Below are 44,131 nucleotides of genomic sequence, written 5' to 3'. Positions count from 1 at the left end.
GCCTCGACCTGCGCGGCGTCGCTGACGTCGGCACCCACGGCCAGCGCCGTGGCGGCCGCGGGCGCGGGCGCGGGGCCGGGGGGCGCGCGGGGCGCCGCGGGCCGGGGGCGGGCGCGGCCCCCCCGGGCCCGCGCGGGGGGCCGCGGGCGCCACGGCGCTGGCCGTGGGTGCCGACGTCAGCGACGCCGCGCAGGTCGAGGCCGCGGTCGACCGGGTGGCCGAGCAGCTCGGCCCGCCGACGGTGCTGGTGAACAACGCGGGCATCCTGCGCGACAACCTGATCTTCAAGATGACCGACGACGACTGGGACTCGGTCATCGGCGTGCACCTGCGCGGCGCGTTCCTGATGACCCGCGCGGTGCAGCGGCACCAGACCGAGCAGAACTACGGCCGGATCGTCAACCTGTCCAGCACCTCCGCGCTGGGCAACCGCGGCCAGGCGAACTACGCCACCGCGAAGGCCGGTTTGCAGGGCTTCACCAAGACGATGGCCATCGAACTGGGCAAGTTCGGCGTCACCGCGAACGCGATCGCGCCGGGCTTCATCGAGACCGAGATGACCGCGGCCACCGCGGCCAGGGTCGGCGTGCCGTTCGAGGACTTCAAGGCGGGCGCCGCGGCGATGATCCCGGTCGGGCGCGTCGGCACGCCCGCGGACATCGCGGCCACCGCGGCGTTCCTGGTGAGCGAGGAGGCCGGGTTCGTCTCCGGCCAGGTCATCTATGTCGCAGGCGGACCGAAGGACTGAGCATGCATGTTTTCGCTGGACCGGACTCGCTGACCGAGGCCAAGGGCACGCACCTGGGCTACGGCGAGTGGACCGAGATCACCCAGGAGCGCGTCCAGCAGTTCGCGGACGCGACCGGCGACCACCAGTGGATCCACATCGACACCGAGCGGGCCGCGGGGGGCCCGTTCGGCGGCACGGTCGCCCATGGCTACCTGACGCTGTCGCTGGTGCCGTTCCTCAGCAAGCAGGTCTACCGCTTCGAGGGCTTCGCGATGGGGATCAACTACGGACTCAACAAGGTGCGCTTCCCCAGCGCGGTCAAGGTCGGCGCCCGGGTGCGGATCGGCGCCGAGCTGCTGGAGGTTTCCCAGGTGGCGCAAGGCATCCAGGCCGTCTTCAAGTACACCGTCGAGATCGAGGGCGAGGCCAAACCCGGCTGCGTCGCCGAAGCGGTGGCGCTGCTGATCCCCGCGGGGATCAGCAGCGCCATGAGCGAGCCTGCGAGCGAATCAATGTCACAGGGCGTCCGCGAGGGGATGGCCTGATGAGCGATCTGGACGCCACGGCGCTGCGCGAGCGCGTTGCCGAGTTCCTCGCCGGACACGACCCGGCGACGACCGAGCGGCTGGACTTTCTGCGCGCCCGGTTCGACGCGGGCCTGGCCTGGGTGCACTTCCCCGAGGGGCTCGGCGGACTCGGCGCGCCGCGGGCGCTGCAAGCGGTGGTGGAGGCCGACTTGGCCGCGGCGGGTGCGCCGGACAACGACCCGCGGCGCATCGGCATCGGCCTCGGCATGGCCGCGCCCACCATCCTCACTTTCGGCACGGCGGAGCTGAAGCAGCGCTTCCTGCGTCCACTGTGGACCGGCGAGGAGGTGTGGTGCCAGCTCTTCAGCGAGCCGGGCGCGGGCTCCGACCTCGCCGCGCTGGGTACCCGCGCCCGCCGCGACGGCGACGACTGGTTGGTGACCGGGCAGAAGGTGTGGACGTCCTCGGCGCACACCGCGCGGTGGGCGATCCTGGTCACCCGCACCGACCCGGACGTGCCCAAGCACGCGGGCATGACCTACTTCGTCTGCGACATGACCGATCCCGGCGTCGAGGTGCGACCGCTGCGCCAGATCACCGGCGAGGCCGAGTTCAACGAGGTCTTCCTCACCGACGCCCGCATCCCCGACGCGCACCGGCTCGGTGCCGTCGGCGACGGCTGGCGCGTCGCGCAGACCACGCTGATGAACGAGCGGGTCGCCATCGGCGGGCGCCCGATCCCCCGCGAGGGCGGGATGGTCGGCGTCGTCGCCGACACCTGGCGGGCCAACCCCGACCGGCGCACCCCCGCCACGCACGACCGGCTGCTGGCGCTGTGGGTGGAGTCGGAGGCGTTGCGGCTGGCCGGGATGCGGCTGCGCCAACAGCTCGCGGCTGGCGCGCCCGGCCCGGAGGGCTCGGCGATGAAGCTCGCGTTCGCCCGGTTGGCGCAGTCGCTGTCGGGCCTGGAGGTCGAACTGCTCGGCGAGGACGGCCTGCGTTACGACGACTGGACCCCGCGCAGGCCGGAGAAGGTCGACTTCACCGGCCGCGACGCCGGATACCGCTACCTGCGGGCGAAGGGGAACTCCATCGAGGGCGGCACCTCGGAGATCCTGCGCAACATCATCGCCGAGCGGGTGCTCGGCCTGCCGTCGGAACCCAGGGTCGACAAGGACCTTCCGTGGAAGGATCTCCCGCGATGACCGACCCGAACCTGCTCTACACCGACGTCGAGGACGAGCTGCGCGCGAGCGTGCGCGACCTGCTCGCCGACCGCGCCGACGCCGCCGCCGTGCTCGCCCGCTGCGAGCAGGACGAGCCGTACGACCTGGACCTGTGGCGCACGCTGGCCGTCGACCTCGGCGCCACCTCGCTGCACGTGCCGGAGGAGTTCGGCGGCCAGGGCGCCGGTTTCCGGGAGACCGCGGTGGTCGCCGAGGAACTCGGGTACCGGGTGGCGCCGGTCCCGTTCCTGGGCAGCGCCGTGCTCGCCACCACCGCCCTGTTGTCTGTTGTGGACGATCAACACGCACGGAAAGCGTTGGCCCGCTTGACGTCCGGCTCGGCGACCGGCGCGCTGGCGGTGCCGCTGTCGGCACTGCCGGGCTCGCCGCTGCCCGCGATCCGGGTCGAGGGCGACACGCTGGTCGGCACGATCCGCTCGGTGGCGGACGCGGCCGTCGCGGACTTCCTCGTGGTCCCGGCGGACGGGGCGCTGTACCTGGTCGAGGCTTCCGCCGCGCGGATCGAGCCGGTGGTCTCGCTCGACCTCACCCGGCCGGTCGCCGACGTCACCTTCGACCACGCCGCCGCGGTGCGGCCGGCCGGGTCGACCGAGTCCGCTGTGGACAGTGCGCTGCTCGCGGGCGCCGGGATACTGGCCGCCGAACAGGTCGGCGTCGCGCAGTGGTGTCTGACCACGACGATCGACTACCTCAAGCAGCGCTACCAGTTCGGCCGCCAGGTCGGGTCGTTCCAGTCGCTCAAGCACCGGCTCGCCGACCTGTGGCAGGAACTGGTCTCCGCCCGCGCGGCCGCCCGCTACGCCGCCGACACCCTGACCACCGGCAGCGACGACGTGCGCGTGGCCGTCGCCGTGGCGCAGTCGCTGTGCGCGTCGGTCGCGGTGCACGCGGCCGAGGAGTGCGTGCAGATGCACGGCGGCATCGGGATGACCTGGGAGCACCCGGCGCACCTGTACCTCAAGCGCGCCAAAGCCGACGAGATCGCGATGGGTTCCCCCGCCCGCCACCGAGCCGCCCTGGCTGCGCTGGTCGACCTGCAGGCATGACCGACCCGCTGTCCGCCGATCTCTGGCCGGACGTCCGGCCGGACGCGGCGCGGCGGCTGATGGCCGCCGCGGTGGACGCCTTCGCCGAGCGCGGTTTCCACGCGACGACGACGCGCGACATCGCGACGGCGGCCGGGATGAGCCCGGCCGCGCTGTACGTGCACTTCCCGTCGAAGGCGGCGGTGCTGTTCGCGATCAGCCGCACCGGCCACGAGCGGGCCCTGGCGATGGTCACCGCCGCGGCGGTCGGGGACGACCCGGCCGCCGGGATGCGGCGCCTGGTCGAGGAGTTCGCGGCCTGGCACGCGACCAAGCACCGGGTCGCCCGGATCGTGCAGTACGAACTCCAGGCGCTCCCGCCCGCGGACTACGCGGTGGTCGCCGACCTGCGGCGGCGCACGGAGCGGGTCGTGCAGGTGCTGATCAGCGACGGTGTCCGAACCGGACAGTTCCATGTGGACGATGTGCGGACGACCGCGCGCGCGATCCTGTCGCTGTGCATAGACATCGCCCGGTGGTACACGACCGGGACCCGACCCGGGCCCGGCGAACTGGGCAAACGGTACGCCGACTTGGTGTTGGGCATGCTCGGCGCGCGGTGAGCGGTACGAACACTGGGACCGCGGTCGCGGTCCCTCAGCCCAGGCGAACGGCGGCGGTCATCTCCCACACCAGGATCTCGGCGCCGTCCGCCCCCGCGGTCACCCGCTGCCCGCCCGACGCGGTGAGCCGGGCGGCGTCGCCGGTGTCGAGCGGGCCACTGTCCTCAAGGGACACGGTGCCACGCGGCACGAACAGGTGCACGAACGGCGCCTCCGGCAGCGTCACGGTGTCCCCCGGCGACAGGCGCGCGGCGTAGAGGGCGGCGTGCCGTTGCCCGATCCGAATCGCCGAATCGGCGCGGTGTCTGTCCATTCCAGACGCCACCGGGACGAGGCCGCCCGCGAGCAGGTCGGCGTCGATCTCCAACTGCTCGTAGCCGGGCGCGCGGCCCGCCTCGTCCGGCACGACCCACATCTGCACGAAGTGCACCGGGTCGCGGTGCTCTGGCCCGCCGGACACCCGCCACGAGTCGTTCTTCTCCGAGTGCAGGATGCCGGTGCCCGCGCTCATCCGCTGCGCCAGCCCGGGGTAGATGATTCCGTTGTGCCCCTGGGAGTCCTGGTGCACCAACTCGCCGCGCAGCACCCAGGTGACGATCTCCATGTCCCGGTGCGGGTGGGTGTCGAAGCCCGCGCCGGGGGTCACCACGTCGTCGTTGTTGACCAGCAGCACACCGAAGTTCGTGTTGTCCCGGTCGTAGTGGCGGCCGAAGGAGAAGGAGTGCTTCGAGTCGAGCCAGTCGATCCTGGTGGCGAACCGGTCGTCCGCCCGCCGAATGTCCACATCGGACACAGGCTGTGTCATACCACCACGTCTCCGTACATCTCGCCCAGCGGGTCGGCGATCAGTTCGACCCGGGCACCGTCCGGGTCCGTGAAGTACACCGAGGTCCCGCTCTCCTCGACGTAGTCGACCCCGGCCGCGTCCATCCGCGCCCGCGCGGCGTGCCACTGCGCGGGTTCCATGGAGATGGCCAGGTGATGCAGGCCGCCGAGTACCTCGGCGTACGGGCCGAGGTCGAGGCCCGGCAGGTCGAAGAAGGCCACGGCGTTGCCGTTGCCGACGTCGAAGAAGAAGTGCGTGGACCCGGGATAGTCGCGGTTCTCGAACATCTCCGTCAGCGGAAAGCCGAGAACTCCTTGGTAGAACTCGATTGTCCGGCCCACGTCGCCGGAGATCAGGGCAGTGTGGTGGATGCCGCGCGCGGAACTGGCAGGTCTGTCGGGCTTGGCCCGCAACACGTGGGATCGCAGTCTGTCCCGCTCGGCGGTGAGTTCGGCGACCTGGTCGCCCGAGAGAGCCATGATCGCATTATTCCCGCTGTAGTTACCTGGTCAACTACCGACGGTGGCCGTTACCAAATTGCGCTGTCAATTACCGGACCGGGTGACGCCCGCTCTCGGCGAAGTCGACCCGCATCACCACCCGGCGCAGGGTCGGCCTGCTGACCACGGCGAAACCCGCGTCGGCGAACACGCTCTCGGTGCCGACGTGGAGTTCTTCGGAGATCACGTTCTTCGTGGTGATGGGATAGCCCTCGACGGCGCGCGCGCCGCGCTCACGGGCGAAGTCCGCCGCGGCGCGCGCGAGGGCCCGGCTGACGCCCCGCTTGCGGAAGCCCGCGCGGGTGAACAGGCAGGTCACCGCCCAGACGCCCGCGTCGGTCTTGTCCTCCGCGCGATCCACCCAGGGGACGCGGTTGTTGCGCACCAGGCCCGCGAACGCGGTGCGCGGCTCGACCGAGCACCACCCGACGGGCTCACCGTCGAGATAGGCGACAAGGCCGCTGGTCGTGCCCGATTCCGGGTTGCCGCAGTCGGTCTGCGCACGCAGCCGGTCGGCGCGTACTTCGGCGGGAAAGGACGCGAACGCCTCCCGCGGCGCCAGCTTGTACCGCTGGCACTGACACCGGGCCGCCGGGCCGCGCACGCCGAACACCGTCCGCAGGTCGGCCCAGCTCGCCTCGTTGGCGGGCCCGACCGAGATCGCCGGTTCTGTTGCCGTCATGCGCACGATTGTGCCGTCGAGCAGACCTGGCGGCACTAGACCGTCCGCACCTCGACGCCCTCGGCTTCGAACGCGGCGACGGACGCGGCCGTGGCGGCGGCGTCGGTGATGAGCAGGTGCATCCCGGACACCGGGCAGATCCGGGCGAACGCGTGCTGCCCGAGTTTCGAGCTGTCGGCGGCGACCACGACCTTGCGGGCCCGGTCGGCCATCAGCCGGTTGATGCCCGCCTCGCCCTCGTGGTGGGCGTGGGCGCCGTGCTCCGGGTCGACCGCGTCGACGCCGAGGAAGGCGATGTCCAGGGTGATCTCGTCGAGGATGCGGGTGGCCAGCGGTCCGCTCAGCTCGAAGGACTGCGGGCGCGCCACTCCCCCGGTGACCACGAGCTTCACGTGCGGGCGCACGGCCAACTCGTTGGCGATGTTGAGCGCGTTGGTCACCACGGTGAGCGCGGGCCCTTCGGCCTGGCTGAAGTCGGGGCGGATGGCGAGCGCGCGGGCGATCTCCGTGGTCGTGGTGCCGCCGTTGAGGCCGACGACGGCGCCGCGGGTCACCAGCGCCGCCGCGGCCTTGCCGATGCGCTCCTTCTCCGTGGCGTGGCGGGCGGTCTTGTAGCGCAGCGGGAGGTCGTAGGCGACGTTGGTGACCACGGCGCCGCCGCGGGTGCGGGTGAGCAACTGCTGCTCGGCGAGGTGGTCGAGATCGCGCCGGATGGTCGCGGCGGAGACGTCGAGTTCGCCCGCGAGGTGGTCCACGTCGACCTTGCCGCGCTGCCCGAGGATGCCGAGCAGCGCGCTGAGACGCTCGTACCGGTCCACCGTCACCTCCGCGTGGGCGCCTGATCATGCGCAGTATCGCCCAGGCCGCGGCGGCCGCGCTTGGCATCGACTGACCGATCACGCAGTATTCGTCTCGCGTGCGAGCAGTTCCGAGCGCGCCCGGCCGGTCGGGGAAGGGAAACGCATGGCAGCGGACTCGCGCGTGATCGCCGTGGACGTCGGCGGCACCTCGATCAAGGCCGCGCTGGTCGACCGCGACCTCACCGCGGTGCACGCGGTGCGCGAGCCCACCCGCCGTGTCGGCGGCGTCGCCGACGTCGACCAGATCGCCGAGCTGATCACCGCGCTGGCCGACACCCAGCCGGTGGCCGGGGTCGGTGTGGCGGTGCCGGGCATCGTCGACGACGGCACGGGAATCGTGCGGGCGGCGGTGAACCTGGGCTGGACGGACGTGCCACTGCGCGACCTCCTCGCGGCCCGCACGGGTCTGCCCCTGCTGGTCCACCACGACGTGCGGACCGGCGGCCTCGCGGAGTTCACCGTCGGCGCGGCGGCCGGCGCCGACAACGCGCTGTTCGTGGCGATCGGGACGGGCATCGCGGCGGCGGTGCGGGTGGACGGACACCTGCTCGGCGCGGGCGGGTACGCGGGCGAGATCGGGCACGTGGTGGTCGACCCGGACGGCACCCTGTGCACCTGCGGAACGCGCGGCTGTCTGGAAACCTTGGCGGCGGCGCCCGCGGTGGCCCGGCGGTACCGGGAGCGGTCCGGCCGGTCCATTGTGGACGCCGCGGAGGTGGTGGGCCTGGTGGCGGACGGCGATCCCGCCGCCGTCACAGTGTGGGACGACGCCGTGGGAGCGCTGGCGACGGCGCTGACGGCGGCGGTGACGCTGCTGGGGCCGGAGATCGTGGTGCTCGGGGGCGGACTTGCGGAGGCCGGGGAGATCCTGGTGTCGCCCGTGCGGGAGCAGTTGGCGAAACGCCTGACCTTTCAGCGCCGGCCGGTGGTGGTACGGGCCGAACTGGGACAGGACGCCGGGCGGGCAGGCGCGGCACTGCTGGGCTGGCGGGCCGCTTCGGGATAGCCCCCCGGTTGTTTAGCGTGAACCGAGGCTGCTGGTTCTGGGGGCTGCTGGTTCCGCTTGTGCGATCGAGGTGGGTGGCGGAGTCGCCGCGCCCGTGGTCAGGTTCCGATCAGCGGTAGCAGCGTCGGCTTCCAGATGCCGTCGTGGTCGCGGGCGGTGGTCAGGCGTTCGTCCGGGACCTGGCCGTAGGTCGTGGTGCGCTGCCGGGACGGCCTGCCCGCCGCCGTCGCCAGGGCTTCGAGGTCGGCGATGGTCTTGTAGCTGCCGTTGTCGCTGCCTGCCATGCGGCTGATGGTCTCCTCCATCAGGGTGCCGCCCAGGTCGTTCACGCCGCCGCGGAGCACCTCGACCACGCCGTCGTCGCCGAGTTTGACCCAGCTCGTCTGGATGTTGGCGATCTTGCCGTGCAGCAGGATGCGGGCCAGCGCGTGCACGGCGCGGTTCTCCAGCCGGGTCGGGCCGGGGCGGGCGATGCCCGCGAGGTACAGCGGCGCGTTGGTGTGCACGAACGGCAGCAGCACGAACTCGGTGAAACCGCCCGTGCTGTCCTGGAGCCTGCCGAGCAGCTTGAGGTGCGCCACCCAGTGCGCGGGGGTGTCGACGTGGCCGTACATCATGGTCGACGTCGTCGGGATGCCCAGCGCATGCGCGGTGGTCACCACCTCGATCCACGTGGCGGTCGGGAGTTTGCCCTTGGTGAGGATCCACCGGACGTCGTCGTCGAGGATTTCGGCCGCGGTGCCGGGCAGCGAGTCCACACCGGCCGCGTGCGCCTCGATCAGCCAGTCGCGAATGGACAGGTCGGTGCGGGCGGCGCCGTTGACGACCTCCATCGGGGAGAACGCGTGCACGTGCAGGCCCGGGGCCGTCCGCTTGACCTCGGCGGCGATGTCGAAATACGCGGTGCCGGGCAGGTCCGGGTGGATGCCGCCCTGCATGCAGACCTCGGTGGCGCCCACGCCCCACGCCTGCTCGGCGCGCTGACCGACCTGCTCCAGCGACAGTGTGTACGCGTCGGCGTCCGTGCGGCGCTGGGCAAACGCGCAGAACCGGCAGCCGGTGTAGCAGACGTTGGTGAAGTTGATGTTCCGAGTGACCACATAGGTCACCACGTCGCCGACAGCGTCGCGGCGCAGCCCGTCGGCCAACGCGGCCAGCGCGTCGATCTCCGCGCCGGGACCCGCCGACAGCAGCACCAGAGCGTCCTCATCGGACAGTCCGGCCGGGTTGCTTTCCGCGTGGCGCAACGCGGTCGCGAACTCCGGGCGCAGCGCGCCGCCGGTGCCGATGGCGCGGCGAAGGTCACCGGGGACCTGGGTGCGCAGCTCGGCCCAGTCGCCGTAGACGGAGTCGAAGTCGTCGCGGCGGTCGGTGGTGCGGCCGGTGGTGTCGATCTCCACGTGCAGGTCGGTCCGGCCGGACGCGGTGAGCGCGACCTCGGGTTCCTGCCACGGCCTGCCGACCAGCGCCGCGCCCTCGACCGCGAGCCCGGTGTCCGGGTCGACCAGGGCGGCGACGTGCGCGGCCAGCCGCGGGTCGAGCCAGGGTTCGCCGCGCCGAACGTACTCCGGGTAGATCGTCAGCCGCTCGGCGAGCCGGTAACCGGCCAACGTGGTGTGCTCGGCCAGCGCGTCGATCTGCGGCCACGGGCGCTCGGGGTTGACGTGGTCGGGGGTGAGCGGTGAGACGCCGCCCCAGTCGTCGATGCCCGCGCGCAGCAGCAGGCCGAACTCGCCGCCGATGAGGTTGGGCGGGGCCTGGATGCGCGCCTTCGGGCCGAGCACGACCCGCGCCACGGCGACGGTCGCGGCCAGTTCCGCGGCCTCCGCGTCGGGCATGCCGCGCATGGCGGTGTCCGGCTTGGCGCGGAAGTTCTGCACGATCACTTCCTGGATGCCGCCGTACTGCCGGGAAACCCGGCGGATCGCGAACAGCGACTCGACCCGGTCGGCGAGGGTTTCGCCGATGCCGATGAGGATGCCGGTGGTGAACGGCACGGCGGAGCGGCCCGCGTCCTCCAGCACGCGCAGCCGCACGGCGGGCTCCTTGTCGGGCGAGCCGTAGTGCGGTCCGCCCGGCTCGGCCCACAGCGCGGTGGACGTCGTCTCCAGCATCATGCCCATCGACGGCGCCACGGGCTTGAGCCGCTGGAGGTCGGTCCAGCTCAGCACGCCCGGGTTGAGGTGCGGCAGCAGGCCGGTCTCCTCCAGCACCCGGATGGCCATGGCGCGCACGTAGGACAGCGTGTCGGGGTAGCCTGCCGCCTCCAGCCACTCGCGCGCCGCGTCCCAGCGGTCTTCCGGCCGGTCGCCGAGGGTGAACAGGGCTTCCTTGCAGCCCATCGCGGCGCCCTGGCGGGCGATGTCGAGCACCTCGCCGGGGCTCAGGAACGGCGCGGGCAGCCGGTGCGGGACGGTGGCGAAGGTGCAGTAGTGGCAGCGGTCGCGGCAGAGCCGGGTGAGCGGGATGAACACCTTGCGCGAGTACGTGACCACCCCGGGCCGCCCGGCGGCCACCAACCCGGCGTCGCGCACCCGCGACGCGGTGTCGAACAGGTCGTCGAGTTGGGCGCCCCGGGCGTGCAGCAGCACCTCGGCCTCGACCTGGTCGAGCGCGACCCCGTCCCGGGCCCGGCGCAACGCGCGCCGGATGGCGGACTCGGTGGGCACGAGCACGTCGGTCACGGACAACCTCCAGGGAGGGACTGCGTCCCAACCTAGTGGCCGGGGCCGACGAAATCCTGATCCGGGAGGTGAGACTGGCCTCAGCGGCCGAGTGCCTGCTTCGCCCGCTTCGGCGCCGCCGACACCGCGCCGCCGACCGACCCGGTCGTGTCGTGCGCCCATTCGCCCAGGTCGTGGGCGCGTTCACCGAGCTTTCGGCTCGCCCGGCGGGCTCGCCAGCCCAGCGACGGCTTGCCCGCGGTGTCGCCCGCGGCGAGCAGCAGACCGCCCAGCAGACCGACGTTCTTCCCGAAGTGGATCTGGTGGGCCTGGCGCTCGGCCGGGTCCTTCTCCGCCCAGAACCGGTGCCCGGCGAGCGTCGTGGGCACCAGGCTGCCTGCCAGCAGCAGCGCCGCCAGCCGGGGCGCCTTGCCCAGCGCGAGCGCCAGACCGGCGCCGACCTTGACCGCCCCGTCGATCTTGACCAGCGTGACCGGGTCGGTCGGCACCTGGGCGGGCAGCCGGTCGCCCAGCCTGCCCACGGTGTCGTCCAGGAACGGTTTCGCGGCCTCCGCGTGCGCCTCGGCGGCGCGCAGCGCGTTGATGCCGCCGCTGATGAAGACGGCGGCTAGCATCGGCCTGGCGATCCTGCGCAGGATCATGGTGGCTCGTCCTCTCGGTTCTCAGTCGGTTGTCGGACTCAGTCGACCCGGTCCTTGGTCCGCTCGACCAGCTCGCGCACCCGCTCGATGTCGCCGCAGCCCGCCGCGATCAGTTCGTCGCGCGCGGCGACGAACCGCTCGCCCAGCTCGGCGCGGCGATCCTCGGCGACGTTCTCGCGGGCGTCGTTGAGGATGCTGCGCTCTTCCTCGTCGAGGTGGTGGTTGAGCGCTTTGACCAGCTCTTCGAGCTTGCCGTCCCAGTCGTCGGACCCGGTGTCGGGCACCTCCATGAGCGCGAGCAGGGCCTGGTGGCCCTCGGCGTGCTCCTCCGCGCCGTGCTCGACCTCGTGGCTGTCGATGTCCTTGTATCGCCGCAGCGCCGGGTACACCTCGGCCTCCTCGGCGTCGGCGTGCGCGACCAACAGCTGGGCCAGCTCGTCTAGCACCTTGGCGCGGTCGCTGGTGTTGTCGCGCAGGGTGCGGAACAGATCCTCGAACCGACGGTGGTCGGCCAGGATCAGCTCGATTACGTCCGAAGACATCGCGGTGACCTCCCGGGTGGTGAACGGCATCCGACCGGTGGGTACCCGCGAAGCCCGCAGGTCAACCCCGCTGTCACCGTAAGACGCCGCACGCCGTGGCGCGCGCCGGGGCAGCTTCGATGTCGCCTTCCACTTGCGGGTACAGCTCGCGCAACTGACGTTGGGTGGCCGGATCGGGTTCGGCCCACATGTTGCGTTCGGCTGCCTCCAGCAGCCGTTCGGCGATGCCGTGCAGGGCCTACGGGTTCGGCTCGGTGAGGAACTTGCGGTTCTCCGGGTCCAGTGCGCGGCGCCGCTGGCGGCGTCGCCGGACCGCGCGAGCGAGGTCGTGGTGGTCGGCACCGGTCCGGGCGGCCGTGGCTGACCCCGGAGGCACAGGAGGCGCTTGCCGAGGCGGACGATCTGGTGGGCTACAAGACCCTTCTCGATCGAGTCCCGCCGAACCCGCCAGCGCCGACACGCCTCCGACAACCAGGTCGAGGCCGAACGTGCGGCGTTCACCCTGGACCTCGCCAAACGCGGTCACCGTGTCGCGGTCGTGTCGTCGGGCGACCCGGGCGTCTTCACCATGGCGGCGGCCGACCTGGTGATCGCGATCTACAACCCGGCGTCCCGCGCGCGGGCCTGGCAACTCGGCGAGGCCCGCGATCTCCTGCTGCGACACGGCAAACCGGACACCCCGGTGGTCATCGGCCGCGATGTCGGCGGCCCAACGGAATCCATCCGCATCGTCCGGCTAGCGCCCAACCGCGTCACATTCGCCCGTTCCGCCGAGACTCCGCATACGAGACAATCACAGACATGGGCCGCACCAGAGCCGGCCAGGCGCCACGGACGAACAAGACGCCGAGATCCGCAACCCGAGCGACATGGCGCGGGCCAAGCCCCTCCGGCGCGGCGCTCAGGTCGCCGCCGCCCCCGCCGATGGCCGGGTTTCCGGGGCCACTTTCGCCGAAGTGGGAGGAACGCCGTGCAGGAACTCCTTCTGTTGATTGCCGGAATACCGTTCGGCGTTGCCGCCAACTACGTCTACCAGTACGTGCGAGCCACGACAAACAGGGCATTCGACCCGATAAAGTTGGCGGGAAAGTGGGGCGAACTGACGACCATGCCCGGCGAACGACGATGCAGCATGGGCGAGATCAGGTACGACCGACGCAAGAGTATGTGGACTTTCGATGGAACGACTACCACAATGACGGGCGCCCATTCTGCCACTGGACCACCGAAGCAAGCTTTCTAGACCCGGCCAATCGGGAGTTCTACTACGTTTTCACCAACACGCTGGTCGAATCCGGCCAACGGGGATATATCGGTTTCGGCATTGTCCGACTCCGAAGACGAGAGCGCACCTGGGTTCCTGATCACGGTTTCTTCATTTCGGGCAATGAGGGTGAGAGCTACCGATCGCACAGCATAGTACCGCTGGATGAGATTCCTACCGAGCGTAGTAGAGTGCGGGATGTGTTTCGGTCGCAGCTTGGCCTCGACCAGCCCGCATAGCCATGAGTTTGTGGGCTGTGCCAGAGCCAGAGGACGGGGAGATGGCACCGGAGTCGGAGACCTGGATTCTCCTGGACTACATGAATCATCGGGGGGAGCGCGGGAACAGAATGGTCCGGCCGGTACGAGTGTGGCGGGGCCGGACGGATTGGCATCCAGAGGATGACCAGTGGTTGCTGGAGGCATTCGACCGAGATCGACAGGCGGTCCGAAACTTCGCGGTTCGCGACATTCACAACTGGCGACCACCGGTCGAACAGGGACAGTCCGCCGAGGTTCGCGCCGGCGTCTACCGACACTTCAAGGGCCGACACTACCTGGTGACCGGCACCGCGCGGCACAGCGAGACCGAAGAGGAGTTCGTTGTCTATCGAACCCTCTACGGCAAATTCGATCTGTGGGTTCGCCCGGTGACGCACTTCCAGGAGGACGTGCCCGCCCCGTCAGGAGACCTGGTTCCCAGGTTCGAGTACGTCGATACTGTTTGACGGCGCGGTGGAGTGCGGAACCGGGAGTTCTCAGGCCAAGACTGCCACCAGTGCCGTCGCCGGGTCGCGGTGTGGCGGGCCTGCGGGCCACCACTGGCCCGACTCGTCGCGGTACGGATACCAGCGGCCGTCCTTGCCGTAGCGGAGTTGGACATCGCCGAGGGTCCAGCGGTTGCGCCAGACGGTGATGTCCGGCGCATCGTCCACAGTGGACATCAGCGCGTCGTGGGCGCGGGCGAGGTCGGCCGGGGGTGGGCTCCAGGGCGATTCCAGCACCGCCAACGCCGCCGCGCCGCCGACCCGCCACGCGGCCATCGCGTGGTTCAGGGTCGGGTGGTCGGGGGACAGGCGAAGCGCCGCGCGCGGGTAGGTTGCCGCGTAGCGCACGGTGTCGGGCCACAGGCCGAGGTCGGGAACGTCGGCGGTCAGCAGCGATCGGGCGCGGCTTGCGGCGTCGACGGCCAGCAGTTCCACCGCGTCCGGGTCCACGCCCTCGGCGGCCGGGACCGACAGCGGCGGCGGGGAACCCTCCGGCATCGGCGGCGGCTCGGGCAGCGCCACGACGGGCTGCGCGAAGGCCGTCCTGGCCGGGGTGGTCGACGGACGATCGCCGAGGCAGGCCAGCAGCTCGGCCTTTCCCTTGCCCCGCAACAACAGCAGCACGAACGGATCCGCGTCGAGCAGCCAGGACACCTGGTAGGCCAGGGCCGCCGCGTGTCTGCACGGCAGCTCCCACCCGGGGCACGAGCACTCCGGGTCGAGGTCGCCGATGTCGGGCAGCAGCCGCACGCCCGCGTCGGCGGCGGCGTCGACCAGGTCGGTGGGCATATCGCCGTCAAGGAGGGCGGCTATGTGGCCTGCCTCGACCGCGATCTGGCCGAGGAACCGCGTCCATTCCGCCGCTGACAACGGTTCCAGGCGCACGACCGTCCGGTACGAGGTGTCGTCGGTGTAGTCCTGGACGGTCGCCGACAGCACCCCCGGGCTGACCGTGATCGCCCCGACATAGCCGGTGTACGCGTACTTCCGGCCCTGCTTGAGCTGCTCCCCGTCGAGCGCCGTGTCCTCCAGCGCCTGGAGCCACGCCCGCCCCCACCACGACCGGGCAAGGCCGGGCCTGCGGGGCGGGAAGGCGGGGAAGCCGCGCGCGGTCATTCGGCACCCCGCAGTTCGACCAGTGCCGCCAAGTCGGCGTCCGACAACTCGGTGAGCGCGGCCTCGCCCCCGGCGAGGATCGAGTCGGCGAGGTCGCGTTTGACGCCGAGCATCTCGGCGATCCGGTCCTCGACCGTGCCCTCCGCGATGAGCCGGTGCACCTGGACCGGCCGCGTCTGGCCGATCCGGTACGCCCGGTCGGTCGCCTGATCCTCCACCGCCGGATTCCACCAGCGGTCGTAGTGCACGACGTGGTCCGCGCGGGTCAGGTTGAGGCCGGTGCCCGCAGCCTTGAGCGACAACAGGAACACCGGGAACGCGCCCTCGGTGAACTCGCGCACCAGCTCCTCGCGGCGTGGCACCGGGGTGCCGCCGTGCAGGAACCCGGTGGCGATGCCGCGCTCGCGCAGGTGCCGCTCGACCAGCCGGGCCATCGTGACGTACTGGGTGAACACCAGCACCGCGCCGTCCTCGGCGAGGATCGTGTCGAGCAGTTCGTCGAGCAGTTCCAGCTTTCCCGAGCGGCCGGCGAGCTTTGCCTTGGGCTCCTTGAGGAATTGCGCCGGGTGGTTGCAGATCTGCTTGAGCGAGGTCAGCAGCTTCATCACCAGCCCGCGCCGCGCCATGCCGTCGGCGGCGCGGATCTCGGCCATGGTCTCGCGCACGACGGCGGTGTAGAGCGCGGCCTGCTCGTGGCTGAGCGACACCGGCTGGTCGGTCTCGGTCTTGGGTGGCAGTTCGGGCGCGATGCCCGGGTCGGATTTGCGGCGCCGCAACAGGAACGGCCGCACCAGTCGGGCGAGCCGGTGCGCGACGGCGTCGTCCCGGTCGGCCTCGATCGGCTTGGCCCACCGGGACCGGAACGCACCGAGTGTCCCAAGTAGACCAGGTGTGGTCCAGTCCAACACCGCCCACAACTCGGACAGGTTGTTCTCCACCGGGGTGCCGGTGAGCGCGACCCGGGCGCCCGCCGGGATCGTGCGCAGCGCCTTCGCCGTGCTCGACACCGGATTCTTCACGTGCTGCGCCTCGTCCGCGACGAGCAACGCCCACGGGTGCGCCGCCAACACCTCCGCGTCGACCCGCATGGTGCCGTAGGTCGTGAGCACGAAACCGGCGGCGTGCAGGTCGCGGGACGCGCCGTGGTAGCGGCGCACGGGGGTGCCGGGCGCGAACCGGGTGATCTCCCGCTCCCAGTTGCCCAGCAGCGACGCCGGACACACCACCAGCGTCGGCCCCGCTGTGTCCACATCGGACTGACGGTGCAGGTGCAGCGCGATCAGTGTGATCGTCTTGCCCAGACCCATGTCGTCGGCGAGGCAACCGCCCAGGCCGAGCGAGGTCATCCGCGCCAGCCACCGCAGGCCCCGAAGCTGGTAATCGCGCAGCGTCGCGGCGAGCGCGGGCGGCTGCTCGACCCGCTCGGCGCCGCCGTCCGGGTCGGCGATGCGGGCGCGCAGGGCGTCGAGCCAGTCGTTCGGCACGACTTCGACCTGGCGTCCGTCGATCTCCGCCGTGCCGGTGAGCGCGACACCGAGAGCGGCCAGCGCGCCCACGGGTTTCAGTTCCCGTTCCCGCGCCTTGCGCGCGAGTTCGGGGTCGACCAGTACCCACTGGTCACGCAGTCGCACCACCGGGCGGTGCGCCTCGGCGAGCCGGTCGAGTTCGGCGCGGGTCAGCGGCTGGTCGCCGAGCGCGAGCTGCCAGTCGAACGCCAGCAGGCCGTCGCCGCCGAACAGCGACCGCAGGTCGGACGGGGCGGCGCCGCCGATCACGGCGCGGGCGGACAGCGACCGCAGCAGTTCCCTTGGCCAGTGCACCTCGACGCCCGCCGCGGCCAGCGCGGGTGCCTGGCCGAACAGGTCGCCGACCTCGGTGTCGTCGAGCACCAGGCGGTCCGGCACGGCCTGGGCCAGCAGCCGGTCGAGTGTCGGCCACGCGCGCGCGGCGCGGCGCAGCGCGAGGGTCAGCTCGATCCGCGCGTTCGGGCCGAGGCCGTGGTCGGTGCGTTCCCACAGCTCCGCCGCGTCGACCACGATCGCCGAATCGGCAAGGGAATGCGCCTGTACGACGGCGTGGAACGCGCCGCCCGCGTAGTCGTCGCCGGGCACCTCAAGCCGCAGCGAGATCCGCACCCCGGCGTCGAGGCCCGCGGCGATCTCGTCGGACCACGCGCGCAGCCGCGGCACCTGGTTCGGCGCGCGGGAGGCGAACAGCGGCCCGCCGACCGCCAGCGGTGCGGCGGGCGTGCGCGGCATCCCGTCGGCCACCGCGTCGACAAACCCGCGCACCAGCGCGAGTGCGTCCGGCAGTGAGGGTTCGGGCTGGTCGGACACCGGGACGGCACGCGCCCGAGCGGGCATGGCGGCGGCCAACTCCCGCAGCCGCGCCGCGTCCGCCGCGTCGAGCGGCCCGGCCCGCCACGCGTCGAACCCGCCCGGCGAGACGCCCGGCATGATCCGCCCGCGGGCCACCAATTGCAGCGCCACCAACACAACCGCGCCCCAGAACGCCGCCGCCGAGTGCGCGTCGGGGCCACGGCGGGCCCGAGTCAGCACCGGCACCGCGTCCGCCACCGACAGCCGCACGACCGGAACGCGGACCGCCCGCACCCCGTCGCCGACCGGCTCGACCACGGTCAACTCCCCCGGCTCGCCGACCCCGTCCGGCAGGTCGCCGTGGAACGCCACCGATCCGGCGCGGGCCGGGTCGCCCGGCTCGAACACCGCCGCGCAGCGCGCGAGCCTGCCCGCCGCCTCAGCCGCGATCATGATTTCCCTCCACGGTCAGCCATTTTCAGCACCTCCGCGACGGCCGAGCGCACGTCCGGCGCGGGCGATCTGCGCACGATCACCACCGGCACACCGAGTTCCCGCGCGGCGTCGAGTTCGCCGCCGCTGTCTTTTGGTGACGGTGTTCACGGGCAGTGCCTGCTCACCGTCCACAGTGTACGGGCCGCGGTTCGGCGGCAGCCGCCTCCGCGCGGGCAGCGGCGGGTCCGCCGGGTCGACGCGCACCGTCACTTGACCGCCACCCACTGCGTGACCGGCAGCAGTGGCCGCCAGCCGATGACACCGTCGATGGGCTCGGCGCGGTTCACCGCGAGCCGGGTCAGTTCGCCGCCGACGTCCGTGCGCCACTGGGCCACCAGAGCCTCCGATTCGACCGTCACCGCGTTCACCACCAGCCGCCCGCCCGGCCGCAGGGCCGCCCAGCACGCGGGCAGCACACCGGGAGCGGTCGCCCCGCCGCCGACGAACACCGCGTCCGGGGCGGGCAGGCTTGCCAACGCGGCGGGCGCGGACCCGCGCACCAGCCGTAACCCTGGTACACCAAGGGAAAGCGCGTTGCGCTCGATCCGGTCGGCGCGGTCGGCGCGCGGCTCGACGGCGACCGCGCGGCATGCCGGGTGCGACCGTAGCCACTCGATCCCGACGCTGCCCGACCCGGCGCCGACGTCCCACAGGAGCTGGCCCGGTTCGGGGGCCAGCGCCGCCACGGTGACCGCGCGGACCTCCCGTTCGGTGATCTGCCCGTCGTGTTCGTAGACGTCGTCGGGCAGGCCGGGCGCGCGGGGCAGCCTGCGGGCGCCCGGGTCGGCCGCGCACTCGATCGCGACGACGTTCAGCGGGCCGCTCGCGCCCGCCCACCCGGCCGCCGTCCCGGTGACGATGCGCTCCCCCGGCCCGCCCAGTTCCTCCAGCACGGTCATGGTGCTCGGCCCGAACCCGCGCGCCCGCAGCAGCGCGGCGACGGCGGTGGGCGTGTCGCCGGTCTCGCTCAGCACCAGCACGCGTCGACCGGGGTGCAGCGCCGCGTGCAGCCGCTCGACCGGGCGGGCGACCGTGCTGACCACCTCGACGTCGTCGCCGGCCCAGCCCATCCGGGCGCAGGCCACCGCGACCGACGACGGATGCGGCAGCACGCGGACCCGGGTGAGCCTGCTCAGCGTGGTGCCGATGCCGTGGAACATCGGGTCGCCGCTGGAGAGCACGCACAGCACGCGGTCGCGGTGGGCGTCGAGGACGCCGGGGATCGCGGGCAGCAGCGGCGACGGCCACTCGACCCGTGTGGCGGTGAGCGAACCGGGCAGCAGCGCGAACTGCCGGGCGGAGCCGACGATCACCTCGGCCGTGCCGAGCGCGTCCCGGGCCGTGGCGGACAGACCCACCCAGCCGTCCGCGCCGATGCCCACAACGGTCAGCACAGGCGCGGACGATCCACTCAGGCGTCGCGCTTGACGGACGCGACGAACGCCGCGAACCCGGTCGACGTCAACCGCAGCACCTCGGAACCGCACTTGCTGTCCCGAACCACGGGCACCACACCCGCGAACGCCACCTCGACACAGTCACCAGTGTTCCCGCTGCCGCCGGCGCCACTGCTGCGGCTCGACTTGCGCCAGACCAGGGTCACGACTTCAGCTCCGCGAGGAACGCCGCGAACGCGGTCGACGTCAGCCGCAGCACCTCGGAACCGCCCTTGCTGTCCCGCACCACCGGCACCACACCCGCGAACGCCACCTCGACACAGTCATTGGTGTTCCCGTCGCCGGAAGCGCCACTGCTGCGGCTCGACTTGCGCCACACCAAGCCCGCAAGGGTCCCGCTCATGACTTCACCACTCCGATCCACGCTATGAATCGCCTGTCGGCCCGTAAGAACGCGCCGCGTCCAGGATAACGGCTTTGGAGGCGGGCAAACTCAACGCCGCGACCCGTTTGCGCTCCCAGGCGACCCGATACGGCTCAGTGGCGGCGCTACGGTCCCGGAAGAACGCCTCGCCATGGCTACCCACCTGCACTCGATCGGTCGCGAGATCGTTGTCGAGCCGGATGAGCAGGAACGCGCTACCCATCCCCGGGTAGGCACCCGCACCGATCGGTTGAACCTGGATCTCCACGTTCGGCAAGTCGCACGCGCCTGCCAGGTAGGTCAACTGCTCGTGCATGACCTCCGCGCCGCCCACCGGCAGCCGCAGCGCGCACTCATGGATAACCGCGCGCACTATCGGTGGGTTCGGCTGCACCAGAGTCTCCTGTCGGCCCTTTCGCACGTTCATCAGCTCGTCCATGCGGTCCGACGGCAGCCGCTCGCCTGTCGACTCGAACAGCGCCCGGGTGTAGCCCTCAGTCTGGAAGTACGCCGGAATGAGATCGATGGTCACCATCAGGATCTCGGTCGCCTCAGTCTCCAGTTCCAGTAGTGCCCGCGACTTCACCGTGACGAAGGTCGGGAAGGCGCCCTTGGTGGTCCGGGTCTGCTTGGCCAGCGCCATCAAACCGTCGGTTTCGTCGCCGCTGAGCTTGTATGCCTCAGCCAGCACTCTCAGCTTGGCGCGGTCGACCGGCGCCTCGCCGTTCTCGATGCGGCCCATCGTCACCGAGCTGATATCGAGCAGGTCGTTCACGTCCTCGATGCGCATGTAGCCCGCGCGCCTGCGGAAGCTGCGCAGCGCTGCGCCCAGCTCACGTCGGTTGCCACTGACCGTCCGCTTGGTCGTCATCGGCGAAGAGCCCTCCGTTCGAGTGAACGTTATCATTTCAAAGTGAAGATACACGATTTTGGTCTATCGTAGGTGACGAGATGAAGATACATACCGAAGGGATGGCTCGCATGTCGTACGCATACGTACTGGTCAGGTGGCACGCGGACTGCCGGTGGACCGAGCGTCTGCACCTCACCGAGCAGCCTGCCGACTCGACGGCCGAGGACCTGGTCCCCGGACTGCGCGGCTGGGCCCTGGAACTACTCAACGCTACGAATCCGACCAATGACGGAGAGTACACGGCGTTCCTGATCGAGCCGGACCCGGATGGCCGCTGCGAGTTCGAGGACGCGTACTACATCGAGGACATCCTCTGGTTCTACGGCTCCGAGTGCGTCGCGGTGAACACCTGAGCGGCGAGCCCACTATCCACAGTGGACTCAATTGATTCCGGGGAATTCGCGGACGGCCACGCCAGTGGCCATTAGGCGCTTTCAGTCCATTGTCGCCATTGCGCGCTCGACCCGCCGCAGAGCCGGAATTCCCGGTTGCGACCGCCTGGCGAGCGGCCCGACCACACCCGGGACAAGTCCCGGCGACTTGGTGCCGAAATACCCTGCCGCACGCCGATCCCGGACGCGGGCGACCACCCTGTGGTGAGGGCCGATAGACGCGGAGTCACGATCCGTCACCTGGTCACCGACTCGCCGGATACTGTGGCGGTAGCCGACAAGCGGGTATTTCGCGGCGCCTCCACTTGCGTGTCGACCCAATCGCGACCACGCTCGACCTACGAATGACGGGAAATCGCGTACCGGGTGTATCAAACGCGAGAAGGTGAACGATCCCTTCTTGGGGAAGCCGGCCCGGGGACGAGCCGGACGAGTGCGAACCGAGAGTGGGGGCACCGTGCTGGGAACGGGTGCGAACGAGGCGGGTGGGCCGGACGAGGCGCTGTCCGGCGCGCTCGCCGCGGACCTGCACGCGTTGCGCCGCAACAACCTCTTCCGCGGCCTGATCGAGCGCGCGGCCTCGGCCGAACTGTCCCAGGATCGGGTTCGGCACCTGCTCGACGCGGTGCTCTCGGTGTCCAGCGACCTGTCCCTGCCCGACATGCTGGACCGGATCGTCGCCGCGGGCTGTGAACTCGCGGGCGCCCGCTACGGCGCGCTCGGCGTCCTCGGCGCGGGCGACGACCTGGTCGAGTTCACCCACACCGGCATGGACGAGGCGCTGCGCACCGCTATCGGGGTGCTACCCGCGGGCAAGGGCGTCCTCGGCCTGGTCGCGCAGCAGACCGTGCCGCTGCGCCTCGACGACGTGACCGCGCACGCGGCGGCCGCGGGTTTCCCGCCGCACCACCCGCCGATGCGGTCGTTCCTGGGGGTGCCGATCCGAGTTCGCGGCGAGGTGTACGGCAACCTCTACCTCGGCGAGAAGGTCGGCGGCCGGTCGTTCACCCAGGACGACGAGGACGCCGTCGTCGCCCTGGCCGCCGCCGCGGGCATGGCGATCGACAACGCCCGCCTCTACGACAAGAGCCATCGGCGCGAGCAGTGGCTGCGCGCCACCAACGAGGTCACCGCGATCCTGCGCACCGGCCCGCCCGAGCAGGGCGCGCTCGACCTGCTGGTCCGCCGGGCGCGGGAGATCCCGGACGCGGTGCTCGCCGTGGCCGCGGTGCCCGACGGGCCCGAGCACCTGGTGCTGCGCGCGGTCGACGGCGACCTGGCCGACCTGCTGGTCGGCGTACGGCTGCCGGTGCTCGCCAGCCTCTCCGGCGACGTGTTCAGCACCTGCCGCGGCAGGCTCATCGAGGACGTCGCCGCCGCGGCCTTCACCCGCTCCAGCACCACCTACGACCAGCTCCCCGACGGCATCAAGGCGCTGGGGCCCGCGGTGATCGTGCCGTTGAGCACCGGACAGCAGCCGCTGGGCGTGCTGATCGTGGCGAAGAACCGCGGCCCGGCCCCGTTCGACGACGACGACCTGCGGATGGTGGCCAGCTACGCCGGGCACGCCGCGCTCGCCATCGAGTTCGCGCACGCCCAGCAGGGGCGGCAGCGGCTCGTGCTGCTGGAGGAGCGCGACCGCATCGCCCGCGACCTGCACGACCTGGTGATCCAGCGGCTGTTCGCGATCGGCCTCGGCCTGCAGGGCACGATCCGAACCATGGAGCCCGCCGGGGGCGCCCGGCTGGGCGAGTTCGTCGCGGAGATCGACCAGACCATCCGGGAGATCCGGCGCAGCATCTTCTCCTTGCAACAGCCCGCGAACGGGCCCTACAGCCTGCGCGGGGAGATCCTGCGCGCGATCTCCGACGCGACCGCGTCGCTGGGCTACGAGCCCACCGTCCGGCTGGAGGGGCCGCTGGACTCGGTGGTGCCGCCCGAGGTGCAGCTCGACCTGATCGCCACGCTGCGCGAGTCGCTGTCCAACGTGGTTCGGCACGCCGACGCGGGCAGCGTGCAGGTCACCGTGTCCGTCGACCGGCGCGCCACCGCGCTCGGCCTGCTCGTGCGCGACGACGGGATCGGCCTGCCCACGGGCATCACCCAGCGCAGCGGGCTGGCCAACATGGCGCAGCGGGCGCAGCGCTGGCACGGCTGGTGCCACATCGACTCCCCCGCCGCCGGCGGGACCCGGGTGGACTGGGAGGTGCCGCTGGCACGGCACCCGCGAGGCCAGGAGGCGAATGGATGAGCATCTCCGTGTTCGTGCTCGACGACCACGAGGTGGTCCGCCGGGGACTGCGCCAGCTCCTCGACGTCGAGGAGGACATCGACGTGGTGGGTGAGGCGGCCACCGCCGCGCAGGCGCTCGCGCGCATCCCGGCGCTGCGCCCGGACGTGGCGATCCTCGACGTGCGGCTGCCCGACGGCGAGGGCGTCACGGTGTGCCGCGACGTCCGCGCGGCCGTCGAGCCGCCGCCCGCGTGCCTGATGCTCACCTCGTTCTCCGACGACGAGGCCCTCTTCGGCGCGATCATGGCGGGCGCGTCGGGCTACATGCTCAAGCAGGTCACCGGAAACGACCTGGTCTCGGCGGTGCGCACGCTCGCCGCGGGCGAGTCGCTGCTCGACGCGGGCGTCACCGCGACCGTGCTCGACCGGCTGCGCGCCGGGCGCTCCGAGGACCCGCGCTACAGCACGCTGAGCCCGCAGGAGCGCAAGATCCTCGACCTGATCGCCCAGGGCATGACCAACCGGCAGATCGCCGCGCAGCTCTACCTCGCGGAGAAGACGGTCAAGAACTACGTCTCGACCCTGCTGCACAAGCTCGGATTCGACCGCCGCACCGAGGCCGCCGTGTACGCCACGCGACTGCAGAACGTCCAGCGCGGCGCCACCCGGACCTGAGCCGCGATTGCGGACCGTCACCGTCCACAGTGGAAAATAGCGTGGTCGGCGTGTCGAAACGGCCTAAACTGCTACCGCGGGTAACGTCGGAGTCGGTATCGCCGACAGGGGAAGCAGGACGGGAGGGGGCCGATGAACACGCTGGTTCCGCTGCCCGAGCCGCTGCCGCCGGGGCGCGTGCCCGAGGTGTGCCTCGTCGTCGGTGAGCAGTCGGCCGCGGTGAAGCTGGCCCCGCTCGCCACCGCGATGCGCCGCCGCGGCCGGGTTCGGCCCGTGCTGCTGGCCTGCGGCGACCACGCGACCGCCGTCACCGAGACGCTGTCGGCCTTCGGGCTCGCCGCCGACATGCTGGTCGAGCTGGCCCGCGACGGCCAGGACACCACCCGCGCGGCGGCGCAGCTCCTCGCCGGGCTCGACCACGCGTACACCGACCGGCCGCCCGACGCCGTGGTGGTGCAGGGTGACACCGCGACCGCGTTCGCGGGCGCCATGGCCGCGTTCTGGCGTCGTGTGCCGGTGGTGCACCTCGACGCCGGGGTGCGCTCCTTCGACCTCACCGCACCGTTTCCGCAGGAGGGCCACCGCAGGCTGATCGCCCAGGTCTGCTCCCTGCACCTGGCCGCCACCCCCGACGCGACGGCCAACCTCGCGGGCGAGGCGCACGCGGGCCCGAAGGTCGTCACTGTCGGCAGCACCGCCGTCGACGCCGGTTTCGACGCCCTCGACCGCCACCGAAGCCACCCCGACGCGCGGGTACAGGCCATCGAGGACACCGTCGTCGCGGGCGAGTGCCGGATGGCGTTGGTGGTGCTCGACCCGACACACTGGGCCGACGACGAGCTGACCAGGGTGCTGCACGGAATCGCCGACCTGGTGCTGGCGACCCCGGACCTGGAGGTCGTCCTCCCCGCTCCGCGCGGCAGCGACCTGCGCCACCGCGCCTACGACATGCTCGGGCGGCTCGTGCGAGTCACGATCACCGACCCGCTGCTCCAGCCGGAACTGGTCTGCCTGCTCTCGGTCGCGGCGGCGGCGGTCACGGACTCCGACGTCCTGGCGGAACAGGCGCCGAGCTTCGGCGTGCCGGTGCTCGTGCTGGGCGGGGAGTGCGGCACATGGGCCGAGCCCGCGCACCCGGGCCACCCGTGGACGGCGGGCGCCGACCGTGCCGTGATCGCCCGGATCGCGGAGAAGCTGGTGCTGAGCCATGTCGAGCGGCTCGCGGTGGCTCCGGCGGAGAACCCGTTCGGTGACGGGTTCGCGGCGGTTCGGTGTGAGCAGGCGGTGCAATGGCTTCTCGGCCTGCGCAAACGCCCCCACGAATTCGCGCCCGGCCGCCCTTGACGGTGTCCCGGTCCGCCACGACTCCTACGTGACATTCGCTCATAGTCCCGTCCGCTGACTGTCGCGAAAGGACACTGCCGATGTTCGGCCACGGACAACTTCGAGTGGTCGGCCGGGTATCGGGAGCGGTTCGGCCTGGTGCACGTGGACTACGCGACCCAGACGCGCACCCCGAAGGACTCCTATTTCTGGTATCGCGACCTGATCGCGGGAGCTACACCGGGGCGGGGACCCGCGCGGGCAGCCGCACCACCTGAGCCGCGTAGGTGAGTCCGGCGCCGAAGCCGATCAGCAGCGCCAACCCCTCCGGCGCCGCCAAACCCTCCCCCAGCAACCGGTCCAGCGCCATCGGGATCGACGCCGCCGAGGTGTTCCCGCACTCCACGACGTCGCGGGAGACCACGGCGTCCGGGGCGCCGATCTTCTGCGCCAGCGCCTCCACGATGCGCAGGTTCGCCTGGTGCGGCACGATCGCGGCCAACTCCCCTGGCCGAATACCGGCGCGCTCGCACGCCTGTAGCGCGATCGGGTGGATCTCGGTGGTGGCCCACCGGAAAACCGCCTGGCCCGCCATGGCCATCCGACCGCCAGTCGGCATGTGGATCAGGTCGGCCGCGGCGCCGTCGCTGCCCCAGACGATCGGGCCGATGCCGGGCTCGGCCGACGCGGTGACCACGGCCGCCCCCGCGCCGTCGCCGAAGATGATCGAGGTACCGAGGTCGGCCCGGTCGACCAGCGCGGACATCTTCTCGGTGCCCACGACCAGGATCGTGCGCGCCGAGCCCGACCGCACCGTGTCGGCGGCGACGGCCAGCGCGTAGCAGAACCCGGCGCAGGCCGCGTTGAGGTCGAACGCGGCGGCCCGGGCCGCGCCGAGCCGGGCGGCGATCCCGGCGGCGAGACCGGGGATGGGGACTTCGAGGCTGCACGTCGCGACGATCACCAGGTCGAGGTCGGCGGCGTCGACCCCGCTGTGCGCCAACGCCCGCTCACCCGCCGCGACGGCCATGTCGTCGACCGTCTCGCCCACGCAGGCGAACCGCCGCGAGACGATGCCGGTGCGCTCGCGCACCCAGTCGGCGGTGCGGCCGAAGCGGGCCGCGATCTCCGCGCTGCCGACCGAACCCGTCGGAAGGTACGACCCGACGCCCGCCAGCCGGGCGCCGGGCATGCCCACGGACTGCCGTAATGCGATAAGTGCCACCTCATCACTGTGCGGAATTACCGCCGAGTACAGCCCCAAGTGTGACGAACACGTCAACGGACGGTGCAACCGGAATTCGATTCACCCGACCCAGTGACTCACCGGTAACTTGTTCTCGCTGGTACGAGCCCCAGAACGGGGTTTGAATACGCACCGTCGGGGTAATCCACCAAATCGATAACGCCGCACGCCGAGTGCTGACGCCCCTATTACTCGTGCGGGTCGGGCAGGATAGTCGAATGGGCATCCCGAACGACCTTGTGCGCCGCGGCCACGTCGTCTTCGAATCCGGCCACCACGGCGACACCTGGCTCGACCTCGACCTGCTGATCACCCACCCGGCCCGACTGCGCGACGCGGCGGGCCTGCTCGCCGCGAAGCTGGCCGGGACCGCCGCCGACCTCGTCGTCGGCCCACTCGACGGCGGCGCGTTCCTCGCTCAGTGGGTCGCCGCCGCCTTGGGCACCCGGTTCGCCTACACGACGCGGACAGTCACCGCCGACGGCACACCGCGGTACGCCGTGCCGCCCGGACTCGACGTCCGCGGCACCCGGGCGGTGGTAGTCGACGACGCGATCAACCTGGGCTCGGCCACCGAGGCGACCGTGCGAGCGCTGACCGAGTGCGGTGCTGCCCGGTCGCCCTGGCGAGCGTGTTCGTCTGCGCCCCCACCGGCCCCCAGGTCGGACCGCGCCTCGGCCTGCCGCAGGTGTGGCTGACCGAGATCGCGACTGCCGTCTGGCGACCGGCCGAGTGTCCATTGTGTACTGAAGACTAGTACTGGTAGAAGCCGCGGCCGCTCTTCTTGCCCAGCAGGCCCGCGTCCACCATGCGCAGCAGCAGCGGCGGCGCGGAGTAGAGCTGCTCCTTGAACTCCGAGTACAGCGAATCCGCGATGGCCTTGGTGGTGTCCAGGCCGATGAGGTCGGTCAGCCGCAGCGGGCCCATCGGGTGCGCGCAGCCGAGCACCATGCCGCTGTCGATGTCGTCGGCCGAGGCGAAGCCGGACTCCATCATCCTGATCGCGGACAGCAGGTACGGCACCAGCAGCGCGTTGACGACGAAGCCCGCGCGGTCCTGGGACAGGATGACCTGCTTGCCCAGCGCGGACTCCACGAAGTCCTTCGCGCGGTCGCGGGCCTCCGGCGCGGTGAGCAGCGACGGCACCAACTCGACCAGCTTGAGCACCGGCACCGGGTTGAAGAAGTGCACGCCGATGACCTGCTGGGGCCGCGAGGTGGCCATGCCGAGCTTCATGATCGGGATGGACGAGGTGTTCGAGGCGAAGATGGCGTCCTGGTCGGTGACGACCTTGTCCAGCGTGGCGAACACGTCGACCTTGACCTGCTCGATCTCGGCCACCGCCTCGATGGTGACCTGCCGGTCGGCGAAGTCGCCGAGATCGGTGGTGAACCGCATCCGCGACAGCGCCGCGTCCCGCTCCTGCTCGGCCAGCTTGCCGCTGCGCACACCGCGGGCCAGCGAGGTCTCGACGCGCTTGCGGCCTCCGGCCAGCGCGTCGGCACTCACCTCGGCGACGATGACGTCCAGCCCGGCCCGCGCGCACACCTCCGCGATGCCCGACCCCATCAGACCGGACCCGACCACGCCGACCCGGCTGATCTCGCTCGGTGCCTTCGGTTCACTCGCACGCTCGCTCACTCGGCGACCCTCATCTCTTCCCTCGACACCGTTGTCGCCCCGCGATTGTCCCGCATCACACGTTGCGCCGGTACTGACCGCCGACTTCGAAGAACGCCTCGGTGACCTGACCCAGCGTGCACACCCTGGCCGCGGTCATCAGCTCGTCGAACACGTTGCCGTCGGACGCGGCGACCTCGCGCAGCCGCGCCAGCGCCGCCTGTGCCTCGTCGCCGTGTCGCCGCTGGTATTCCCGGGTGCGGTCGACCTGGGAGCGCTTCTCGTCCTCGGTGGCGCGGGCCAGCTCGATCTCGAACACCTCGTCCTCCTCGCCCTTGGCGGGCAGGAAGGTGTTCACGCCGACCAGCGGCAGCGTGCCGTCGTGCTTGCGGTGCTCGTAGAGCATCGACTCGTCCTGGATACGGCCGCGCTGGTAGCCGGTCTCCATGGCGCCGAGCACGCCGCCGCGGTCGGAGATGCGATCGAACTCGGTGAGCACGGCCTCCTCGACCAGGTCGGTCAGCTCGTCGATGACGAAGGAACCCTGCATCGGGTTCTCGTTCATCGACAGGCCCCACTCCTTGTTGATGATGAGCTGGATAGCCATCGCGCGGCGCACCGACGACTCGGTCGGGGTGGTGATCGCCTCATCGAAAGCGTTGGTGTGCAAGGAGTTCGCGTTGTCGTACAGCGCGCACAGCGCCTGCAGCGTGGTGCGGATGTCGTTGAAGTTCATCTCCTGCGCGTGCAGCGAACGCCCGGAGGTCTGCACGTGGTACTTGAGCTTCTGCGAGCGCTCGGCCGCGCCGTAGCGCTGCTTCATCGCCACCGCCCAGATGCGCCGCGCGACCCGGCCGATCACCGAGTACTCGGCGTCCATCCCGTTGGAGAAGAAGAACGACAGGTTCGGCGCGAAGTCATCGATGTTCATGCCGCGGGCCAGGTACGACTCCACATAGGTGAAGCCGTTGGCGAGGGTGAACGCGAGCTGGCTGATCGGGTTCGCCCCGGCCTCGGCGATGTGGTAGCCGGAGATCGACACCGAGTAGAAGTTGCGGACCTTGTGCCGGATGAACCACTCCTGGATGTCGGCCATCATCCGCAGGCTGAACTCGGTGGAGAAGATGCAGGTGTTCTGGCCCTGGTCCTCCTTCAGGATGTCGGCCTGCACCGTGCCGCGCACGTTCGCCAGCGCCCACGCGGCCAACTCCGCGTGCTCGTCGGCCGAGGGCTCCCGGTTGTGCTCCAGCACGAACGCGTCGACGCGCTGGTCGATGGCGGTGTTGAGGAAGTACGCCAGGATCGTCGGCGCGGGGCCGTTGATCGTCATCGACACCGAGGTGGTCGGCGAGGTGAGGTCGAACCCGTCGTAGAGCGCCTTCATGTCGTCCAGCGAGGCGATGGACACCCCGGAGGTGCCGACCTTGCCGTAGACGTCGGGCGGGGTGTCGGGGTCGCGGCCGTAGAGCGTCACCGAGTCGAACGCGGTGGACAGCCGCGTGGCCGGGTTGCCCGCGGAGAGCAGCTTGAACCGGCGGTTGGTGCGGAAGGCGTCGCCCTCGCCCGCGAACATCCTGGCCGGGTCCTCGCCCTCGCGCTTGAACGGGAACACCCCCGCGGTGTACGGGAAGCCGCCGGGCAGATTCTCCTTGCGCAGGAACCGGACCAGCGACGGGTCGTCGTCGAAGCGGGGCAGCGCCACCCGCGGAACCCGGTTGCCGGACAGGGTTTCCCGCCACAGTGTGGTGTGCAGCTCCTTGTCGCGGACCCGCACCACCAGCTCGTCCGCGGCGTACCGCTCGACGGTCGCGGGCCACTGGGCGAGCAGCTCGGCGGTGTCGCGGTCGACTCGCCGCTCGGCATCGGCGGCCAGTCGCTCGATATCCTCAGTGGACGAACCGGCGGCGGAAAGCGCCTGCCGCGCGGTCGAAAGCGCGGAGTGCGTGCGCACCGCGGCGACCTGCTCGTCGGTCTCGCGGTGGTAGCCGCGGACCATCTCGGCGATCTCGGACAGGTAGCGCGCCCGCGCGGGCGGCACGATCGTCGAGGCCGAAGTGGACACTCGGGTCTCGACGCGCGCCAGCGTGCCCTCGCCGAACGCGACGCCCTTGTCAGCCAGTAGTCCGCGCAGTTCCAGGTAGAGCGCGGTGACACCGTCGTCGTTGAAGGTGGCGGCGCTGGTGCCGAAGACCGGCATGTCCTCCCACGACTGGCCGAACGCCTCGCGGTTGCGCACGAGCTGGCGGGCCACGTCGCGGCGGGCGTCCTCGGCGCCGCGGCGCTCGAACTTGTTGATGGCCACCACGTCGGCGAAGTCGAGCATGTCGATCTTCTCAAGCTGTGACGCGGCGCCGAATTCCGGTGTCATCACATACAGCGAGGTGTCGACGTAGGGCACGATCGCGGCGTCGCCCTGGCCGATGCCGGGGGTCTCCACGATCACCAGGTCGTTGCCCGCCGCCTTGCACGCGGCGATCGCGTCAGCCAGGCCGTCGGGAACCTCGGAGCCCGCGCCGCGGGTGGCCATGGAGCGGAAGAACACGGTGCCGCCGTCGAGGGCGTTCATCCTGATGCGGTCGCCGAGCAGCGCGCCGCCGCCGCGGCGCCGGGTCGGGTCGACGGCGATGACCGCGATGCGCAGCTTGTCCTGCTGGTCGAGGCGGAGCCTGCGGACCAGTTCGTCGGTCAGCGAGGACTTGCCGGAGCCGCCCGTGCCGGTGATGCCCAGCACGGGCACCGTGCGCGCGGCGTCGGCGATGGCGGCGCGCACGTCGTCGGCGAGAGTGCCCGCCTCGATCTGGGTGATGGCCCGGGACAGCGCGCTGTGGTCGCCCGCGAGCAGCGCGTCGCGGTCGACGGGCGCCGCCTGGGCCGGATCGACGTCGCACGCCTCGATCATCGAGTTGATCATCCGGGTGAGGCCGAGGGTCTGGCCGTCCGCCGGGGAGAAGATCCGCGCCACACCGCGCGCGTGCAGCAGCTTGATCTCGTCGGGGACGATGACGCCGCCGCCCCCGCCGAACACCTTGACGTGGCCGGCGCCCTGCTCGGCCAGCAGTTCGACCAGGTAGCTGAAGTACTCGACGTGGCCGCCCTGGTAGGCGCTGATCGCCACGCCCTGGACGTCCTCCTGGATGGCCGCCGCGACGACCTCGCGGACCGACCGGTTGTGCCCCAGGTGGATCACCTCGGCACCCTGGGCCTGCAGGATCCGGCGCATGATGTTGATCGCCGCGTCGTGCCCGTCGAACAGGCTGGCCGCGGTCACGAACCGGACCGGGTGCGCCGGGCGGTACAGCGGTGCGGACATGGCGGGCCTCCTGGGACATGTAGGACCGAGTAATTTAGTTTGACGTCCTACATTCGGAAGTGCAAGGAGTCTGTGGTGGAACTCTCCCGCCTACGATGGCGGCCTGCCGACCATATCGAGGAGCCATGACCCCAGAGCCCGTCACCCGGATGATGGCCGACGACCTGGCGTCGGCCTCGCTCGGCATCACGCTGCACGCCGCCGGGCCCGGCCACGCCGAAGTGGGCATGACGGTCACCGAGACCATGGTCAACGGCCACGGCATCGGCCACGGCGGCTACGTGTTCCTGCTGGCCGACACCGCTTTCGCGTGCGCGTGCAACAGCCACGGCCCGGTCACCGTTGCGGCGGGCGCGGACATCACTTTCGTCGCCGCCGTCCACCTGGGCGATGTGCTGGTCGCGCGGGCGACCGAGCGCACGCGGTACGGGCGCAGCGGCATCTACGACGTCACCGTGTCCCGCGGTGCCGAGGTCGTCGCGGAGTTCCGCGGCCGCAGCAGGACGGTCAGGTAACCCATGGAGAAGTGGCTCGACGAGGCCATCCGCCTCGCCCAGGACAACGTCGCCGCAGGTGGCGGCCCCTTCGGCGCCCTGATCGTGCGCGACGGCGAGGTGCTCGCCCGCGGGGTCAACCGGGTCACCCACGACCTGGACCCGACCGCCCACGCCGAAGTCGTCGCCATCCGCCAAGCCTGCGCCACGATCGGCGACTTCCGGCTGACCGGCTGCGTCCTGGTGTCGTCGTGCGAACCATGCCCGCTCTGCCTGTCGGCCGCCCTGTGGGCCCGCGTCGACCAGGTCCTCTACGCCGCCGACCGCGACGACGCCGCGTTGGCGGGCTTCGACGATCGGGAGTTCTACGAGGTGTTCGCCCGCCCTCGGGAGAGTTGGCCGGTGGCGGTGGCGCAGGTGCGCACCGGAACGGAAACGGACCCGTTCACCGCCTGGGACGCCCGAACGGACCGGGTCGACTACTAGCCTTGCTCGAACCTCGCACGTCGCGGTGCCCAACAACGCGGGAGCGGCTCATGACCGAGTCCACTGAAGAAGCAGAGGACTACCTGGACGCAACGCGCGGGACAAGTGGACCGACTACCGCCTCAACGCGGCCGACATGGCGGCGCGTGTCATGGCTCGCCTGGCCGACCTGGAAAAGTCGGCCAAGTAGGGCACGGGACAAGATGACGCTTGTCAGTTCGATGCACCTTCCTTCGGCATCCGTGGGCCACACCACCGACACACGCTCATTCACGCGCGGATGGACTACTGACCGGACCGGCTGCCGCGTCGGATGGGTCTGCCGTCTTGGGTGAACTGTCGCAGCAGGGAGAACGCCTGCGGGGACGGTCCGAACCTCCGCAGGTGGCTCAACCGGGCCAGCGCGTGCTCGATGCCGGGCAGTTCACCCGCGCGCATCCACCACAGCGCGGTCGACGGCTGCGGTGTGGGGCGAAACCACCTGTCCCGGTGCAGCAGCAGTCGGCCGTGGGCACTGCGGTAGACGAACTCGTGCATGCTTCGGTAGTCCCGCCACACCGAGAGGTTCACGACCTGCTCGCAACCGTCGCGGGTGATCACGGCGTGGCCGCCCGTGGAGCGCAGGCGCCAGACGAAGCCGGGGGTGTCGTCGGCCAGTCGGGAGACCGGGTCGAAGGCGGCCGCGAACTCGGCCATCGACGGGTCGGTCAGCGGTGCGCGCATGATCGCCACGTTCACCTGCGCCAGCTCCCACACCGGGCCAGCTTAGAAGCGTCAGCGGACCAAGAGGAAGACGGCGCCGCCGACGACCGGGCCGAGTAACGCGCCCACCAGCACCTGGGCCACCGTGTGATCCCCCAGCACCACCCGCGACCAGCACACCAGCGCCAGCGGGCCGAGCAGCGGCAGGCTCCACGGGCCGTAGAGCAGGGCGACCATGGCGATGGCACCGCCCGCGACCGCCGCGTGCAGCGAGACCTTCCAGAACCGGGTGACCGCGATGCACACCGCCAGCGTGGCGAACATCGACACCGACAGCGCCACCACCTCCCGCGGCGCGTCGCCGACGAGGAGCAACGCGATGCCGACCGTGGTCGAGCCGAGGCCGACCATCAGGGGCAGGAACCGGTGTTCGCGGTCGCGCACGTGGTGGGTGTCCCAGCGGCCCTGCCGGGCACCGCGCAGGATGAAGGCCATCGGCAGAACGCTGGAGAACAGCGCCACCGACAGGCCCCACAGCAGCGTCGCGCCGAGGTGGTGGGCCGTCGCGTGCCAGGCGACCGCGAGCGGCAGCACCAGCACGACCACCGCCGGGGAGAACACCTCGGTCACGGCGCGCGCGAACCGGCCGCCTGCTGTCGTCGTCGTCACGGACCCGATATTTTCACCCTGTGCCGCCGGTCCGGGAACCCATCCCCCGACGGTGTGACGACGAATAACCCGCAACCGTGCCACGACGACGATCGGAGCCCAGCGGTGGCCGCATCCGCCCCAGTCGCATCCACACTGGCCGAGGTCGCCGAACGCGTGCTCGGCGCGCCGCTACCGATCCGGCTGCGGGCCTGGGACGGCAGCGAGGCGGGCCCCCAGGGCGGACCGGTGGGCATCGTCCGATCGCGGCGGGCGCTGCGGCGGCTGCTGTGGGACCCGAACGAGCTCGGCCTGGCCCGCGCGTACGTCTCCGGCGACCTCGACGTCGAGGGGGACCTCTACGAGGCGCTGGCCCTGTTCTGGGCGCTGACCCGGGAAAGCAAGATCAGCAAGCCGAAGCTGACGCTGAAGGAGAAGGCCGAGCTGGTGCTGACCGGCGTCAAGCTCGGCATCGTCGGCAAGCGCCCGCCCGTGCCCGCCGAGGAGGCGCGGCTCTCGGGCAAGGAACACACCAAGGCGCGCGACCGGGCCGCGATCGCGCACCACTACGACCTGTCCAACGAGTTCTACAAGCGCGTGCTCGACCCGCAGATGGCCTACTCCTGCGGCTACTGGACCTCCCGCGAGCCCGGCTACACCGTCGAGGACGCCCAGCGCGACAAGCTCGACCTGGTGTGCACCAAGCTCGGCCTCAAGCCCGGCATGCGCATGCTCGACGTCGGCTGCGGCTGGGGTTCGCTGTCCATCCACGCCGCCAAGCACTACGGGGTGCACGTCACCGGCATCACCCTGTCCAAGGAGCAGCGCCAGTTCATCCTCGCCCGGCTCGACGAATACGACCTGACCGACCGGGTCGACGTGCGGCTGCAGGACTACCGCGAGCTGGCCGACGAGCCGTTCGACGCGATCGGCACCCTGGAGATGGGTGAGCACGTCGGCGCGAAGAACTACCCGGTGTACGCGGCCACCCTGTTCAGGATGCTCAAACCGGAGGGACGCCTGCTGCTGCAACAGATGTCGCGCGGCGCGGTCGCGCAGGGCGGTGGCGCGTTCATCGAGTCCTATGTGGCCCCCGACATGAACATGCGCCCGGTCGGGCAGACCGTCGACCTGCTGACGGACGCCGGCCTGGAGGTCCGCGACGTCGAGGCGATCCGCGAGCACTACGTGTGGACGGTGCTGGCCTGGGCGGACACGCTGGAGCGGAAGTGGGACGAGCTGGTCGCTTTGGTCGGTGAGCAGCAGGCCCGGGTCTGGCGGCTCTACATGGCGGGCGGCGCGCTCGCGTTCGCGGAGAACCGGATGGGCGTCGACCAGATCCTCGCGGTCCGGCCGACCGCGGTGGGCTCGGCCGGGCTGCCACGCACCCGGGCCGAGCTGCTGGCCCACCGGCCGCAGGCCGAGGTCGCCCGGTGAACTACGGCGCCCTGCTGCTCAACCTCGCCGTCAGCGCCGCCGCGGTGGCTCTGGTCATGGCGGCCACGTTCGCGATCAGCCTGCGCCGCGGCAAGTGGGACACCATCGACACCGTGTGGGGTCTGGGTTTCGCCGGCGTCGCGTTGGTCTCCTTTGGACTGTCCACAGGGGACGGATCGCTGGCGTTGCGGCTCGTCGTCACCGCGCTCACGGTGATCTGGGGCGTCCGCCTCGCCGCGCACCTGCACATCCGCAACCACGGCAAGCCGGAAGACCGCCGCTACGCCAAGATCCTTTCCGACGCCAAGGGCAGTCCCAACGCGCACATGGTGCGGGTCGTGTTCCTGCCCCAGGGCGTGATCATGTGGTTCGTGTCGCTGCCGGTGCAGGTCGCGCAGTACGGCGAGCAGTCGTTCGGAATCCTGGGCTACCTGGGCGTCGCGGTATGGCTGACCGGGTTCCTGTTCGAGACCGTCGGCGACTGGCAACTCAGCCGGTTCGCCGCCGACCCGGTGAACAAGGGCACCGTGCTCGCCACCGGCCTGTGGCGCTTCACCCGGCACCCCAACTACTTCGGCGACGCGTGCGTGTGGTGGGGGCTCTACCTGCTGGCGTGCCACTCGTGGGTGGGCGCGGCCACCGTGCTCTCGCCGCTGGCCATGACCTACCTGCTGGCCAAGGGCACCGGCAAACCGCTGACCGAGAAGCACCTGTCCAACAGCCGCCCCGGCTACGCCGAGTACGTTGCACGCACGAGCGGGTTCTTTCCGCTGCCCCCGAAGAAAACCCACGCCGTCTAACAGAATCGAGGAGTTGTCCCTATGAAGCCCGGAGACCTCGTGTCCGACTTCAAGCTCAAGGACGAGACCGGGAAGGAACGCTCGCTGCAGGAGTTCCTCGACACCGGTCCGGTCGTGCTGTTCTTCTACCCGGCGGCGATGACCGGCGGCTGCACCGCGGAGAGCTGCCACTTCCGCGACCTCGCGGCGGAGTTCGCCGAGGTCGGCGCGCACCGCATCGGGATCAGCCCGGACTCGGTCGACAAGCAGGCGCAGTTCTCCACCCTCAACTCGTTCGACTTCCCGCTGCTGTCCGACCCGGACGGCACCGTGGCGACCGAGTTCGGCGTCCGGCGCAAGTTCGGCCCGCTGCTGACCAAGCGCAAGACCTTCGTGATCGACACCGACCGCAAGGTGCTGGAGGCGGTCAAGAGCGAACTTCGCATGGCCGTGCACGCGGACAAGGCGCTCGAAGTGCTGCGCGCCCGCAAGAACGCCGCCTGAGGTATTCACACCTTCGAAGGAGTCCGACCTCGGTCGGACTCCTTCGCGGTGGCGAACCGGTAAACTTCGGCCATGGCTCAGCCCGACAACCTTGAGGCTCGCGTGACCGCGCTGGAAACGCAGGTACGCACACTGGTCGACCGCGTATCCCACAGTGCGCGAGACGCGGCGGCCGCCCGCGTGTTGGCGGGCGGCGCGGACCGGGACGTCAGCGAGATCCGCACTGAGATCCGCGAATTCCGCGAGCAGAACACCCGAGTCCTCAACGCGATGCGCGAAGACCTGACCGACCTCCGCAGCCACGTCGACACCGGGTTCACCGAGATGCGCGGCAAGTTCGACGCCGCCGCCACCGGGCATCAGCAGGTCGTCAGCCTGCTGAACACGATCATCGCCCAGAGCGACCACAAGGACCAGTAGCCCAGACGCGAGGAAGGTGGCCTTCGATCTTCGAAGGCCACCTTCCTCGCGTCTCAGGTCAGCACGCGCGGGCGGTGCGGATCGTCGTGGTCAGCACCGGCGTGCCGTCGACCGGTGCGGGCTCCTCGGCCGTCGGCACGATCCCGCCGGCGGCCACCTTGTCCACAGTGGACAATCCGGTGGCGTCCACGGTGCCGAACACCGTGTAGTCCGGGCGCAGCCGGGAATCGCCGTACACCAGGAAGAACTGGCTGCCGTTGGTGTCCGGCCCGGCATTCGCCATGGCCAGCGTGCCGCGCGCGTAGACCTTGCGCGTGCCGGTCGTGTCGCCGGGCCAGGGCGGCAGGGTCGTCGGCAGTTCGTCCTTGTACTTGTAGCCCGGACCCTTCTCCCCCGTGCCGCTGGGGTCGCCGCACTGCAGCACCTTCAGCGTCGGGTACGCGGTCAGCCGGTGGCAGGTGGTCAGGTCATAGAACCGGTGCCGCGTGAGGTGCAGGAAGCTCTGCACCGTGCACGGCGCCTGCGCGCGGTCCAACGTCAGCGTGATCCGGCCCTGAGTGGTCTTGAGCTCGACGTCGACCGTGCCCCGGTTCGGCGTGCGCCGCGGGTCGCGCGGCAGCGGCACCGGCCGGGCGGCGGGGTCATCCGGGGTCTCGGCGTACTGGCACGGCCCGTTGGTGACCCTGGGCGGCCGGTCGGCGGTGGCGGGCCCGGCGGTGACCACAAGACTGCCCGCGACCAGCACGGCGGCGACCACCCCCTGGTGCAGCCGGGTGAGCAGGGTTGTCACGTGGCTCCTCCTTCGTCGGCGGCGAGGTCATCCGCATCGTCGCCGCCGGCGAGTGTAGGGGCACGGTCCGTGACCGGGACAGGGGTTACCGTTTGCCGGCTCAGCCCCCGAGCGGACCGGCTCAGCCCCCGGGCGGACCGACGATGACGTCGGCCGGGACCTCCGCGTCGGTCTTGAGCGCCTCGAACAGCCTGGGCGCCTTGGCCTTGTCCCACACGATCACCGACCCGACCCCCTTGACGCTCTGCGCGCCACCCATCGGCACGGTGGTCGTGGTCAGGCCGCCACTGCCCGCGGCGCCCATGGCGAACGCCAGGCTGGGCAGGTGGTGCAGGTGGTCGCCCTCGTCCACGGTGATCGCGTCCGGCGCGCTGCCCAGCAGGGGGAACAGCTTGAACGGGTTGAGGATCGTGCCCAGGCTGGTGGCCTTGTCGGTGAGCGCGCCGATGAACTCGCGCTGGCGGATCACCCGGTCGAGGTCGGCGCGCGGCCCCTTGCGGGTGCGGACGTAGCCGAGCGCCTTGGCGCCGTCGAGTTCCTGGCAGCCCGCGGGCAGGTTGATACCCGCGAGCGGGTCCTCGATCGGGGCGGCCAGGCACAGTTCGACGCCGCCGACCGCGTCCACGACGTCGGCGAAGCCGCCGAAGCCGATCTCCATGTAGTGGTCGAGCCGCAGGCCGGTGTTCAGCTCGACGGTCTTGGCCAGCAGTTGCGGGCCGCCGAAGGCGTAGGCGGCGTTGAGCTTGTTCTTGCCCTTGCCCGGAATGTCCACATAGGAGTCGCGCAGCAGCGACACCAGCGTGGGCTTGGTGTCGTTGTCCGGGATGTGCATCAGCATGATCGTGTCGGTGCGCTGGCCCTTGGCGTCGCCGGTGGCCAAGCGCTCTTCGTCCTCGGCGGTGAGGCCCGCACGGCTGTCGGAGCCGACGATCAGCCAGTTGGTCCCCGCACCCGCGGCGGGCCTGCCCTCGTAGTCGCCCAGCGCCGCGACGCGGTTGAGCGAAGACTCCAGGTAGATCCACAGGGCGGCGAGCAGCGCCACGATGACCAGCAGCACGACCAGCGCCACCCGGCCGAAGCGCCGCTTGCGCCGCGGCGGCGGAACCGGACCACCCTGCCGGGGCGGCGGACCGCCGCGTCCGGGCGGCAGCGGGTGACCTTGTCCTGGAGGGACTCGGTGACCCTGCGGCGGCCGATACGCTGGCGGCGGCTGCTGAGGCGACCTGGGCTGGTCCATCCGACGGGTCGGGTTGTAGCCCGGTCGATTCGGCTGCCCCTGGGCGGGTCCATAGGTCATGCGAGTGTCACCAGCCTGGCGAGTCACGAACACCGTTCCCCTTCGCGCGGGATTCTCCCACTCCCGTCCACAGGACGCGGGACCACGCTCGGAGGTTGCCTCGCACACGGTACGGGCCGGGCGATCGGTTGATCACCCGGCCCGCGCCCGCGGCGTCAGCGGCCGATGGAGAACTGCCGCACGCCGATGTAGCCCGAGCGGAAGCCCGCCTCGCAGTAGGCGAGGTAGAACTCCCACATGCGGCGGAAGGTGTCGTCGAAGCCGAGCGCGGACACCTGCGACCAGTGGCCGAGGAACCGCAGCCGCCACTGCCGCAGGGTCTCGGCGTAGTCGTGGCCGAAGTCGCGGAACGCGTGCACCCGCATCGAGGTGTGTTGGGCGAGGCTGCTCTGCACCGCCTCGGGCGAGGGGATGATGCCGCCGGGGAAGACGTACTTGTGGATCCAGGTGTAGGAGTCCTTGGTGGCCATCATCCGGTCGTGCGGCATGGTGATCGACTGCAGGCCGAACCGCCCGCCCGGCTTGAGCAGGCGGTCGACGGCGCCGAAGTAGGTCGGCCAGTAGCGCTCGCCGACCGCCTCGATCATCTCCACGCTGACCACGGCGTCGTAGCTGCCCTGGGCCTCGCGGTAGTCGCGCATCAGCACCTGCACCCGGTCGGCCATGCCCGCGTCGGCGATTCGCTTCTCCGCCAACGCCTTCTGCTCGGCGGAGATGGTGAGCGAGGTGACCCGGGCACCGCGCTCGGCGGCCCGTAGGGCCAGCGCGCCCCAGCCGGTGCCGATCTCCAGCACGTGCGTGTCGGGGCCGACCATCGCGTAGTCCAGCACGCCGTCGATCTTGCGCAACTGTCCTTTGTGGAGGTCGGTGGAGCCGGGCTCGAACCACGCCGAGGAGTAGGTCATGGTCTCGTCGAGGAAGGTGGCGAACAGCTCGTTCGACAGGTCGTAGTGCCGGTGGATGTTCTGCCGCGAACCGGAGACCGTGTTCTCCTCCGAGGACGGCTGGCGCCGGTCGACCCAGCGCCGGAACGCCTGCAGCCGCGGCGGGATCAGCGTGCTCATCCGCGCGGAGAACTCGGTCAGCAGCTCGACCAGCGAGTTGCTGGTCCAGTCGCCCACCATGTACGCCTCGCCGAAGCCGATCTTCGCGTCCACCCCGAGCCGGTGGAAGAACGCCGCCGGACGGTGGATCCGCATGACCGGCGAGTCGGGGCCGCCCGCGCCGATCCGGCGCCCGCCGGGGAACACGACCCGGATGGGCAGGGTGCGGACCGCGTTGTGGAACAGGCCGCGGGCGATCCGGGCCCGCATCGGGTTGTTCGGCGGGGTGAACAGGGTCTCCCAGCCGTCGTCGGTCTGGTGCTGGACCGGCCGGTCGGACGAGGTGCCACCGGGCCGGAGGGAGGTTTCGGTCACTGGACTCCTTCTTGCGGGATGTGCTTGGGGCGGCGGACGACCGGGACCCGGCGCAGCCACAGCGCGACGCCGTGTCTGCGGATCAGGGCCGAGACCCACTGGGTCATCAGCGGACGACGCAGGATCATCCTGATCACCTCCGCCGGGGTGGCGTCCTTGCGGGTACCCGTGAGGGTTGCGGTGAACGGTGTCTTTCCGTTCTGCCGCAGGGTTACCGTGAGGGAAAGCCTCGCACCGGGCCGCGGCACCCGCATCAGGTAGTGCCCGCCCATCTCCAGGAACGGCGAGACGTAGAACTCCTTGTCGGTGCGCGCCCGGCCCGCCTCGTCGGTGCGCAGCAGATAACAGTGGCGCTCACCGTAGGTGTTGTGCACCTCGGCGACCACGCACGCCAGTTCGCCGTCCGCGTCGTGCACCCAGTAGACCGTGATCGGGTTGAACACGTAGCCGAGCACCCGGGCGTTGGCCAGCATCAGCACCCGCCCGGTGACCGCCACGCCCTGTGTGGCCAGCCAGCGCACCAGATTGTCCTTGATGGACGATGCCGGGTCGCCGAGGTGGTCGCGCGCCTCGAACCGCGCGAACGGCCGCAGCCACCGGGGCAGCCGCGGCGGCTCGTCGAGGTCCACCAGCCACAGGTAGACCGGGTGCTCGAACGCCTTGTCGATCCGTTCGAACCGGACGTGGCTGACGGAGGCGTCGTAGAGGGCGGCGGTCATGTGTCCCAACCGGACCCGAGGCACTCGGCCGCGCGCACGCCCGACGCGCAGCCGTCCTCGTGGAAACCCCAGCCGTGGTAGGCGCCCGCGTAGGCGAGGGTGCCGTCGTTCAGCTCGGGCAGCCTGCGCTGCGCCGCCACGGACTCCGGGGTGTAGATCGGGTGCTCGTAGACCATCCGCCGCAGCACGCTGGTCTCGCCGATGCGCGCGGCCGCGTTGAGGCTGACCACGTAGTCCTCCGGCTCGGAGAGCCCCATGAGCCGGTTCATGTGGTAGCTGACCTGCACCGGGCCGTCCACCGACGCGCACGCGGGCTTGAGGTAGTTCCAGGACGCGCGGGCGTTCTCCGCGCGCGGCAGGATCGAGGTGTCGGTGTGCAGCAGCGTCTCGTTGGTCGAGTAGGCGAACGCGCCGAGCACGGCCCGCTCGGCCGCGGTGGGCTCGGCCAGCAGCCGCAGCGCCTGGTCGGGGTGGGTGGCCACGACCGCGCGGTCGAAGCGGTGCACGTCGTCGGCGTCGTCGCGAACCTCGACCTGGTCGCCGTCGCGGCGCAGCGCGCGGACCGGAGTGGACACCGCCACGGCCGAGAGCCCCTTGACCGCACGCTCCACATAGGTCCGGGAGCCGCCGACGACGGTCTTCCACTGGGGTGAGCCGGTGACCGCGAGCATGCCGTGGTGGTCGAGGAACTCGAACAGGTAGCGCGCGGGGTAGCGCATGCTCAGCTCGGCGCCCGATGACCACACCGCGGACACGACCGGGATGAGGAAGTGGTCGACGAAGTACTGCGAGTAGCCCCCGATCACGACGAACCCGCGCAGCGTGATCTCGCCAGGGTCCTCGCGCAGCACCCGCTTGGCGTGCACATGGAACCGCTTCACCTCGGCGAGCATGCGCAGGAACCGCGGCCGGGTCAGGCTGGCGGGCTGGGCGAAGATGCCCTTGGCGCCGCGGGCCCCCGCGTACTCCAGGCCGCAGCCCTCGCAGCGCACGCTCATCGACATCTCGGAGGCGCGGGTGGCCACGCCGAGTTCGGCGAACAGCCGCAGCAGGTTCGGGTAGGTCCGCTCGTTGTGCACGATGAACCCGCTGTCGACCTGGGTGAGCCCGCCGTCGGGGGTGGGCAGGTCGTGGGTGTGCGCGTGCCCGCCGATCCGGTCGTCGGCCTCGAACAGGGTCACGTCGTAGCGGCGCTGGAGCAAGTAGGCCGCGGTCAAACCCGAGACACCGCTCCCGATGACCGCCACGCGCCGTCGATCGCCAGCCGTCACTGGGGTCCTCCTCTAGAGCGGAACACGGAGCCCTTCCGGCGAGGGCTGTCCCAGTGCATTCGTTATGACCGGGTCGATCGGTTGGGTGTCGAGGACACCAAGGACGAAGCCGGTGACCAGGCGCGTCCACTTGTCGGCCTGGCGCAGCATCGCGTGGCTCTCGCCGTGCACGTCGAACCGGGCGACCCGGTCGGTGACGAGCTTGGCGCGGCGGGCGTAGCTGTAGGACAGCTCCGGGTCGGTCATCCGGTCCTGCACGCCGTGCGCGATGAGCACGGTGCGCCCGGCGAGCTGGTCGACCGGCTCGCCCGGCTTGGTCCACGGGGCCAGCCCGCACACCGCGACCACGGACTCGTCGCCCGCCACGCGCAGCGCGACCCGGCCGCCCATGGAGTGCCCGACCAGCACGACCGGTACGTCGCCGTGCACGCGGCGGATCTCGTCGAGCGCCCACCTGGCGTCCCGCACCGGGTCGAGGGCGGGGGCGTTCCAGCCGCGCAAGCGGTTCATCAGCAGCCAGACGGCGATGCCCTTGTCGGCACCGCCACGGGCGATGTCCTTGGCGAAGGGGATCATCCGCAGGTAGGCGAGCTGGAAGCGGCGCACTCGGGCGTGCCCGCGCTCACGGCCGCCGTGCAGCACGAGCACGACGGCGCGGACGGTGTCGGGGTCGCCGAAGACCCGGAGGTGCGGAGCGGGCTCCGAAGACTCGTTCACACCTCCATGTTCGCAAACCGAGCCCCGCCGGCCTGGTCTGCCGGGCCCGGATCACAGCCCGTGTCGGTGGTGCTCGGTAACGTGCGCCGGGTGAGCGACCATGTCCAGATCACCACGGCGGCGGGCACATTCGACGCGCTGTCCGGCGGCTCCCCCGGCGACCGCCCGGTCCTGCTGCTGCACGGCTTCCCCGAGGCCGCCACCGCGTGGGCGCACCAGGTGGCCGAGCTGGGCCGCGCCGGCTACCACGCGGTCGCGTTCGACCAGCGCGGCTACTCCCCCGGCGTGCGGCCGGAGGAGGTGGCCGACTACCGGATGGACGAGCTGGTCGGCGACGTGCTGGCGATCGCCGACGAGCTGGGCTGGTCGCGGTTCGACCTGGTGGGCCACGACTGGGGCGCGACCGTGGCCTGGCACACCGCCGCCGAACACCCCGAGCGGGTCCGCACGCTGACGGCGGTGTCCACACCGCACCCGAGCGCGCTGGCCGCGGCGCTGCGCGAGGACGAGGAACAGCAGCTCCGGTCGCAGTACATGGCGGTGTTCCGGGAGCGCTCGGCCGAGCGGCGGCTGCTGGACGACGACGCGGCCGCGCTGCGCCGGATCTACGAGTACCGGCCCGCGCCGTCGCAGATCGACGACTACGTGGTGCGGCTGTCCGAGCCGGGCGCGCTGACCGCCGCGCTGAACTGGTACCGCGCCGCGCGGTGGAACGTCGCGCCCGAGGCGGTGGCGGTGCCGACGATGTACGTGTGGAGCACCGAGGACGTCGCGTTCGGCTCCGCGGCGGCCCTGGCCTGCGGCAAGTGGGTCACCGGGGCCTACCGGTTCGAGATGCTGGAGGACGTCTCGCACTGGGTGCCGGAGGAGGTGCCCGAGACGCTGACCGCGCTGCTTCTCGATCATCTGGCCTAGATGATTGATTCCGTGAAGTTGGTGTGCGAGGTAGGACGTTGGCGAGGTGCCTGCTGGGCAGGTCCTTTTCCAACGTCCCCCTCCCGAACCGGACTGGCCCGTTTCCGGGCATCCGGCTCTCCAGTGACTACTGCGTGAGTGTCGCGGCGG

Annotated in this window: 42 protein-coding genes and 3 pseudogenes; 21 read left to right on the top strand and 24 right to left on the bottom strand. The window is 71.1% G+C overall.

The genetic code is table 11. From position 1 onward, the window contains the following. Positions 1–21: 21 nt before the first annotated feature. The 5 genes and pseudogenes from ACT4N7_RS24560 (at position 22) to ACT4N7_RS24540 (ending at position 4,152) form a co-directional block, all read left to right on the top strand. Positions 22–748: pseudogene (locus ACT4N7_RS24560) on the top strand (SDR family oxidoreductase). 2 nt (positions 749–750) lie between these two features. Further along, positions 751–1,275: a MaoC family dehydratase gene (locus ACT4N7_RS24555; RefSeq protein WP_444831197.1), complete on the top strand. Its 525-nt coding sequence runs from the start codon at positions 751–753 to the stop codon at positions 1,273–1,275. Then, positions 1,275–2,462: an acyl-CoA dehydrogenase family protein gene (locus ACT4N7_RS24550; protein WP_444831196.1), complete on the top strand. Its 1,188-nt coding sequence runs from the start codon at positions 1,275–1,277 to the stop codon at positions 2,460–2,462. The genes ACT4N7_RS24555 and ACT4N7_RS24550 overlap by 1 nt, the downstream gene beginning before the upstream one ends. Next, positions 2,459–3,550, top strand: a complete 1,092-nt coding sequence (locus ACT4N7_RS24545) for an acyl-CoA dehydrogenase family protein (RefSeq protein ID WP_444831195.1) — start codon at positions 2,459–2,461, stop codon at positions 3,548–3,550. Before ACT4N7_RS24550 ends, ACT4N7_RS24545 begins: the two co-directional genes overlap by 4 nt. Then, the gene (locus tag ACT4N7_RS24540; RefSeq protein WP_444831194.1) at positions 3,547–4,152 is read left to right on the top strand and encodes a TetR/AcrR family transcriptional regulator; all 606 of its coding nucleotides are present in this window, start codon (positions 3,547–3,549) and stop codon (positions 4,150–4,152) included. The genes ACT4N7_RS24545 and ACT4N7_RS24540 overlap by 4 nt, the downstream gene beginning before the upstream one ends. A 34-nt stretch (positions 4,153–4,186) precedes the next feature. On the opposite strand, the gene ACT4N7_RS24535 is transcribed toward ACT4N7_RS24540, so the two are convergent. From ACT4N7_RS24535 to ACT4N7_RS24520, 4 genes are all read right to left on the bottom strand, one after another. Further along, the gene (locus ACT4N7_RS24535; RefSeq protein ID WP_444831193.1) at positions 4,187–4,957 is read right to left on the bottom strand and encodes a pirin family protein; all 771 of its coding nucleotides are present in this window, start codon (positions 4,955–4,957) and stop codon (positions 4,187–4,189) included. Next, positions 4,954–5,457 (bottom strand): VOC family protein, encoded by a 504-nt coding sequence (locus ACT4N7_RS24530; protein WP_444831192.1) that lies wholly within the window; start codon positions 5,455–5,457, stop codon positions 4,954–4,956. Before ACT4N7_RS24530 ends, ACT4N7_RS24535 begins: the two co-directional genes overlap by 4 nt. A gap of 70 nt (positions 5,458–5,527) precedes the next feature. Then, entirely contained in the window at positions 5,528–6,160 is a 633-nt protein-coding gene (locus tag ACT4N7_RS24525; protein ID WP_444831191.1) for a GNAT family N-acetyltransferase, read from the bottom strand. A gap of 35 nt (positions 6,161–6,195) precedes the next feature. Then, a complete protein-coding gene (locus tag ACT4N7_RS24520) occupies positions 6,196–6,978 on the bottom strand; it encodes a DeoR/GlpR family DNA-binding transcription regulator (RefSeq protein ID WP_444831190.1) in 783 nt (260 codons plus the stop codon). A gap of 145 nt (positions 6,979–7,123) precedes the next feature. Here ACT4N7_RS24520 and ACT4N7_RS24515 point away from each other — a divergent pair, with 145 nt between their 5' ends. Continuing rightward, positions 7,124–8,026: an ROK family protein gene (locus tag ACT4N7_RS24515; protein ID WP_444831189.1), complete on the top strand. Its 903-nt coding sequence runs from the start codon at positions 7,124–7,126 to the stop codon at positions 8,024–8,026. 98 nt (positions 8,027–8,124) lie between these two features. Here the strand turns inward: ACT4N7_RS24515 and ACT4N7_RS24510 are convergent, their stop codons facing one another. The 3 genes from ACT4N7_RS24510 to ACT4N7_RS24500 all read right to left on the bottom strand — a co-directional run bounded on the left by ACT4N7_RS24510 (position 8,125) and on the right by ACT4N7_RS24500 (position 11,893). Next, positions 8,125–10,677: a bifunctional FO biosynthesis protein CofGH gene (locus ACT4N7_RS24510; RefSeq protein WP_444831200.1), complete on the bottom strand. Its 2,553-nt coding sequence runs from the start codon at positions 10,675–10,677 to the stop codon at positions 8,125–8,127. Between the two features lie 113 nt (positions 10,678–10,790). After that, on the bottom strand, positions 10,791–11,351 hold the full coding sequence (locus ACT4N7_RS24505) for a DoxX family membrane protein (RefSeq protein WP_444831188.1): 561 nt from the start codon (positions 11,349–11,351) through the stop codon (positions 10,791–10,793). A 38-nt stretch (positions 11,352–11,389) separates the two neighbouring features. Continuing rightward, the gene (locus tag ACT4N7_RS24500; protein WP_444831187.1) at positions 11,390–11,893 is read right to left on the bottom strand and encodes a hemerythrin domain-containing protein; all 504 of its coding nucleotides are present in this window, start codon (positions 11,891–11,893) and stop codon (positions 11,390–11,392) included. A 298-nt stretch (positions 11,894–12,191) separates the two neighbouring features. Between ACT4N7_RS24500 and ACT4N7_RS24495 the strand changes: the two are divergent. Both ACT4N7_RS24495 and ACT4N7_RS24490 read left to right on the top strand, forming a co-directional pair. Continuing rightward, positions 12,192–12,635, top strand: a pseudogene (locus ACT4N7_RS24495) (SAM-dependent methyltransferase); the annotation flags it as partial. Between the two features lie 763 nt (positions 12,636–13,398). Then, positions 13,399–13,884, top strand: a complete 486-nt coding sequence (locus ACT4N7_RS24490) for a DUF1653 domain-containing protein (protein WP_444831186.1) — start codon at positions 13,399–13,401, stop codon at positions 13,882–13,884. A gap of 30 nt (positions 13,885–13,914) precedes the next feature. Here the strand turns inward: ACT4N7_RS24490 and ACT4N7_RS24485 are convergent, their stop codons facing one another. The 6 genes from ACT4N7_RS24485 to ACT4N7_RS24460 form a co-directional block, all read right to left on the bottom strand. Beyond that, positions 13,915–15,039 (bottom strand): SWIM zinc finger family protein, encoded by a 1,125-nt coding sequence (locus ACT4N7_RS24485; RefSeq protein WP_444831185.1) that lies wholly within the window; start codon positions 15,037–15,039, stop codon positions 13,915–13,917. Then, complete coding sequence (locus tag ACT4N7_RS24480) at positions 15,036–17,810, bottom strand: DEAD/DEAH box helicase (RefSeq protein ID WP_444831184.1); 2,775 nt, start codon at positions 17,808–17,810, stop codon at positions 15,036–15,038. The genes ACT4N7_RS24485 and ACT4N7_RS24480 overlap by 4 nt, the downstream gene beginning before the upstream one ends. Before the next feature lie 248 nt (positions 17,811–18,058). Next, a complete protein-coding gene (cbiE, locus tag ACT4N7_RS24475; RefSeq protein WP_444831183.1) occupies positions 18,059–19,246 on the bottom strand; it encodes a precorrin-6y C5,15-methyltransferase (decarboxylating) subunit CbiE in 1,188 nt (395 codons plus the stop codon). 17 nt (positions 19,247–19,263) lie between these two features. Further along, complete coding sequence (locus ACT4N7_RS24470) at positions 19,264–19,455, bottom strand: DUF397 domain-containing protein (RefSeq protein WP_444831182.1); 192 nt, start codon at positions 19,453–19,455, stop codon at positions 19,264–19,266. Beyond that, the gene (locus ACT4N7_RS24465; protein ID WP_444831181.1) at positions 19,452–19,652 is read right to left on the bottom strand and encodes a DUF397 domain-containing protein; all 201 of its coding nucleotides are present in this window, start codon (positions 19,650–19,652) and stop codon (positions 19,452–19,454) included. Before ACT4N7_RS24465 ends, ACT4N7_RS24470 begins: the two co-directional genes overlap by 4 nt. Positions 19,653–19,674: 22 nt before the next feature. Further along, positions 19,675–20,544, bottom strand: coding sequence for a helix-turn-helix domain-containing protein (locus ACT4N7_RS24460; RefSeq protein WP_444831180.1), 870 nt, complete (start codon positions 20,542–20,544; stop codon positions 19,675–19,677). A 110-nt stretch (positions 20,545–20,654) separates the two neighbouring features. On the opposite strand from ACT4N7_RS24460, the gene ACT4N7_RS24455 reads away from it, so the two are divergent. The 5 genes and pseudogenes from ACT4N7_RS24455 to ACT4N7_RS24435 all read left to right on the top strand — a co-directional run. After that, positions 20,655–20,939, top strand: a complete 285-nt coding sequence (locus ACT4N7_RS24455; protein ID WP_444831179.1) for a hypothetical protein — start codon at positions 20,655–20,657, stop codon at positions 20,937–20,939. 472 nt (positions 20,940–21,411) lie between these two features. Continuing rightward, the gene (locus ACT4N7_RS24450; protein ID WP_444831178.1) at positions 21,412–23,229 is read left to right on the top strand and encodes a GAF domain-containing protein; all 1,818 of its coding nucleotides are present in this window, start codon (positions 21,412–21,414) and stop codon (positions 23,227–23,229) included. Further along, the gene (locus ACT4N7_RS24445) at positions 23,226–23,885 is read left to right on the top strand and encodes a response regulator (RefSeq protein WP_444831177.1); all 660 of its coding nucleotides are present in this window, start codon (positions 23,226–23,228) and stop codon (positions 23,883–23,885) included. Before ACT4N7_RS24450 ends, ACT4N7_RS24445 begins: the two co-directional genes overlap by 4 nt. 132 nt (positions 23,886–24,017) lie before the next feature. After that, positions 24,018–25,229: a non-hydrolyzing UDP-N-acetylglucosamine 2-epimerase gene (gene wecB / locus ACT4N7_RS24440; RefSeq protein ID WP_444831176.1), complete on the top strand. Its 1,212-nt coding sequence runs from the start codon at positions 24,018–24,020 to the stop codon at positions 25,227–25,229. 78 nt (positions 25,230–25,307) lie between these two features. Then, positions 25,308–25,499 (top strand): annotated as a pseudogene (locus ACT4N7_RS24435) (family 1 glycosylhydrolase); the annotation flags it as partial. Here ACT4N7_RS24435 and ACT4N7_RS24430 read toward each other — a convergent pair. Then, a complete protein-coding gene (locus ACT4N7_RS24430) occupies positions 25,444–26,433 on the bottom strand; it encodes a beta-ketoacyl-ACP synthase III (RefSeq protein ID WP_444831175.1) in 990 nt (329 codons plus the stop codon). The pseudogene ACT4N7_RS24435 and the gene ACT4N7_RS24430 overlap by 56 nt on opposite strands. A gap of 239 nt (positions 26,434–26,672) precedes the next feature. On the opposite strand from ACT4N7_RS24430, the gene ACT4N7_RS24425 reads away from it, so the two are divergent. Continuing rightward, positions 26,673–27,152 (top strand): phosphoribosyltransferase family protein, encoded by a 480-nt coding sequence (locus tag ACT4N7_RS24425; protein ID WP_444831174.1) that lies wholly within the window; start codon positions 26,673–26,675, stop codon positions 27,150–27,152. 55 nt (positions 27,153–27,207) lie between these two features. On the opposite strand, the gene ACT4N7_RS24420 is transcribed toward ACT4N7_RS24425, so the two are convergent. Continuing rightward, positions 27,208–28,095 carry a 3-hydroxybutyryl-CoA dehydrogenase gene (locus tag ACT4N7_RS24420; protein ID WP_444831173.1) on the bottom strand — a complete coding sequence of 296 codons (888 nt, stop codon included), beginning with the start codon at positions 28,093–28,095 and terminating at the stop codon, positions 27,208–27,210. Between the two features lie 55 nt (positions 28,096–28,150). Beyond that, the gene (icmF, locus tag ACT4N7_RS24415; protein WP_444831172.1) at positions 28,151–31,384 is read right to left on the bottom strand and encodes a fused isobutyryl-CoA mutase/GTPase IcmF; all 3,234 of its coding nucleotides are present in this window, start codon (positions 31,382–31,384) and stop codon (positions 28,151–28,153) included. Between the two features lie 149 nt (positions 31,385–31,533). Between icmF and paaI the strand changes: the two genes are divergently transcribed. After that, positions 31,534–31,899: a hydroxyphenylacetyl-CoA thioesterase PaaI gene (gene paaI, locus ACT4N7_RS24410; protein WP_444831199.1), complete on the top strand. Its 366-nt coding sequence runs from the start codon at positions 31,534–31,536 to the stop codon at positions 31,897–31,899. A 3-nt stretch (positions 31,900–31,902) separates the two neighbouring features. Then, entirely contained in the window at positions 31,903–32,364 is a 462-nt protein-coding gene (locus tag ACT4N7_RS24405; protein ID WP_444831171.1) for a nucleoside deaminase, read from the top strand. 285 nt (positions 32,365–32,649) lie between these two features. Here ACT4N7_RS24405 and ACT4N7_RS24400 read toward each other — a convergent pair whose 3' ends face one another. Both ACT4N7_RS24400 and ACT4N7_RS24395 read right to left on the bottom strand, forming a co-directional pair. After that, the gene (locus tag ACT4N7_RS24400) at positions 32,650–33,120 is read right to left on the bottom strand and encodes a DUF3291 domain-containing protein (protein WP_444831170.1); all 471 of its coding nucleotides are present in this window, start codon (positions 33,118–33,120) and stop codon (positions 32,650–32,652) included. Between the two features lie 18 nt (positions 33,121–33,138). Then, positions 33,139–33,735 carry a hypothetical protein gene (locus ACT4N7_RS24395; protein WP_444831169.1) on the bottom strand — a complete coding sequence of 199 codons (597 nt, stop codon included), beginning with the start codon at positions 33,733–33,735 and terminating at the stop codon, positions 33,139–33,141. A gap of 105 nt (positions 33,736–33,840) precedes the next feature. On the opposite strand from ACT4N7_RS24395, the gene ACT4N7_RS24390 reads away from it, so the two are divergent. The 4 genes from ACT4N7_RS24390 to ACT4N7_RS24375 all read left to right on the top strand — a co-directional run bounded on the left by ACT4N7_RS24390 (position 33,841) and on the right by ACT4N7_RS24375 (position 36,854). Continuing rightward, positions 33,841–35,151 (top strand): class I SAM-dependent methyltransferase, encoded by a 1,311-nt coding sequence (locus ACT4N7_RS24390; RefSeq protein WP_444831168.1) that lies wholly within the window; start codon positions 33,841–33,843, stop codon positions 35,149–35,151. A 56-nt stretch (positions 35,152–35,207) separates the two neighbouring features. Beyond that, complete coding sequence (locus ACT4N7_RS24385; protein WP_444831198.1) at positions 35,208–35,951, top strand: DUF1295 domain-containing protein; 744 nt, start codon at positions 35,208–35,210, stop codon at positions 35,949–35,951. A 21-nt stretch (positions 35,952–35,972) separates the two neighbouring features. Further along, on the top strand, positions 35,973–36,434 hold the full coding sequence (locus ACT4N7_RS24380; RefSeq protein ID WP_444831167.1) for a peroxiredoxin: 462 nt from the start codon (positions 35,973–35,975) through the stop codon (positions 36,432–36,434). Positions 36,435–36,506: 72 nt separating this feature from the next. Then, complete coding sequence (locus ACT4N7_RS24375) at positions 36,507–36,854, top strand: permease (RefSeq protein WP_444831166.1); 348 nt, start codon at positions 36,507–36,509, stop codon at positions 36,852–36,854. Between the two features lie 58 nt (positions 36,855–36,912). Here the strand turns inward: ACT4N7_RS24375 and ACT4N7_RS24370 are convergent, their stop codons facing one another. The 6 genes from ACT4N7_RS24370 to ACT4N7_RS24345 form a co-directional block, all read right to left on the bottom strand. Then, the gene (locus tag ACT4N7_RS24370; RefSeq protein ID WP_444831165.1) at positions 36,913–37,644 is read right to left on the bottom strand and encodes a peptidylprolyl isomerase; all 732 of its coding nucleotides are present in this window, start codon (positions 37,642–37,644) and stop codon (positions 36,913–36,915) included. A 121-nt stretch (positions 37,645–37,765) separates the two neighbouring features. Continuing rightward, positions 37,766–38,713: an LCP family protein gene (locus ACT4N7_RS24365; RefSeq protein ID WP_444831164.1), complete on the bottom strand. Its 948-nt coding sequence runs from the start codon at positions 38,711–38,713 to the stop codon at positions 37,766–37,768. Positions 38,714–39,096: 383 nt separating this feature from the next. After that, positions 39,097–40,359, bottom strand: coding sequence for a class I SAM-dependent methyltransferase (locus tag ACT4N7_RS24360; RefSeq protein WP_444831163.1), 1,263 nt, complete (start codon positions 40,357–40,359; stop codon positions 39,097–39,099). Continuing rightward, positions 40,356–41,078: a DUF1365 domain-containing protein gene (locus tag ACT4N7_RS24355; RefSeq protein ID WP_444831162.1), complete on the bottom strand. Its 723-nt coding sequence runs from the start codon at positions 41,076–41,078 to the stop codon at positions 40,356–40,358. Before ACT4N7_RS24355 ends, ACT4N7_RS24360 begins: the two co-directional genes overlap by 4 nt. Beyond that, a complete protein-coding gene (locus tag ACT4N7_RS24350) occupies positions 41,075–42,349 on the bottom strand; it encodes an NAD(P)/FAD-dependent oxidoreductase (RefSeq protein WP_444831161.1) in 1,275 nt (424 codons plus the stop codon). Before ACT4N7_RS24350 ends, ACT4N7_RS24355 begins: the two co-directional genes overlap by 4 nt. Before the next feature lie 12 nt (positions 42,350–42,361). After that, positions 42,362–43,066, bottom strand: coding sequence for an alpha/beta hydrolase (locus tag ACT4N7_RS24345; RefSeq protein ID WP_444831160.1), 705 nt, complete (start codon positions 43,064–43,066; stop codon positions 42,362–42,364). Between the two features lie 90 nt (positions 43,067–43,156). Here ACT4N7_RS24345 and ACT4N7_RS24340 point away from each other — a divergent pair, with 90 nt between their 5' ends. Continuing rightward, a complete protein-coding gene (locus ACT4N7_RS24340; protein WP_444831159.1) occupies positions 43,157–43,981 on the top strand; it encodes an alpha/beta fold hydrolase in 825 nt (274 codons plus the stop codon). Positions 43,982–44,131 lie beyond the last annotated feature (150 nt).

Origin of the sequence: Actinokineospora sp. (genome assembly GCF_052390155.1) — a bacterium.
Taxonomy (GTDB): domain Bacteria; phylum Actinomycetota; class Actinomycetes; order Mycobacteriales; family Pseudonocardiaceae; genus Actinokineospora.
This window is presented reverse-complemented; position numbering and strand designations above follow the sequence as displayed.

Bases quoted from the DNA above. Each gene is read 5' to 3' on its own strand.
- ACT4N7_RS24555 (WP_444831197.1), top strand. From the start codon at position 751: ATGCATGTTTTCGCTGGACCGGACTCGCTGACCGAGGCCAAGGGCACG.
- ACT4N7_RS24550 (WP_444831196.1), top strand. From the start codon at position 1,275: ATGAGCGATCTGGACGCCACGGCGCTGCGCGAGCGCGTTGCCGAGTTC.
- ACT4N7_RS24545 (WP_444831195.1), top strand. From the start codon at position 2,459: ATGACCGACCCGAACCTGCTCTACACCGACGTCGAGGACGAGCTGCGC.
- ACT4N7_RS24540 (WP_444831194.1), top strand. From the start codon at position 3,547: ATGACCGACCCGCTGTCCGCCGATCTCTGGCCGGACGTCCGGCCGGAC.
- ACT4N7_RS24535 (WP_444831193.1), bottom strand. From the start codon at position 4,957: ATGACACAGCCTGTGTCCGATGTGGACATTCGGCGGGCGGACGACCGG.
- ACT4N7_RS24530 (WP_444831192.1), bottom strand. From the start codon at position 5,457: ATGGCTCTCTCGGGCGACCAGGTCGCCGAACTCACCGCCGAGCGGGAC.
- ACT4N7_RS24525 (WP_444831191.1), bottom strand. From the start codon at position 6,160: ATGACGGCAACAGAACCGGCGATCTCGGTCGGGCCCGCCAACGAGGCG.
- ACT4N7_RS24515 (WP_444831189.1), top strand. From the start codon at position 7,124: ATGGCAGCGGACTCGCGCGTGATCGCCGTGGACGTCGGCGGCACCTCG.
- ACT4N7_RS24505 (WP_444831188.1), bottom strand. From the start codon at position 11,351: ATGATCCTGCGCAGGATCGCCAGGCCGATGCTAGCCGCCGTCTTCATC.
- ACT4N7_RS24500 (WP_444831187.1), bottom strand. From the start codon at position 11,893: ATGTCTTCGGACGTAATCGAGCTGATCCTGGCCGACCACCGTCGGTTC.
- ACT4N7_RS24490 (WP_444831186.1), top strand. From the start codon at position 13,399: ATGAGTTTGTGGGCTGTGCCAGAGCCAGAGGACGGGGAGATGGCACCG.
- ACT4N7_RS24485 (WP_444831185.1), bottom strand. From the start codon at position 15,039: ATGACCGCGCGCGGCTTCCCCGCCTTCCCGCCCCGCAGGCCCGGCCTT.
- ACT4N7_RS24480 (WP_444831184.1), bottom strand. From the start codon at position 17,810: ATGATCGCGGCTGAGGCGGCGGGCAGGCTCGCGCGCTGCGCGGCGGTG.
- ACT4N7_RS24465 (WP_444831181.1), bottom strand. From the start codon at position 19,652: ATGAGCGGGACCCTTGCGGGCTTGGTGTGGCGCAAGTCGAGCCGCAGC.
- ACT4N7_RS24460 (WP_444831180.1), bottom strand. From the start codon at position 20,544: ATGACGACCAAGCGGACGGTCAGTGGCAACCGACGTGAGCTGGGCGCA.
- ACT4N7_RS24455 (WP_444831179.1), top strand. From the start codon at position 20,655: ATGTCGTACGCATACGTACTGGTCAGGTGGCACGCGGACTGCCGGTGG.
- ACT4N7_RS24445 (WP_444831177.1), top strand. From the start codon at position 23,226: ATGAGCATCTCCGTGTTCGTGCTCGACGACCACGAGGTGGTCCGCCGG.
- wecB (WP_444831176.1), top strand. From the start codon at position 24,018: ATGAACACGCTGGTTCCGCTGCCCGAGCCGCTGCCGCCGGGGCGCGTG.
- ACT4N7_RS24425 (WP_444831174.1), top strand. From the start codon at position 26,673: ATGGGCATCCCGAACGACCTTGTGCGCCGCGGCCACGTCGTCTTCGAA.
- icmF (WP_444831172.1), bottom strand. From the start codon at position 31,384: ATGTCCGCACCGCTGTACCGCCCGGCGCACCCGGTCCGGTTCGTGACC.
- paaI (WP_444831199.1), top strand. From the start codon at position 31,534: ATGATGGCCGACGACCTGGCGTCGGCCTCGCTCGGCATCACGCTGCAC.
- ACT4N7_RS24405 (WP_444831171.1), top strand. From the start codon at position 31,903: ATGGAGAAGTGGCTCGACGAGGCCATCCGCCTCGCCCAGGACAACGTC.
- ACT4N7_RS24385 (WP_444831198.1), top strand. From the start codon at position 35,208: ATGGCGGCCACGTTCGCGATCAGCCTGCGCCGCGGCAAGTGGGACACC.
- ACT4N7_RS24380 (WP_444831167.1), top strand. From the start codon at position 35,973: ATGAAGCCCGGAGACCTCGTGTCCGACTTCAAGCTCAAGGACGAGACC.
- ACT4N7_RS24375 (WP_444831166.1), top strand. From the start codon at position 36,507: ATGGCTCAGCCCGACAACCTTGAGGCTCGCGTGACCGCGCTGGAAACG.
- ACT4N7_RS24355 (WP_444831162.1), bottom strand. From the start codon at position 41,078: ATGACCGCCGCCCTCTACGACGCCTCCGTCAGCCACGTCCGGTTCGAA.